Source organism: Siphonobacter sp. SORGH_AS_1065 (assembly GCF_030818595.1).
In the GTDB taxonomy this organism is placed as follows: domain Bacteria; phylum Bacteroidota; class Bacteroidia; order Cytophagales; family Spirosomataceae; genus Siphonobacter.
Window position 1 is genome coordinate 1032672 of sequence record NZ_JAUTAM010000004.1, and the last position, 57671, is coordinate 1090342.

42 protein-coding genes and 2 pseudogenes (2 of these 44 cut by a window edge) are annotated in these 57671 nt (G+C 44.8%); 14 read left to right on the forward strand and 30 right to left on the reverse strand.

Annotated features, from left to right (window positions below):
• Both QE390_RS05010 and QE390_RS05015 read left to right on the forward strand, forming a co-directional pair.
• A protein-coding gene (locus tag QE390_RS05010; protein ID WP_307141325.1) for a hypothetical protein crosses the window boundary here: on the forward strand, positions 1-574 show its 3' portion. 383 nt of this gene lie to the left of the window's left edge; only the last 574 of its 957 coding nucleotides appear in the window; the start codon falls outside the window, past its left edge; its stop codon occupies positions 572-574.
• 259 nt (positions 575-833) lie between these two features.
• Positions 834-1994 (forward strand): DUF6563 family protein, encoded by a 1161-nt coding sequence (locus QE390_RS05015; RefSeq protein ID WP_307141326.1) that lies wholly within the window; start codon positions 834-836, stop codon positions 1992-1994.
• Positions 1995-2058: 64 nt separating this feature from the next.
• On the opposite strand, the gene QE390_RS05020 is transcribed toward QE390_RS05015, so the two are convergent.
• On the reverse strand, positions 2059-3330 hold the full coding sequence (locus QE390_RS05020) for an amidohydrolase family protein (protein ID WP_307141327.1): 1272 nt from the start codon (positions 3328-3330) through the stop codon (positions 2059-2061).
• Positions 3331-4347: 1017 nt separating this feature from the next.
• Between QE390_RS05020 and QE390_RS05025 the strand changes: the two genes are divergently transcribed.
• Positions 4348-5049 (forward strand): hypothetical protein, encoded by a 702-nt coding sequence (locus QE390_RS05025; protein WP_106637196.1) that lies wholly within the window; start codon positions 4348-4350, stop codon positions 5047-5049.
• 12 nt (positions 5050-5061) lie between these two features.
• On the forward strand, positions 5062-6765 hold the full coding sequence (locus QE390_RS05030; protein WP_307141328.1) for a hypothetical protein: 1704 nt from the start codon (positions 5062-5064) through the stop codon (positions 6763-6765).
• Between the two features lie 92 nt (positions 6766-6857).
• Here QE390_RS05030 and QE390_RS05035 read toward each other — a convergent pair whose 3' ends face one another.
• From QE390_RS05035 to QE390_RS05150, 24 genes and pseudogenes are all read right to left on the reverse strand, one after another.
• Entirely contained in the window at positions 6858-8177 is a 1320-nt protein-coding gene (locus tag QE390_RS05035; RefSeq protein ID WP_307141329.1) for a vanadium-dependent haloperoxidase, read from the reverse strand.
• Positions 8174-11486, reverse strand: a pseudogene (locus tag QE390_RS05040) (VCBS repeat-containing protein). The gene QE390_RS05035 and the pseudogene QE390_RS05040 overlap by 4 nt, the downstream one beginning before the upstream one ends.
• Positions 11487-11624: 138 nt before the next feature.
• A complete protein-coding gene (locus QE390_RS05045) occupies positions 11625-13478 on the reverse strand; it encodes a RagB/SusD family nutrient uptake outer membrane protein (RefSeq protein ID WP_307141330.1) in 1854 nt (617 codons plus the stop codon).
• A gap of 69 nt (positions 13479-13547) precedes the next feature.
• Positions 13548-17069, reverse strand: coding sequence for a TonB-dependent receptor (locus tag QE390_RS05050; RefSeq protein ID WP_307141331.1), 3522 nt, complete (start codon positions 17067-17069; stop codon positions 13548-13550).
• Positions 17070-17259: 190 nt separating this feature from the next.
• Positions 17260-18387 carry a FecR family protein gene (locus QE390_RS05055; protein ID WP_307141332.1) on the reverse strand — a complete coding sequence of 376 codons (1128 nt, stop codon included), beginning with the start codon at positions 18385-18387 and terminating at the stop codon, positions 17260-17262.
• Positions 18388-18508: 121 nt separating this feature from the next.
• A complete protein-coding gene (locus tag QE390_RS05060) occupies positions 18509-19135 on the reverse strand; it encodes an RNA polymerase sigma factor (RefSeq protein ID WP_106637190.1) in 627 nt (208 codons plus the stop codon).
• Between the two features lie 185 nt (positions 19136-19320).
• Complete coding sequence (locus QE390_RS05065) at positions 19321-20460, reverse strand: 2-isopropylmalate synthase (protein WP_106637189.1); 1140 nt, start codon at positions 20458-20460, stop codon at positions 19321-19323.
• A 323-nt stretch (positions 20461-20783) separates the two neighbouring features.
• Positions 20784-21860, reverse strand: a complete 1077-nt coding sequence (gene leuB, locus QE390_RS05070) for a 3-isopropylmalate dehydrogenase (protein WP_106637188.1) — start codon at positions 21858-21860, stop codon at positions 20784-20786.
• Between the two features lie 64 nt (positions 21861-21924).
• The gene (locus QE390_RS05075) at positions 21925-22311 is read right to left on the reverse strand and encodes a GxxExxY protein (protein WP_106637187.1); all 387 of its coding nucleotides are present in this window, start codon (positions 22309-22311) and stop codon (positions 21925-21927) included.
• Positions 22312-22330: 19 nt separating this feature from the next.
• Complete coding sequence (leuD, locus tag QE390_RS05080; RefSeq protein ID WP_307141333.1) at positions 22331-22924, reverse strand: 3-isopropylmalate dehydratase small subunit; 594 nt, start codon at positions 22922-22924, stop codon at positions 22331-22333.
• Positions 22925-22926: 2 nt separating this feature from the next.
• Entirely contained in the window at positions 22927-23316 is a 390-nt protein-coding gene (locus QE390_RS05085; protein ID WP_307141334.1) for a type II toxin-antitoxin system VapC family toxin, read from the reverse strand.
• Complete coding sequence (locus tag QE390_RS05090; protein WP_106637185.1) at positions 23298-23507, reverse strand: hypothetical protein; 210 nt, start codon at positions 23505-23507, stop codon at positions 23298-23300. The genes QE390_RS05085 and QE390_RS05090 overlap by 19 nt, the downstream gene beginning before the upstream one ends.
• 29 nt (positions 23508-23536) lie before the next feature.
• Complete coding sequence (gene leuC, locus QE390_RS05095) at positions 23537-24943, reverse strand: 3-isopropylmalate dehydratase large subunit (protein WP_106637184.1); 1407 nt, start codon at positions 24941-24943, stop codon at positions 23537-23539.
• A 69-nt stretch (positions 24944-25012) separates the two neighbouring features.
• A complete protein-coding gene (locus QE390_RS05100; RefSeq protein WP_106637183.1) occupies positions 25013-25882 on the reverse strand; it encodes an AraC family transcriptional regulator in 870 nt (289 codons plus the stop codon).
• A gap of 110 nt (positions 25883-25992) precedes the next feature.
• On the reverse strand, positions 25993-26214 hold the full coding sequence (locus QE390_RS05105) for a hypothetical protein (RefSeq protein ID WP_307141335.1): 222 nt from the start codon (positions 26212-26214) through the stop codon (positions 25993-25995).
• A gap of 57 nt (positions 26215-26271) precedes the next feature.
• Positions 26272-27492 (reverse strand): hypothetical protein, encoded by a 1221-nt coding sequence (locus QE390_RS05110; protein WP_307141336.1) that lies wholly within the window; start codon positions 27490-27492, stop codon positions 26272-26274.
• Positions 27493-27544: 52 nt separating this feature from the next.
• Positions 27545-28666, reverse strand: a complete 1122-nt coding sequence (locus QE390_RS05115; RefSeq protein WP_307141337.1) for a hypothetical protein — start codon at positions 28664-28666, stop codon at positions 27545-27547.
• Between the two features lie 60 nt (positions 28667-28726).
• Positions 28727-29995 carry a threonine ammonia-lyase IlvA gene (gene ilvA / locus QE390_RS05120; RefSeq protein ID WP_307143531.1) on the reverse strand — a complete coding sequence of 423 codons (1269 nt, stop codon included), beginning with the start codon at positions 29993-29995 and terminating at the stop codon, positions 28727-28729.
• Between the two features lie 305 nt (positions 29996-30300).
• Positions 30301-31348, reverse strand: a pseudogene (gene ilvC, locus QE390_RS05125) (ketol-acid reductoisomerase).
• 113 nt (positions 31349-31461) lie between these two features.
• On the reverse strand, positions 31462-31995 hold the full coding sequence (ilvN, locus tag QE390_RS05130; RefSeq protein WP_106637177.1) for an acetolactate synthase small subunit: 534 nt from the start codon (positions 31993-31995) through the stop codon (positions 31462-31464).
• 83 nt (positions 31996-32078) lie between these two features.
• Positions 32079-33821: a biosynthetic-type acetolactate synthase large subunit gene (gene ilvB / locus QE390_RS05135; RefSeq protein WP_373424531.1), complete on the reverse strand. Its 1743-nt coding sequence runs from the start codon at positions 33819-33821 to the stop codon at positions 32079-32081.
• Positions 33822-33896: 75 nt separating this feature from the next.
• On the reverse strand, positions 33897-35588 hold the full coding sequence (ilvD, locus tag QE390_RS05140; protein WP_307141338.1) for a dihydroxy-acid dehydratase: 1692 nt from the start codon (positions 35586-35588) through the stop codon (positions 33897-33899).
• Positions 35589-36487: 899 nt separating this feature from the next.
• On the reverse strand, positions 36488-37075 hold the full coding sequence (locus QE390_RS05145; protein ID WP_307141339.1) for an RNA polymerase sigma factor: 588 nt from the start codon (positions 37073-37075) through the stop codon (positions 36488-36490).
• A gap of 75 nt (positions 37076-37150) precedes the next feature.
• Positions 37151-38608: a mandelate racemase/muconate lactonizing enzyme family protein gene (locus tag QE390_RS05150; RefSeq protein ID WP_106637173.1), complete on the reverse strand. Its 1458-nt coding sequence runs from the start codon at positions 38606-38608 to the stop codon at positions 37151-37153.
• A 152-nt stretch (positions 38609-38760) separates the two neighbouring features.
• Here QE390_RS05150 and QE390_RS05155 point away from each other — a divergent pair, with 152 nt between their 5' ends.
• Complete coding sequence (locus QE390_RS05155; RefSeq protein WP_307141340.1) at positions 38761-40059, forward strand: bile acid:sodium symporter family protein; 1299 nt, start codon at positions 38761-38763, stop codon at positions 40057-40059.
• Between the two features lie 42 nt (positions 40060-40101).
• Complete coding sequence (locus QE390_RS05160) at positions 40102-41022, forward strand: RraA family protein (protein ID WP_307141341.1); 921 nt, start codon at positions 40102-40104, stop codon at positions 41020-41022.
• A gap of 187 nt (positions 41023-41209) precedes the next feature.
• Here the strand turns inward: QE390_RS05160 and QE390_RS05165 are convergent, their stop codons facing one another.
• A complete protein-coding gene (locus QE390_RS05165) occupies positions 41210-41632 on the reverse strand; it encodes a hotdog fold thioesterase (RefSeq protein ID WP_307143533.1) in 423 nt (140 codons plus the stop codon).
• Between the two features lie 271 nt (positions 41633-41903).
• Here QE390_RS05165 and QE390_RS05170 point away from each other — a divergent pair, with 271 nt between their 5' ends.
• The 6 genes from QE390_RS05170 to QE390_RS05195 all read left to right on the forward strand — a co-directional run bounded on the left by QE390_RS05170 (position 41904) and on the right by QE390_RS05195 (position 51695).
• Positions 41904-42551 carry a histidine phosphatase family protein gene (locus QE390_RS05170; protein WP_106637255.1) on the forward strand — a complete coding sequence of 216 codons (648 nt, stop codon included), beginning with the start codon at positions 41904-41906 and terminating at the stop codon, positions 42549-42551.
• Between the two features lie 86 nt (positions 42552-42637).
• Positions 42638-43837: an L-2-hydroxyglutarate oxidase gene (gene lhgO, locus QE390_RS05175; RefSeq protein WP_106637170.1), complete on the forward strand. Its 1200-nt coding sequence runs from the start codon at positions 42638-42640 to the stop codon at positions 43835-43837.
• 626 nt (positions 43838-44463) lie between these two features.
• Positions 44464-45555 (forward strand): FecR family protein, encoded by a 1092-nt coding sequence (locus tag QE390_RS05180; RefSeq protein WP_307141342.1) that lies wholly within the window; start codon positions 44464-44466, stop codon positions 45553-45555.
• A 303-nt stretch (positions 45556-45858) separates the two neighbouring features.
• A complete protein-coding gene (locus tag QE390_RS05185) occupies positions 45859-49305 on the forward strand; it encodes a SusC/RagA family TonB-linked outer membrane protein (protein ID WP_307141343.1) in 3447 nt (1148 codons plus the stop codon).
• A gap of 5 nt (positions 49306-49310) precedes the next feature.
• The gene (locus QE390_RS05190) at positions 49311-50846 is read left to right on the forward strand and encodes a SusD/RagB family nutrient-binding outer membrane lipoprotein (protein WP_307141344.1); all 1536 of its coding nucleotides are present in this window, start codon (positions 49311-49313) and stop codon (positions 50844-50846) included.
• A gap of 429 nt (positions 50847-51275) precedes the next feature.
• Positions 51276-51695, forward strand: coding sequence for a hypothetical protein (locus QE390_RS05195; protein WP_307141345.1), 420 nt, complete (start codon positions 51276-51278; stop codon positions 51693-51695).
• 481 nt (positions 51696-52176) lie between these two features.
• On the opposite strand, the gene QE390_RS05200 is transcribed toward QE390_RS05195, so the two are convergent.
• From QE390_RS05200 to QE390_RS05210, 3 genes are all read right to left on the reverse strand, one after another.
• Positions 52177-52866, reverse strand: a complete 690-nt coding sequence (locus QE390_RS05200; RefSeq protein WP_307141346.1) for a LysM peptidoglycan-binding domain-containing protein — start codon at positions 52864-52866, stop codon at positions 52177-52179.
• Positions 52867-52923: 57 nt separating this feature from the next.
• Entirely contained in the window at positions 52924-53418 is a 495-nt protein-coding gene (purE, locus tag QE390_RS05205; protein WP_106637164.1) for a 5-(carboxyamino)imidazole ribonucleotide mutase, read from the reverse strand.
• Between the two features lie 100 nt (positions 53419-53518).
• On the reverse strand, positions 53519-54652 hold the full coding sequence (locus QE390_RS05210) for a 5-(carboxyamino)imidazole ribonucleotide synthase (protein ID WP_307141347.1): 1134 nt from the start codon (positions 54650-54652) through the stop codon (positions 53519-53521).
• A 305-nt stretch (positions 54653-54957) separates the two neighbouring features.
• On the opposite strand from QE390_RS05210, the gene QE390_RS05215 reads away from it, so the two are divergent.
• Entirely contained in the window at positions 54958-55242 is a 285-nt protein-coding gene (locus QE390_RS05215; RefSeq protein WP_307141348.1) for a hypothetical protein, read from the forward strand.
• Between the two features lie 505 nt (positions 55243-55747).
• Here QE390_RS05215 and QE390_RS05220 read toward each other — a convergent pair.
• On the reverse strand, positions 55748-56071 hold the full coding sequence (locus QE390_RS05220) for a DUF3467 domain-containing protein (protein ID WP_106637161.1): 324 nt from the start codon (positions 56069-56071) through the stop codon (positions 55748-55750).
• Between the two features lie 285 nt (positions 56072-56356).
• Here QE390_RS05220 and gcvP point away from each other — a divergent pair, with 285 nt between their 5' ends.
• Positions 56357-57671, forward strand: the start of a protein-coding gene (gene gcvP, locus QE390_RS05225) for an aminomethyl-transferring glycine dehydrogenase (protein WP_307141349.1). The gene runs 1571 nt beyond the window's last position; only the first 1315 of its 2886 coding nucleotides appear in the window; the start codon lies at positions 56357-56359; its stop codon lies off the right edge, out of view.

The following is a 57671-nucleotide window of genomic DNA, read 5'->3' on the forward strand; positions in this document are numbered from 1 at the left end:
CATCCCCTTAATACCCTTACTCATTACCCCACTTGAAATGGCAGTTGGCTCAATACCAGGCACCTATCAAGCTTATACCTTTATCGATATTCAAGCTCCTGCCGAGAAAATATGGAGTAATGTTACCAGAGTTAAAGAAATCAAAAAAGAACAAGATACAGGTTGGCTAACCAACGCCTTAGGCTTTCCTAGACCCGTCAAGGCCATCCTCAATTATGAAGGAGTCGGAGCGTATCGCGAAGCTATATTCACGAATGGATTAGTTTTCCATGAAACTGTTTCTGAGTATATTCCTCAAAAGAAAATGGTATTTTCAATTAAGGCTTATCCCCACGAAATTCCATCAACGACGCTGGATGAACACGTGGTTATCGGAGGTAAATACTTTGACGTATTGAATGGAACGTATGAATTAGAAAAATTAAATTCCAAAACGTATCGATTGCATTTATATAGTCACTTTAAATTAACAACTACCTTTAATTTCTATGCAAGCTGGTGGGCCAGATGGATTATGCAGGATATTCAGGATAACATTTTACAGGTAGAAAAGTATCGAGCAGAAAATGAATAAATTACCCATTATACAAATTGATTTCATGAAAGCTACGAATGATCAGTGGAGTCTTACGATTAGAGTATCTACAACATTTTATGGCTTCTAATTGTCTGTTAACCACGCCGTATTAAAATTCGTTAACTAGTTATTAGATAATTGTGTAAATAAGCAAGCCTTTATTTAGTACCCACAACGGATTCTATAGTAAACTTTTTAGTTAATGGATTATTATTCATATTTGAAATCTTTCACCATAAACTTCCTATCTATTACGATGAGCTTATTTTTTCGATTGACTTTTGTTATATACTTTTTTAGTTATTTAAACTTTACTGTTTCAGGACAGCATATTATCGAGTTACCAGAACACCCTTTAACTACTAATAATCTTGGATTTAATTTTAAAAAGGTTATAGATGCCCGACTTTTTAAGGACAATATAGGCCTATTACAAATGAATCAAAATGAATTAATCGAATGCAATTTTCCAGCAGATGTATCAGAGTATTTAGAAAGTTACCTTAAAAGAAATCTTTCTTCTAGTGGAGACAGCCTAGTTCTAGTAATAAATGATTTATGGGTTAGTAACAAATCGAATAACAATACTGGTGAAAAAAAAGTAGATCTTTCGTTTACTATCTGTCGTCAAGACACTTTAGGTAAACTATGGAATATTTATTACGTTGAAAACTTAGCCGAAATAAGCGATTGGAGTGGTCAGGCAAGCTATGGAAAAAAAATTAGGAAATTATTTGATATTTGTCTTAATGAATTCTCAAAAACTAACTGGAGAAACAATGCCGGAACCTTATTTGAGCTGGGACCACAAACCAATGATAAAGTAGCCAGTTTATTTGAACAAGTTATATTTCCTGCAGGACTATATTTTTCTATTCCTGAACTTATGGATAAGAAACCTAGCATTTTGCCTAATTATATTGATAGTAAACGGTTAGATGGCAAATATTTGGCTATAAAAAACTTGAAGGTTCTTTCTGAAGGAAAAAAGGCATTCGCCTATTCGGATGGGAAGCGTCTGTATATATATGCGAATCAGTACAAAGTGGGAAATAAGGCTACTTACTTTGCACCGGTTCGAGAAACGGGTCGGTTCTTTTTAGTTGAAGATGAACTTGATGCTAGTAATATGAGAATATTGTATTCTTATGGATCAATTGGATTGGCCATTTCTGGGGCAATCTCAGGAGTTGATAGAACAACCGTCATTAATAGGAATGACTTAGGCTTTATTGTGGATTTGTATACTGGACAAACCTATACATGTAACGATAAAGGAATATTGAAACTTCTTACAGAATTTCCAGAAGCTCGGGAAAGATACTTAAACAAAAAGGATCGTAAAACAGCTTCTGTATGGCGTTCCTGCATTATGTATTTGAATCGAAATGAGTTTAATAAATTAAGTAAAAATTAGTTATTTAATCTAAAACTTAAAAAACGGAGGCCGAGCTATTTACTCGGCCTCCGTTTTTTATTGCCTATTCATTCTTATAAACCACTCCATCCTTCATAACAAACTTGACATTCATCATCGTTTTAATGTTCTGTAGAGGATTTTCAGAGGTAGCTACAATGTCAGCCATTTTTCCGGTTTCAATGGTGCCGATTTGTTCTTTAACTCGTAGCAAATCTGATGCACTAGCTGTGGCGGCTTTGATGGCCTCCATGGCGGGCATCCCGGCTTCTACCATATATTCGAATTCCTTAGCATTAACGCCGTGAATGGAAACGCCCGAGTCTGTGCCGAAAGCGATTTTCACGCCTTCTTTATAAGCTTTCGCAAACATACTTTGAATCTTTGGCCCTACTTCCAGGGCTTTTCGGGCCTGAACCAGCGTGTAATACCCCATGATTCTTGCCGAATCTGCTACCGTTTTTCCCGCCAAAATCGTTGGAACTAAGTAAGTCCCATGCTTTTTGAACAAAGCAATCGCTTCATCATCCATATACGTGCCGTGCTCCACACTAGTAACCCCCGCCCGGATGGCCCGCTTCATGCCTTCGGCTCCGTGAGCGTGGGCGGCAACCGTAAAGCCGTAATCCTGGGCTGTTTCCACGATTCCCCGAATTTCATCTTCGGTAAACTGTGGGTTTTGTGAATTGGAAGCCAAACTCAGCACGCCACCTGTAGCTGTGATTTTGATAAGATCGGAGCCATCTTTATACCGCTGCCGAACGGCTTTACGGGCATCTTCTTTTGAATTTACTACTCCCTCCAGCGGCCCAGGGTCACCCATCAAGTCTTTCCGATACGCATTCGTCGGGTCAGCGTGACCTCCAGTGGTGGCAATGGATTTTCCTGACGTATAGATTCTTGGGCCTACTACCAAGCCTTTGTTAATCGCGTTTCGTAAAGCCACGTTAACGCCACTCCCGCCCAGATCACGCACAGTAGTAAAACCAGCCAGCAAGGTATTCTTGGCGTTTCGAGTCGATTCAAAGGCAATGTCGGCAGGGTTAAGCGTAAAGCGGTCAATGGCCCCTCCACGACGAGTCTCGGATTCCAGATGCACATGGCAATCAATTAGCCCCGGCATTACCGTCTTACTTTTCAGATCAATAACCTTTTCCCCGGATTTGGCTGATTTATAGCCCTTTTCAATGCCAATGATTTTATTTTTCTCAACGACAATCGTCATTTGACTCTTGGCTTCGTTTGCTACGCCATCAATCAAGGTACCACAATGAATGAGTGTATTCTGAGCAAAAAGACCTCCTGGCAGCAGACAGAAGAATAGAAGTTTTTTCATAAACTAATTTTGATATGGAAAGATGATCGGTATTTAGCCTATAAAAATATAAAATTTTAAAATAGCATCTATTTTATATATAAAATTTTGTTAAATACAGTATTATCAAAACATACATCAGATCACTCCTAGTAATTCAACACACCTATGATTCGCCTTAGAGGTTGAATCTCACAAGATTATATAGGTATTGCCAGAAGCTTGACAGGTAAAATACTCAAGAAGGCTTAAAATGCCCTGCCCCCAGCTCTCCTTTCCAGTTATTAAACATTACCTATTAAATTGAATCGTCTTTTCATCTGATTATCGAGCATTCATAGCCCATCCTATTTTCTCTTCTACTGATCTTAAGTTGCGTGCATTGAACGCTAATTATAGCTCCGTTAACTATAAATTTTTCCCACCATATTATAAGTTAACTTATTATTTAATCTTACTAATAAGTGTCCATTTACATAGAATGTAAAACTTGATTCGTCTCAATATTTAACTTATCTCAATACCTGACGCATCGCTAAATGATGTATAATTAATCTATTAATCCCGCACCATTACTTATCAAAAGTTATTCTACTTGATATAATTCAACAAAGAATGTCTATTATCTCTTACAAAACGTATTATCTATAATGAAACTACTATGAGTAACATAGTTAAATAGTTAGGTAAAAAATTTACAACTAACCTACAAAAATCAATGTACTAATACCAAACACTCAATTAATAAAATTGAGTGTTTATAAATATTAAAATAATTTTAATAACCATTAATGGTTAGCAATACAAAAGGCTCAAATTCAATATATTTGCTAGGCAGATATTCCAGTATTTGCAAGTAAGTATAACCTCTATCTATAACTTATTTAAAGCCTTAAAACTCCTACCTAAAACCAGCTATTTTTTCAATAATAGGCACTATATACAATCAAAAATTAACAAATTTCAATTGACTATTTTTATAAACATTCTTTTCAACCACAATCTTGATCTATCATTTAAACCCTAACTGTTTGTCTAATGAAAAAAGTTTTACTACTACCTCTATTGTGGGGGATTACTTTTCAGAGCTTTGGGCAAGACGTCGACTCCAGTAAGTCGGAACGTCCGCTCCCAACGTATACGGAAGGTTTTGCTCTGGGTTTGAAAGCCGGAACCGCAGGCTTTGGGCTCGATCTGTATCATTCTATTAATCGCCACTTCACCGGGAGAATAGGTTTTGGACTCTTCAATTACAAAACCCGGTTCATTTCTGGATCTAGTACAGATGATGTTCAAATCGGTTTGGATGGAAATATCAAGATTAAAACGGTTAACGCCCTGATCGATTATTACCCTTTCAAACGCATGGGATTTCGTCTGACGGGAGGAATAATGCTTAATCTGAATGAGGTAACTCTGGACGGAAAGCCAACCCGTGACGTAAAACTGGAAGATTTAACCTTTACAGTGGATGAAATTGGCACGCTTTCGGGTAAAGCTGAATTTAATAAACTAGCTCCCTACATAGGCCTGGGGTTTGGGCAGCCTTTTCTTCGCAATCGACTTAAGTTTAACATTGACTTAGGATTCTTTTATCAGCAGTCGCCCAAAGTATCCCTGACCGCCACCAAGATGTTAGAGCCTTCGCAGGACCAGGCCGCTATTATTGAGCGGAACCTGAAGCCTCTCAAGTATTATCCTGTTTTGAATTTAGGTGTCTCCTATCGTTTAAATAAATAATCCACTGCCTTCATGAAAGATACTGTTTTTTCTAAAAAACGGATGCTTGGCGGAGTTCTGCTGAGTTCTTTTCTTGCCGTAATTGTCTTTGCCTGTAAAGACTTAAAGGATATTGCTAATCTGGATCCATTGGAAGATGTAAATTTTTCAATTAATGCGAATCCATTTACTGCTCCGGTGATGATTCGGTTTGTTAACGCAAACCCTACTGCAACCAACCAGCCGGGGGCTTTCGACGTAAGCGTTTCGGGTACTAATGCGGACGTTGTTTATATGGCAGATGGTTCAAAAACTTTTAAGGCCTCTCAGGGGCTACTGCCTTTAGGTATGCGATCAAAGGTTACTCCATCAGCCAGTACTCCTTTGAAGTTTACCATTCATGCAACGGTCTCTGGCTTCAGCCCCGTTTCTTATAATGTGATGTTGACGGATACTTCGCAAAGCGAAATCCAGATTCCACTCGTTGAGTTGAACAACCCAGCCGAAGGGACTTCGGCCCGCGTAGCCAGCACTACGGTAGACGGAAACGGAAACACCACGGCTGCCGTCACCATTGTTACCCCCAAAACCGCTGCTACCGCAGATGAAGCTACATTAACTATTGCGTCTGGGACTCAGATGCAGGATGCCTCTGGCAAAGCTCTGGCAGCGGGTCAGGTTCGGATGGAGGTAGTGCATTATACCACGACATCCGATCAATCGCTAAGCTCGTTCCCCGGCGGATTTGTTGCTGATAACGTGCTCAATGCCAGTGGTCAACCCATGAGTCCCATTACTTTTAGTACGGCGGGATTCATTTCCATTAATATGACCTCGGGCGGAACCAGTGTGAAGAAATTCTCCAAGCCTGTAGAAGTTAAAATGGACTTGGATGAAACCTTAACTAATCCAACAACAGGTGAGGTTATTAAGGCTGGGGATACCGTTCCCCTATGGAGTTTAAATGAAGAAACTGGCCAATGGAAAGAAGAAGGTACAGCAACGATTTATGCCGATGCCAATGGAAAACTTCAGGCTAAATTTAACATTACTCACCTTTCCAGCTACAATCTGGACTGGTATACTTCCGCCTGTGTTAATCACGTATTAAAGGTTCAGTTTCGCTTTAATTCTGCATCCTCTATTGGTCGTTATTATTACGTTGTATTCCGGGATCGATTTGGGCGGTTTTTAACCTACCAGTATGTGTATGTGCGAGACGGAGAAATTGCTTCTTTTTATCGCCACCCCACCTCTCCGAACCTAAAAATTCAGGTGTACGATAATTATTTCAGCTATGGCTCAGCTAAAGTCATTGGACAAACTACCGTAAGTAATCCTTGCTCCAGTGGAACGGTAACTTTAACCGTTACTCCTCCAGCACCCCCTGAATTTGTGAATGTCAAACTTAATTTCACTGCAACGAATACCAAGAGTAAGTACAGCTACCGCCCATCTGGCTGGATCTACTTTTTCCGAATGGGAGGTTCCTATTGGTGGGAACCTGGTAGTTATTCTTATCTCTACTCCTATTATGGCAGTGGAAGTACGCGAGTCATCAAAAATGGCACCTACTTTGTATACGCCTACTTTAATCGAAAATGGGAGTATACCCTCATCAAGTTCGATCCCTCAAGTCTGCCTCAAACAATCAATGAGCAGACTTTAAAAGGAAAGGCTAGTTATAATTCAGCTACCAATACTATCGATATTGCCTTGACAGCAGCTATTAAATAGGACAGATATACAGTAAAAAAGGTACTTCAACCTGGGTTGAAGTACCTTTTTTATTAATCAGTTTTATGCAATCCAATTGATACAGCTGAAGCTCATAACGAAGTTTTCTCCAGGCCTTTTCTTTCCAGTTTTTTAATCACCCAGGCTCCTACTTTCTTCCCCTGCGTACGGCCATTCACAATAGCGTCCATAAAGTGAATACCTCCGTATAAACGCGACATCCCCGCTTCATCGGCGGCTTGCATAAACGAAGTAAACGAGCGGGCTTTGAGTCCAAAGGGTTCTTCAACCGTATCGGTATAAGCAAAATGGTCCCCTAAATAATGCGTTAACACCGTAGCAACAGCCGTTGAAATAGTAGAATGCCCGCTGAGGTACTCTGGGAAAGGTGGCGTTTGCAGAAAGGGTCGCCAGTTAGGATCGACTAACTGCCGAATGGCCGTTTCGGGGCGGATGCGATTACTGCGGTATTTCTCATCCCAGCAACAAATAAATCCATCCATCAGGGTAATGGAAACAATGGTGCTCATCTTGAGGGTTTGAGCTAAATTCAAACCCGCTTTTTTGCAGGCTATGCCCGTAATTCCCAGCCAGTGAGCCCCCGGAGAAATTTTCTTCATGCCCACCATCAGGTGGCCATTATCTTCCAAAGCAAAGGGATTACAGTCCCAAAAAGCGGCAATTTCCTTATGATCGTCCGGGAGTTTTTCCTCAACATTAATAAGCATCAGCTTATAAAATTTAGAGTTTTTATCCTTTGAAAAGGCAACCGGCGGAACCGGTTTAAACTGTGAACAGGTATCGAGGGTAAAGGGACGAACCGTGGCAAAATAAGGTTCTACGGGCGAAAAATACCCCGGGGGTGTAGGATACCAGTTCCCTTCCTGATTTTTAGCCTGATAACGCGGATAGTTACTAATGCGGTTATAGCGATCTTTCTTTGCGTATTTAAGTAACTGCTGACTAATCTGCTCGGCATATTTTTGAGAATGCTCCAGCGTTTGTTCCGAAAACCCGATGGCCTTGCAGGAATCAAGAAAATGCTTTTCATAGGCCGCCATGCGACTGCCCGAAGGCTGCATTTTCTTTGACGTTTCCATGACTGCCAAAACTGCCGCCAGAGAAGCCGAGTGCGATTCCAATCCCTGCGGTTGCTCGATTTTGGGAAAACCGTTCAATACCCCATGCATGCTGTGAATGGAGGAGTCATGCTGGGCCATGACTTCATACCCCGACAAACAGGCGTAGGAAAAAAAGCGGGCAGCCAGCGGCGGATTGGTTACATCATGAATCATGATCTCCGTCATCTCATTCAAAACCCCGGTTAGGGCTTCGGGAGATACCTCGGGCTGCTTCACTTTCGAACAGCCAAACAAAGTAATCAGCAGCAAAAAGAGACTGTATTTTTTCATGGCTTGCGGAGTTGATACGCTTCCAGGGGTTTTTGATTGATTCCGAAAAGCAAACGATTTTCCAGGGGTAATACGCTCCGCACATCACCGCGTAACAGGAAGCCGGATTTGCGTTGAGGAATGTACTGAAATTGTCCTTTGCCGTCTCCTTTCAATAGCACCCCATGATTTGCATTGCAATTCCCGAAACGCAGTCGAGCTTTATTAACATTTCCACAAAGAAGCAGATCCTTTTTACCGTCTTGGTCAAAGTCGAGGCTGGTCACGGTAAATACCGGAGCCAGCTGAGCCTGTATGGGTAAAGCCTGTTCCTGAAAGGTCCCCTTAGGCGTTTGTACCCATAAAGTCGTTTGCAGGGTATTCGCCGATAGCTTCGTACTGCCCTGTAATTCTTCTGGGGTGAAAATGTCCGTAAGCGTGGCTTCGGCGTAGCTTTTATAATCCGGGAATCGCGTCCGCATGATACTCATCTGATCAAGTAATTCATCGCGAGAGACGTAAGGATAGCTTTTCCCCTGAATGTAAAAACAAAGAATAGGGTCCACAGAACCATTATCGTCGAAATCCTTGTACACTAGCTCAGCGGGTTCACGGTCGGAAACTTTGCATTGGGTATTCAGGCCCTGATTACCTCCCAACAAGTCCATTCGTCCATCGCCGTTTACATCGTCCACCAGCAGTTTGTTCCACCACCCCCGATAAGATTTTGGGAAGTATTTACTCGTCTGATCCGTCCAGGTATTCCCCCCACTTACAAAGGCCGTAATGGGCATCCACTCGCCTACCACTACCAAATCCGGTTTCTTATCCTGATTTAAATCCAGCCAGGCTGCATCACTTACCATTCCTATACGAGCCAACGCCGGGGCTAGCTTTGCCGTCTGATCACTGAAATTTCCTTTACCGTCGTTAATTAACAGGAAGCTCGGTGGTGTTTCGGGATACCGCCCGGGTATTACTCTTCCTCCCACAAACAAATCCATGGCTCCATCACCGTTCACATCGGCGGCCCGAACGCAACTTTTGCTAGCGACCATAGCGGGTAAGGCTCCTTTACTGAGTGCGAAATTTCCTTTACCATCATTCAAATACAAATGATCCGACAACCGGGCATCGTCAGGCATGAGGTCACCGTAACCGCCACTCACCACGTATAAATCCGGGAAATTATCTTTGTTTACATCGACAAATAAGGCATCAGCGTCTTCGCTGGAGGTCTGGAAGCTCTGTTTACGAGTGAAATTTCCTCCTTTTTGCTGGAGGAATAACTCCCCTGCCTTTCCATTACTGCCGCCCACGAATACATCTTCTAATCCATCCCCGTTTACATCGGCTTTTACCATGCAAGGCCCCGTAAACGACAGCGGATTAACCAGTAAAGGTTGTCGCTTGAAATCATTTAAGGAATTGGACGTTGCCTGAACCAATACGGGAGACTTAACGGAATGATACCAGGGGGCTTCACTAGTTCCAGGCTTTTTGCCAGCAGAGGCTTCAGACTGTTTAAGCGTCAGTAACTGATCCGCTTTGACAGCCGTTTTCGTTTGCTGTGAACCGTCCAGCCAGGTAATCGTCAGGGAATCAATCTGAGTAGCTGATTTCAATCCAAAATGCAGTACAGAGGACACGCTCGATTGATACCCACGGGTAGGCATCTGCTCAAGAAATTGGCGTTGCCCATTTACTGAAATCATTACTTTAGCCCCAATTCCCTGGGTATTACCCCCCTTGCCTTCGAGTTTGACATTCAGAAAATGATTCTTCCGACTCGACTGGTTTTCATACACACTGGCGACATGATTAACATTATTGACGATTAAGTCCAGATCGCCGTCGTTGTCCAGATCTGAATAAGCAGCTCCATTGCTATTCAGGGGCTGATTAACTCCCCAGGCCGCACTGACATTACTAAAGGTCAGGTTCCCATTATTTCTGAATAGATAATTGGTTACGTTAGAAGACGGAATCTGCTGAACCAGCGTCAGTACATCCTGCCGGTGAATATTACCCTGACGATTTTTCATAAAATCACCCATGTATTTCAGGAAATCCATGTTGGTGTAGTCCCGCAGATAGCCGTTAGAAATGAAGAGATCTTTCCAGCCGTCATTGTCATAATCCGCAAATAGAGCAGCCCAGCTCCAGTCGGTGTTGGAAATACCCGCGAGTTGACCGATTTCGCTGAAACTCCCATCTCCATTATTTACCTGGAGCATGTTTCGCATGTACTGGTAATAAAATCCCGAACGCAGATTCAACTCAAATTTTTCATAGTTATCCGCACTCATCAACAGTTTCTGCCTCCGGTTATCTTCGGGTAACATATCCAGCGTAAAAATGTCAGGCAGAGCGTCATTATTAATGTCGGCGATATCATTACCCATTGAAAATTGGGACGTATGCCGTAAGTAGTTTTGAATTTGATTGCGGAAAGTTCCGTCCTGATTATTGATGTATAGAAAGTCTGGAACGGCATAGTCATTCCCAATGTAAAGATCCGGCCAGCCGTCACCATTCATATCTGAAATTCCAATTCCAAGTCCATACGACAGGGAAGCACTCTGGATGCCCGCCTTTGCCGTAACGTCTCTGAAGTGATTACCCGTATTCTCAAACAATCTGGAACCAACGCTGGGATCTTCCTTTTTGAGAATTTCTTGTGGTGGCAACCTCATCCAGAACGGGCAGCGATTTAGGATTATGATTTAGTAAAAAAAGGTCCAGATCGCCGTCTTTATCATAATCGAAAAAAGACCCCTGCGTACTATAAGCGGGCTGGTCAAGCCCATACTCCCGAGCTAATTCTTTAAACTGCGGAATTCCATTTCCATCCACACCCTGATTAATAAAAAGCTGATTGGTGCGGTTCTCAGGAGATACATTCCCCGAATAACATACGTAAATATCCAGCTTGCCGTCGCCATTCACATCGGCCATGCTTACCCCCGTTTTCCAGGGACCGGGTCGGCCTGCGGCTCCCGAAGCATCCGTAATATCTTTAAATTGTAAATTGCCCTGATTCAGGTACAGTTTGTTGGGAGTCATGTTAGCCGTGAAGTACAGATCATCCCGACCATCATTATTCAGATCCCCAACGGCTACCCCCCCGCCGTTGTAGAAATATTCATACATTAAAATATTGGTATTCAGCCCTTCAGATAAGGTATTACTAAAGTCGATATGCGTCTGATCCGTAGAGAGTTCTTTGAAAAGAGCGGGACCATTATCGGCAGGAAGAGCTTCCTTTTTGTCCTTTTCCTGACAAGCCAGAATAAGAACCAGAAGGCTCAGGGGTAAAAAGCGATTCATGCAAAGTTTCAGTTTGGGGGACACGCGAGAACCAGGTATTCACGTTGCGAAGAACAGTGCCTAGCCTATTTTACGAAAATAATCTACGCCCTTTCAGACGTAGATTATTTGGTAAAAGTATTTATCCTTTCTAAGAGATTAGTAACCTGGGTTTTGAACCAGTTTATTATTTCGGTTCATTTCGTCCCGATTGATAGGAACAAAATACATTTTATCCAGCCACTTACGATTCTCAATACCGGGATCAATGTTGGTAACCTGATATTTATAGGTATAGCTGTTTGGATCGTATTTGTAGAGACTTACCGTCTTACCCGATTTGAGCGTACCCGTAATCTGGACAATCCGAGCCTGCTGACCGAGCGTATTTGGAGCAATCATCCAGCGACGGGCATCGTGATAGCGTTGCTCTTCGTAAGCCATTTCAATACGACGTTCGTTACGATAGCGGTCCCGGAGGGCACTTCCCGTTTCAGTAATCGCAGGCATACCGGCCCGGAAACGTATTTTGTTAAGGTACGTTTTCGCTTCGGCATCTTCTCCCAATTCGATACAGGCCTCAACGTAGTTAAGTACCGCTTCCGTATAACGGATCAAAGGCCAGGGAATCTGTTGACGAGTATTTTGATCAACAATCGATGGGTTCGGATCAATGAACTTACGCATGTAGTAACCCGTACGACTTCCGTTCCAGTCTTCTACTGAACTTTGACGAGTATCTAACCCAGCTACGGCAACAACGGCTCCACTGGAGTTGGTCACCTGATACTGTCCGGTCTGAATCTGGTTGTTGGGGTCTTTACCCGCTACATCCGAAGGACGGGGCTTCCAGGGTGCTCCATCGTAAAGGATTGTACCGTAGAAGCGAGGATCGCGGTTCTGGTAAGGCGTGGTCGCTTTCGTAGCATCGCTCCAGTCAAACTTGCTACCATCCATCATTTCATAATCATCCACCAAATTCTGAAGTGGCGTATTACCTGCCCAGTTGTGGTAACCGTTGGGTCCGTTGTTACGGCCTACCCAGGCTCCGGCTTCGTCCTTAAGATCCGTGAAATAACGACCCAGAATCAGGTCTTTCTCTCCACCGTTCTTAGCAGTGGATACATTGATGTAGTTGGTCGTTCCCTGATCTTTAGAAACGGGAGCCGACAAGTTCAACTCATATCCATACGAACCCAGGCTTATGACAGCTTTAGCCGCTGCTTTTGCCTTCTGCCAACGATCAGCCCGGCTACCACTGGTGTACCCTAACACTTCGGGATTAGAAAAGCCAGCAATAGTGGTTGATTTCGTTTTAGCCGTAGGGATATCATGTAAATCACTGGCGGCATACAATAGCACGCGTGATTTAAGAGCCAGAGCAGCCGCTTCAGTAGCCCGACCGGGAAGTAATGACTTTCCTTTCAGAGCCGTAGCGGCATCATCGAGGTCTTTCGTAATGAAAGTGATGCATTCTTCGTAGGTATTCCGTTTTACCGTATAATCGGCTTCTCCCAGTTTGTAGGCACGATCAATGATGGGTACACCACCGTAATATCGCGTTAGTTGCTGGTAAAAATACGCCCGCATAAACTTGGCTTCTCCCAATAATCGAGTCGCCAAGGTAGCATCGCTGAACTGAGGGGTACTCAGGTTTTCGATAGCCAGGTTACAAGCCCGAATCCGGCTGTACATGGCTCCCCACTCGTAGGTATTATTGATCCATCCAATGTCAGCCGGATTGGAACGAGCTTCCGTAAAGGTGTTGATGCCCCGACCTGGGTGGGTAAATAGAGCCTCGTCGGTCAATGAAGCCAGCATCTGTTCATCAAAACCTCCCTGACCAAAGCCGTTGTAGATTTCGCTCACAAACGCCTCAGCCAGTGGTCCATCCTGCCAGACTCCTGACAAAACCACTTCTCCCAGGGGTTGCTTATTAACAAAGTCTCCATTACAGGAAGCCATGAACGCCAGCACCGCAACGAAACCCAGTTTTTGAATTGATTTTCTCATAGTATGTATTTCATTTCGAGCCTGGATGCTATCCTTCGGTAAGAACAATAGCACCCAAACTAACCTTCCTTAGAATGTGATAGACAAGCCCGTGTTGATGATGCGAGCAGGGGGATAGTACTGACCCGTAGTATTATCTGCTTCAGGATCGTACACTTTCAGTTTGTCCACTGTAAAGAGGTTCAGACCATTTACATAGAAACGCACTGCATTCATGCCAATCTGCTTGCTGATGGTTGAAGGCAGGGTATAGCCTAACTCCAGGTTTTTCAGACGAATGTAATCGGAGCTACGCAGCCAGTACGTGTTGTCGTAAGAATAATACTGGTTACTACGGTCCGCAATCCGGGGGTGTTTATCACTTGGATTGTCCACTGTCCAGCGGTGTTGGTATACGTCCAGCAGGTAGTTACCAATACTTCCAGATTCACCCGTACTAACGTACAACTGAGCACCCGTAGCGTACTGGAATAACACCGTCAGATCGAAGTTTTTGTAGTAGAACGAGCCGTTCAAACCGCCTTGCAACGTAGGAATGGTGTTCTTGTTACCACGAACGCGGTCATCTGGATTAATTTTTCCATTGCCATCGTAGTCTTTGTACTTCATATCTCCAGGACGAACGGTATTCGTAATGGCTGAGTAATCCACCTTGGCAAGCGTGGCATCAATATCGGCTTGGTCCTTGAATACCCCGTCGTATTGATAGAACATGAATGCATTCAGGGGTTTACCCGTCGTACGCTGCCAGGCAGGGGCTCCTGCTGCTTCATCCCAGAAGAGAACTTTGTTTTTGGCGTAACCTCCGTTGAAGCTAATGTTATAGCGGAAATCACCCTTCTGTCCGTTGTGGCCAACCTTGAATTCAAAACCGGTATTCTGCATCTTACCGATGTTCTCGGCAGGCAGGTTCATACCCGTTGTTTGAGGAATGGAAGCATTTTTACGCCACAGGATACTTGTCCGCTTATTGTAGAAATATTCAAACTCGAAGTTGATTTTTCCATTGAACAACTGACCTTCCAGACCGATGTTTGAGTTATTAGCTACCTCCCAGGTAATGTTAGGGTTAGGAACGCGAGACTCATACAACGTTTTCTGTAACTGGTTATTGATTACGTACGTACCAAAACCTGCCGTCGAATAATACTGATATTCCTGAAGGGACCCGTTATAATAGATCTGGTCATTACCCATTTGGCCGTATGAAGCCCGCAGTTTCAGATAATTCACGAAGTTGACATTGTTCTTGAAGAAGTTTTCTTCTGAAATCTGCCAACCAGCCATGATACCGGGGAAGAATCCGTAACGGGTTGCTTGGGGGAACATGTAAGAACCATCGTATCGCCACAGGAACTCAGCCAGATACTTCTCTTTGTAGTTATAGGCCACCCGACCGAAGTAGTTCAAACGAGCACGTTCCCAGGCACCACCGTTGTTCGTACGCTCCAGGTCACCACCCGCGAAAAGCTGATCAATAGCGGTAGAGATAAAGTAACGACGGTATGCACTGAAGTTATCGTTACGAACGGTTTCCTTGTTCACACCCGCTAAAACCGTCAGGGCATGATTTCCAAACTTACGTTCGTAGGTTCCGATTCCACCTAACAGTACGTTCAACTGATCTTCATTACCCTGGGTCAGTCGGGGTTCCGCAGGACCACGTTTGCCTCGTACTAAAACAGGCGTTACGCCATCACTTTCGTACGCTCCCTGGAATGTATACAGATACCAGGGGATTTCCCAGCGTTTGGTTTGTCTGATGTATTTATCCAGAGCAGCTGTTCCGGTAAATTTCAGTCCTTCTACACCCGGGATTTTAATATCAATCGAACCGTTCGTTTGCCAGTAATAACGCGTATCGCGGTCATATCCCGTCTGATTCGTTGTGATTACCACCGGGTTTTCACCGTTTTCAATGTCAGGGCCAGGCATGCCATTAGGCCAGTAAGCTGGCTGCGTAGGCAGACCACGCATCAACATCCGGAAAATGGTTCCAGCTCCTTTCGTAGGGAAGCGACGGTTTTCCTGACGAGCAATACTTCCCAAACTCACGTGTACGTACTTATTGATATTCGCATCCAGATTCAAACGAAGGTCATACTGTTTGTAACCCGTGGCTGAATTTTTGTAATACGCATCCTGGTTTTGATAGCCGATAGAAGTCAGATACTTCACATTTTCAGTACCTCCACTAAGCTGCACATTGTGCCGCGACTGCGGAGACCAAGTTTTCAAAGCATCTTTAAACCAGTCGGTATTGGGGTGAAACCAGGGATCTGAACCGTCCGCAAATTTCTGGAAATCTTCAGGTTTATAAGGGGCTGCTTTTACCGTTCCGTCTGGACGCGTGTAGCTACCTGTAGAGCGGAACGCATCCGTGGCTGCCCGCCATTCATTGGCAGGTAAGTTGAAGATTTCCAACTCATTACGCATTTCTGCAAACTGAGAAGAATTCGCCAGTTTAGGAATAACCGTTGGCTGCGAGAAACCCTGATTAAAGGAATACGATAACTCAGGCTTACCCGTTTTTCCGCGTTTGGTTGTAATCAAAATAACCCCGTTGGCGGCCCGGGCACCGTAAATGGCAGCCGAAGCATCTTTCAATACAGAAATCGTCTCGATATCGGCTGGGTTAATGCGGTCAAAACCACCCGCCCGTGCCGGAATTCCATCTACTACGATCAAGGCATCGCTGTTACCCAACGTGTTTGTACCACGAATCCGAATACCGGCTCCGTCATAACCAGGCTCACCACTGCGTTGCACGGCGATTACACCTGGCATCCGTCCAGCAATAGAGTTCGATAAGTTAACGGCGGGAGATTTCACCAGATCCGTACCTTTTACCGTAGTCACCGCACCCGTTACCGTTTCTTTTTTCTGCTCACCGTAACCTACTACGACTACCTCTGACAAAGACTGGGTATCGCTTTGTAGAATTACATCAACGGTCGACTTGGTTCCTACGGGAATTTCCTGTTTTAGGTAACCCACGTAACTGAAAATAAGTACGGCTTCGCTGTTAGGCACCGTCAGTTGATAGGAGCCATCGGCTTTAGTTGTTGTTCCGATAGTCGTTCCTTTTACCTGCACACTCACACCTACCAGGGGTAGGTTATCCTCACCAAGCACTACCCCTTTGATAGAAATATCAGCGGGTGTTTCGGTCGTTTCGGTTTTAGTGATTTTTTCATTAGAAATCATCACCGTATGGGCGGTCAGCATGGGTTTCCGCTTCACTACAATTTGCTCATCCATGATCTGGTAGGTTAATTCCAGAGGGTTAAGCAACTCCTGTAAAGCCGAACCAATGGGCTGGTTGCGGAGAGTCAGGTTCACTTTACGATTAGAAGCCACCAGTTCAGGGCTATATAAAAAATGAACGTGGGCAATTTTCGAAAGTTGAGCCAATACTTCTTCCAGTTCCTGATTTTTTACGGCAATAGTAACTCGTTGGCGGAGAACTTCCTGTCCGGAGCTCTCATGTGCGTGACTGACTCCAACAAAAACTACTGCCATGAAAAACTGCACAAAACTGACTTTCATAAGGTCGTACAGCAGTTTGTTTGAGTAGCTAATTTTTTGCATAAATTTGGGAGGTTTAATAAACCAATTAGACAAACAGATCCCCTGCATCCTTTCTGAGAGGATGTGCATTTTTTTGCAAGCTTTTAAGGGGAGATTTTTTGGCCTCCGATGCGGCAACATCGGGGGCTTTTTTTCATTGGGGTGTTAAAGTTCTACATAGGCAAATCGTCAAGAAGAAACTAGAAATTGATTAAGGTTTAGTACAGCCTTTTCCGTAAATAGCTACTTCGCCATTACGATATTCATACTTGGCTTCAATAGCGGTACATATCAGGTTTAGCTTTTCCTGTAAGGGCCGATCATCCAATACTGCCGTTAGAGAGCAATACTTTAAGGCCTCCGAATCGTACTGAAAAGCTACTCCATAGGTTTTACTCAGTTTTTCAAATACTTCCTTGATCGGTGTATGAACGTAAGAAAAGGTTTCTTTTTCGAGACTTGATAGTTCAGGCAACGTAATATTTTTGAGATGGAGACTGTAATCCTGTCGCTCAAAGGTGGCCTGCTGCTTGGGTAATACGATCAGCGAAGGCGTTTGGCTCTGCTCTTTTTTATAAACCGCCACTGACCCCGTCTTGACCGTTACTTTCACTTCTTCGTCCGTATCAAAAGCCCGGATATTGAAACTTGTACCGGTTACCTTCGTAATTACTTCGTTAGCGTAGACATAGAAGGGTTGCTTTTTATTCTTTTTAACTTCAAAAAAGCCTTCTCCCTTTAGCGTTACCTCCCGTTTATCTGCCTGAAAGATGGTTGGGAATTCTATTTGACTTTTAGGCTGCAAAAGCAGTGAACTGCCATCGGGTAATAACACCAGCTTCGTCCGCTGACTTGTATTTCTGACAATTTCCCAACCTTTTTTATCCTTTTCTACCGGCGTAGTTACGTGTGCCCATTCGGCTTTTACTGGCCGTTGCGATTTCCAATAGATCCAGCTAACGGCTATAGCTCCCAGAGCTACAAAAACAGCCACCGCGATATTCCATCTCCACCAGCGTAACTGATAAACAGGCGTTTCGGGAGCTAGCTGACTTATAATTTCATTGGATCTTTCCTTGATATAAGCATCTGAAAGCTCAATCTCTTGCTCTGTCAAGGCTTGAAGCAGATGTTTTGCCTGGCTGATTGCGTCTTCTGCTTCGGGATATCTTAACAGAAAAGCGACCCAGAAATTTTCTTCTGATTGTGTTGCTTTTCCATAGACCCAATGCCGAAAGGACGGGTTTTCCAGAAAATCCTCTACCTTGAAATCATTATAACTATCCATGAAATAATTAAAGAGAGAGCTTACTTCAATACGATTAGGAAAATGGATCATGGATATACTCTTTGATAATAAATTTTCTTAAAATAATTTTCCATGAAACCAGATTCTACTCTTTTCCTGAGAGTAAAGCCCTGTATAGTAGATTAAGTATGAAGGGAACGGAGGTGTAAGACTAAAAATCCGTTAGTAATAGAGGTAAACAGCCAATGATGTTAAAAAACAATTGCTGTTTCTGAACATGGCCTTTTAAGTAATGAATGGCTTTCTGAAGATGATTGGAAACGGATTGCCGGTTAATACCCATGATATCCGAAATCTGCTGAATATCGCAGTCGTGATAATATTTCAGAAATAAGGCTTCCCGTTGGCGGTCAGGCAGTTGGGAAACAATTGAAGCCAAATGGGAATTCAGATGCGTTTCAGTTTCCGTATGGATCCAGCTATCCTGAATGCCCCCTTCTAGAAAATCATCCCGATCCTCATGTTTTTCAGAGAAATCAGTTAATCGCTGATGTTGCTTCAGGTCAAAGATAACCCGGTTGCGAAAGGCCTTGAAGAGGTAGTTTTTAACGGAAGCCGGTGTCTCTGTCAAATCTTCCTTATGCTCCCATAAGTAAATAAAGAGGTCCTGAATTACGTCCTCAACGAAATCCTGATCGCGACAAAATCGCATGCCGTAATTAAGCAATGGCTTGTAATGCGAAAGAATGAGTTCCTGAAAAGCCTGACGATCTCCTCTGATGAATTTTTTCCATAAGAGCGGTTCTTCGCTCACGAGTCGATTAGTAGTCGTTTTCATAGAGTTTAGAAGTAATCAATTCCAAATATATAAATTACAGCAATATTATAATTTATTATATGTATAATCTTATTCGATTTAAATGAATTTTTAACCAATTCGCATAGATTCAGCTTGTTAGAAACGAAAAACGGTCTGTGGGAAAAATCCACAGACCGTTTTGTCATCCTGATTAAGTTATGTGCTTAGCCTACCAGCTCCATCAGATCCTGATCGTGGATCATCTTACGCTCATCGGCCATTAATAAAAATCGTTCGTAAAGACTATCGATATCCAGCTTATCTGATTTAAAGCCTAAAAGTTGTAGACGGTGACGCAAAGCAGCCCGTCCGCTACGAGCCGTCAGAATGATTTCTGAGCTAGGCACTCCTACATCTTCAGGGTTAATGATTTCGTAGTTAGATGAATTTTTCAAGTGCCCATCCTGGTGAATACCCGAAGAGTGAGCAAAAGCATTACGGCCTACGATGGCTTTGTTAGCTTGTACGGGCATCCGCATCATGCCAGATACCAGCTTAGAAAGGGGGTACAGACGTGTAGAATCAATGCCCGTTTCAAATCCCAGATCTTTATGTACTTTCAGAGCCATGGCAATTTCTTCCAACGAAGTATTACCCGCTCTTTCACCAATACCGTTGATGGTTACCTCCACCTGACGAGCTCCAGCCCGAATACCAGCCAGGGTATTCGCCGTTGCCAGACCTAAGTCATTATGGCAGTGCATAGAGATCGTTGCCTGATGAATGTTAGTTACGTTGGCAAACAAATACGAAATACGCTCGTACATCTGCTCGGGAAGTAAATAACCTGTTGTATCAGGAAGGTTTACTACCGTAGCACCTGCTTTAATAACGCCTTCGGTCAGTCGAGCTAAAAATTCGAGATCTGCTCTACCCGAATCCTCGGCAAAGAATTCCACGTCTTCAACGAATTTCTTGGCATACTTCACGGCCTTCACGGCCCGTTCCAGAATTTGGTCACGGGTGGAATTGAACTTATGAAGAATGTGTACGTCTGAGGAACCGATACCCGTATGAATCCGGGGACGTTTGGCATGCTTGAGAGCTTCAGCGGCTACTTCAATATCCTTCTCAACGGCTCGGGTAAGTCCACAAACCGTAGGCTCGGTTACTGCCTTGCAGATTTCTTCCACGGAGCGAAAATCGCCGGGACTTGAAATCGGAAAGCCCGCCTCAATAACATCCACTCCGAGAAGCTCAAGTTCCTTAGCAATTACTACTTTTTCTTCGGTAGTTAATTGACAGCCGGGCACTTGCTCGCCGTCCCGCAGGGTGGTGTCGAAGATTTGAATTCTTTGGCTCATAAGTAAACAATGTGATCGTGAATTAACGCTTGGTTAGGTTAAACCTGATAAACAAGCGGGGATTTCTTTATCAAGTCAAAACAATAAAAACGCCTCATAAAAAAACCCTTTCCCAGAAGTCTGAGAAAGGGCTGAGTATGGCTACAACCAGCTCCCGTTCTCAGACAGTGTGACCGAGAAGAATAAGAGAAAGGTTGAGAGTCTTCGCAAACATAACACAGGCGGTTTCTATTGTGAGGACAAAAATAGCCGGAAATTTGATTCTGACAAATATTTATTGTGTAACAAGAGGACTTTCTTATTACCTTTTTTCGCTTTGAGGATTAAGCAATCCGCTTAAGCAGTTCTGCCCCCATGGCATCCGTTCCCAGGATTTTGGAAGCATCTGTAGTGGCGTCAGCAATATCTCCCGTACGGAACCCATCTTTCAGTACGCTATCTACCGCTGCAATGATGGCTTCGCTTTCGGCTTTCATGCCAAAAGAAATATCCAACATGAGAGCCGCCGAGAGTACAGAAGCCAGAGGATTGGCCACGCCTTTTCCGGTAATGTCGTGAGCTGAACCGTGAATGGGCTCGTAAAGACCTACCGAATCTCCCACCGAAGCCGAAGCTAGCATACCCATGGAACCAGCAATCTGACTGGCTTCATCCGTCAGGATATCCCCGAATAGATTAGCCGTTAACACCACGTCAAAACGACGGGGATCCTTAATAAGCATCATGGCCGCCGAATCTACAAACTGGTGCTCTACTTCTACGTCAGGATACTGTTTTGCAATTTCCTGCACAACTTCACGCCACAGACGGCTCGTTTCCAAAACGTTGGCTTTATCAACCGAACACAATTTTCCGCGACGGCTCCGAGCAGCTTCGAAGGCTTTGTGAGCAATGCGTTCTACTTCGTATTTACTGTATTTTGCAATATCATACGCGGTAGCTCCTTCGTCCTGGCGTCCTTTCTCACCAAAGTAGATATCGCCGGTTAATTCCCGGAAGAAGAGAATATCCGCTCCGCGAAGGATTTCTGCCTTGATGCTAGACGCTTCCAAAAGCTCATCAAATAGTTTGATGGGACGAAGGTTTGCGTACAGTCCCAGAGCTTTGCGAATGCCTAAAAGCCCCTGCTCAGGACGTACTTTCGCCGAAGGGTCATTATCGTATTTGGGGTGTCCTACGGCACCGAATAAAATGGCATCGGAAGCTTTCGACTTTTCAATGGTTTCTTCAGGGAGCGGCTGACCCGTGGCTTCGATGGCCGCGTGACCAATTAGGGCATAATCAAACGTAAACTCATGACCAAATTTCTGGCCAATGGCTTCTACTACTTGCTTGGAAACGGCTGTCACTTCCTGACCAATCCCATCACCGGGAATTACTAAAATGTGCTTGCTTGACATTTGCAGGTTTAATTAACCACAGAGTAACTCAGAGTTTTTCACAGAGCTACTCAGAGTATTCTTATTAAAGTACGACTCGCTTGATTCCATTTTTCAGGCTTGACACATTGAAATTCATTAATAATCCCAATTTGTAAGGGCCAAGCCTCATGTAAGTTAGAATTTGAGCGAGATGTACCTCATTTAATGCTTCAACTGATTTTAGTTCAATTACAATTTGTTGATTAACCAAAAGGTCAATTCGGTATCCCACTTCAAGCCTAATTTCTTCAAATACCAAAGGCATGGGCTTTTCTTTTTCTACGAACAAACCTTTTTTAGAAAGAGAATAAGCCAGACATTCCTTATAAGCACTCTCAAGTAAGCCTGGACCCAAAGCAGTATGAACCTGATAAGCACAACCCAGAATCTGACTTGAAATTTTATTTAACTCAGTGAAACTCTGTGCCATACATTGTGCACCTCTGTGGTTAATTCAAACTCGCCTGAAATGCTTCGATTTCTGGGCGTAATGAGATCAGATAATCGATATCATCATAGCCATTCATCAGACAGTTTTTCTTGTAGGGATTAATCTCAAAAGAAGTCGCCGTTCCGTCGGGTAGAGTTACCTGCTGATTTTCTAAATCAACAGTAATCTGAGCCTGAGCATCCGCTTCGATGGCGGCAAAAGTCTTGACCAAGAATTCTTCGGATACCTGAACGGGTAATACAAAGTTATTGAGCGAGTTATTACGGAAAATATCCGCAAAGAAGCTGGAAATAACGACACTGAAGCCGTAATCGTGAATCGCCCAGGCTGCGTGTTCACGGCTGGAACCCATCCCAAAGTTCTTACCCGCTACCAGAATTCTGGCGGCTTTATAGGTAGGATCATTCAAAACGAAATCCGCCTTCAGCGTATCATCTGAATTATAACGCCAGTCCCGGAATAAGTTATCGCCAAAACCCTCACGAGTAGTTGCCTTTAAAAAACGGGCGGGAATAATCTGATCCGTATCTATATTTTCAATAGGCAGCGGAGCCGCCTGTGAAGTCAATTTGGTTATTGTTTCTTTTGCCATTTTTATAATGAATATAGACGAAGGCCTTGGATGAATTGAAAGTGCTTCTTGTTTAATGTAAATAACTCTACATCATTACGAATAGCAGTGGCAGCAATCAGTCCATCAGGCACGTCTAAATGATGACTTAAGGAATACTCAGCCATGAGTTGAAGAAAAATTTCACAAACCTGGCTATCAATCTTCAGTAAACTCACTTTCGCTAGATCCTTACGAATACTGGCAAGTTCTTTGCGGTTCATAGCACCGTACAAAAGCTCACCCGCAGAAATTACGCTAAGAGCTACGTTCAGCTCTCCTATCTTTCCTACTTCCGAAATGATAGAAGCGTTATTCCGATAGATTTCAATAAGAATATTCGTATCGCAAAGGATCAATCTTCCTTCTTCCATGCTTTTTTTCTCAAGGTGTCAGCATCGATACTTCGACCAGCCCACATTCCTGCATGTTCAAATAATCCGGTCTTCTTCTTACTGCTTTTAGCTTTGGGAACCTGAATTTCTACATAGTCTAATTCAGAAAGTAATTTTTCAACAAAATTCACTTTCGAATCATCTTTGATTTTCAAGATTAGCTGAGTCATGACCTTTGCGTTTTTTTACTAAGTGATAGTTACACCAATTCCCGGATGTCGCCCACTTTCCCTGTAACAGCAGCTACAGCGGCAGTCAGAGGAGAAACCAGCAACGTCCGAGCTCCAGGTCCTTGCCGACCTTCGAAGTTTCGGTTAGACGTACTCACGGCATATTTGCCTGCGGGTACCTTGTCTTCGTTCATACCCAGACAAGCTGAGCAGCCGGGACCGCGTAATTCGAAACCGGCTCCTTCAAAAACTTTATCGAGCCCTTCGGCTTTGGCCTGTTCAGCTACCTGATTAGAGCCGGGTACGATCCACACCTCTACCCCATTAGCCTTTTGCTTGCCTTTCACAAACTCAGCTACTTCGCGAAGATCCTCGATGCGGGCGTTCGTGCATGATCCAATGAAAACGTAATCAATAGCTTTTCCCAGCAGACTTTCACCGGGCTGTAAACCCATGTAATTCAATGACTTCTGGAAAGAAGGTTGCTCCGTAGCAGGAATCTCTTCCAGCGTTGGCACGTGATCCGTCACACCGATACCCATACCTGGATTCGTTCCGTAAGTAATCATCGGCTTGATATCGGCAGCATCGAAGGTTAATACCTTATCAAACTGAGCACCTTCGTCAGTTTTCAACTGCTTCCACTCTTCTACTTTGCGGTCGAAGTCTTCGCCTTGAGGTGCAAAGCGGCGACCTCGCATATAATCAAACGTTACTTCGTCGGGGGCAATCATTCCGCCGCGAGCACCCATTTCAATACTCATGTTACATACCGTCATTCGACCTTCCATTGTCAGGTTGCGAATGGCTTCACCCGCGTATTCGACGAAATACCCCGTCGCACCTGCCGCTGAGATTTTAGCGATGATGTATAAAATCAAGTCTTTAGCCGTCACGCCTTTTTCCAGCGTTCCGTTGACTTCGATAAGCATTTTCTTAGGCTTCGACTGAATGATACACTGCGTCGTCAAGACCTGCTCTACTTCTGACGTACCTATGCCGAAAGCTACGTTACCGAAAGCTCCGTGGGTCGAAGTATGAGAATCGCCGCAGACGATGGTCATCCCCGGTTGCGTAATACCTAACTCGGGTCCGATGACGTGTACGATACCCTGGAAGGGGTGCAGCAAGTCGTAAAGTTCAATGCCAAACTCTTTGCAGTTTTCCCGCAGTTTTTCTACCTGATGCCGTGAAAGAGCTTCGCGGATGGGCAGGTGCTGATCCTTGGTAGGAACGTTATGGTCAGCCGTAGCCGTCGTACGGTTAATGTTAAAAACTTTGGCTCCGCGTTTACGCAGCCCATCAAATGCTTGAGGGCTGGTTACTTCGTGAATGAAGTGACGGTCGATAAATACCACATCGGGGTATCCTTCCTGGCGTTTCACGACGTGACTGTCCCAGATTTTATCGAATAATGTTTGAGGGGTATTGCTCATTGTGATCAGGAAATCAATATTGATTACAAAAGTGGGGGATCAATCTAAATTCATGCTATCGTCAAACGTTCAAACGATAGCGTTTTTAGTCCTATTATATAAAGTGGGCGTTGAGCCGTATTGTTCCTTAAAGGCTTTAATAAAATGGGAAACGCTTTCATACCCTATTTCCAAACTGATTTCGGAGACGTTTTTTCCAGAGTTTTCCAATAAAAAAACAGCGTGTTCCAGTCGCTTTTTTCGAATCCACGCGGCAGGACTACTGGCAAACTGTTTTTCAAAATCCCGTTTAAAAGCCGAAAGACTTCGCCCCGACAGTCGAGCTAACTCATTTAAGGACAACGGTTTGAGGTAATAACTTTTCAGCAACCATTCCAGATCAAGTTTTTCTCCCTGATACAAGCTATGAAGGAAAGCCTTTAACTGACCCGTTTCGTCATTTTCCATCAAAAGCAATAATAACTCGTGGGATTTCAGTCGTAGAAACTGATTTAAAAACGGTGTAGGACGCTGAAAATAAGGAAAAATCGAATCGGCAAATGCACTTAGGCTTTCATTACCAGCAAACACCAGTAATGGGTTTTCAATTTCCCGTTTCTGAAGTGGACCGGAGATTAATTCAATATTTTGCTCAACGAAGGATTTTAATAGCTTTTCATGAAAGAAAAAAACCAGACTTCGATACGCCCGGTCTAAGGCTTCCTGCATAAAGTAATAACCTCTCCGAATAAATACGACATCTCCTTTTTTTACCCGGGTTTCGCCTTCGGGAGCCAGAAAACGCTTTTCTCCTTCCAGCACGAAAATAACGGCGTGTTCTTCAAAAAACACTTCGTTACGTAGCGGAGGGTCCTGATTTCGATAGGCCACAAAGGTCATGTCCTGAATCTTAAGGGATTCAAATTCATGGGCATGCATGAAGGCAGGAACACGGAGCACGGCAAACAGGGGTTAAAAGAAGCAGGTTTGACCGTTTGAACCCGTTTGAAAGTAAATAATCTCTCAAACCTCAAACACCGTCAAACCTGCTAAAACTAAAATTCTAAAAACTAAGCAGCGTTTTTACTTTCTGCACTAGCAATGGGTTTTGCTACAATCTTATGGTCTTTTTCCTGAAAAGCTTCCCATTCCAGAAGCTGGCGGGTTTGATGTTCGGGAGAAAGATTGGAAAATGCGGCTAATTGCCGATGTAAAAACTCTAGTTTCTCTTCTTCGGTTGGGAAAGCCGCTAAGTTGGCAGCCAGCTCCCGTAGTTCGGATACTGTATTCATGATATGTACTTCTATTGAATTGTACTTTATAACATAAAAGAGGGTCAATATAGTTTATTATTTGATTTTTATATAATAATTTAAAGAAATTCTTGGCTGAACGAAAAAGGTAGCGTCTGTTCTGCTCTTGAAAAAGAGGCTAGCAAAATGAGATACTTCCAGCTCTAAACGCTTCTTGTAGCTAATGCCTACACTCGGCTGTAAAATCGTGTAATTATAGGTAGGGTACAGAATTCTTTTACTCGAAGGTGGAGATATCCAGTAATGTCCAAAACCAACGCTAATAAATGGCTGAACCTTGGCTAAACCAATATAGGTTCCTACTGACACTTCAGCTGCACTTCCCCATTGAGGCTGACCTTTCTCCGTGTATATATTATAGTAATACATATTAGGAGTCATAAAATAACTGGCTTTTAGATAAGACCGCTGATGATTACGTGGGAAGTGCACCCTTACCGCAAGTCCTGCAGTGAAATCGTTATCACGTCGATTTAGATCATAACTATTTAATCGTTCAATCCCGGCTCCTAATCCTACGAAGATTGCCATTTTTCGCTCCGTTGATTGCTTAACCTGTTTATGACCCGTTAATTTTTCATTATATGCATTGAGATACTTAATGATTTGACTAGAAAAATACGTAGGTGCTGAAGCAGAAAAACCCGATGTTCCGGCCGTTAATTGAGCAAGCTGATCCTTATATTCATCAATGGTAACACTGTATTGTTGACCATCTTTAATTTTATTGTATTTGAAATTAACCAATTCGTAAAAACGGTTGGACTGACTAATGAAGAAACGTTCTCGTTCATCGCGTGGGCTCTTTTCACGATACAGGTTAATAGCCCCGTTAGTCCAGATTCGTTCAATAAATTCCTTTTGCTCTACGTAGGTATTAGGTATAGAAGCATAGAGATCACTAGTAACAATTAAAAGCTTTAATTGATGGGATTCAAAAATCGACTGATCCGTTTCAATATAAAAAGCAGAAATCTGCTCAGCCGTAAAAATTTGTTCTTCCTGGGAAAGATCTTTTTTGAAAGCGATCTGAGTAGGGCTGATATCCCAGTCTTTATTGTTGATGTAACCCCTCAACGTATCGGATGGGTTGACTACGACATAGCCGGGTTGAAATTGGGTTTGAGCTAACGCCGTAATAAACGAAATAAAAACAAATGGTAAGATTAATAGAGATCGGGAAAGCATAGGGTAAATCTTAAAAGTATTACATCTAGATAAAACTTCATTTGTTAAGCCTCCTCTCGCTAATTGCAATGACTAGCTGAGCTATCATTCCAATTCTGAATACAGGCTATCTAAGTTCTATTTATCTAGCCTTAAAGAAATAGTTGAAAGTAATCCGGGTAGGAATTAAAGAAGGAGTTTCATCCTGAATCTGAAAAAACAGAGGTGAAAAATGAGCTATTTCTAGTTCCATCTGTTTTTTATAAGCGATTCCTATGGTCGGCGTTATAAACCCAAAAGACTTGACGGGAGTTTCAAAATACGTCATTCCAAGCGAGTAGAAGGGCTGAATTTTGCCGCTACCAATGTATTGACCAGCTACTAATTCCAGGTTATTTACTCGACCAGCACCCTGTTTTTGATTTAGTTCATCAAAAATCATCATTTTGGGTGTGACATAGAAGGCGGTTTTAATAAAGGTATTCTGATGATTCCTAGGGAAATTAATTCGCAGAGCCAGCCCCAGACTTAGATTATTTTCCTTCTGCCGGATGTTGGTGATGTTTAACCGCTCTGACCCTGCACTTAAACCTACATAAAAGGAAGAACGCTCATCTTCCTTTCTAAACTTTACCGACTGCCCTCCGGTGCGTTTTTCATGATAGGCCTGCAAATATTTGATAAGATATCGCTCAGCATAAGGTGGTATAGGCATTGAAAAACCTGCCGCATCACTTGTAAGCTGGCTGAGCTGTTTTTTGTATTCTTCAATCTTAACCAGATAGTTCTGACCGTTAACTTCTTTATAGTAGCTATAGTTAAGTAACTCGTAGAAGGAAGTAGAATCTTTAATAAAAAAACGGGGTTTACCGTCTTTGTCACTCTGGCCGTAATACAGACTGATGGTCGTATTACTCCAAAGTTTTTCAAGAAATAACGTTTGCTGAAAATAGTGATCCGGGCGACTTTCGTATACCTCAATGCCTACGTATAAAAGATTAAGCAAATGAGATTCATAGTGTTCATTTTTACCTTCGATGTAAAAACCCTTACTACTTAAAGCCGTTAGGCGTTCTTCTTTTTGGGTAAGATCTCTTTTAAAGTAGACTTCAGCCGGGCTATCGGACCAATCCTGGTAATCAATATAACAGAATAAAGTATCCCCTTCTGTTTTTACAATATATCCTTTTTGGAAATTGCTTTGAGCAAATCCACACTCTGCCCAAAATAGCAAAAGTGCACTTATTAAAAAATAGCGGAACATTAGATTAGGTAGATAAAATGGGAAAACAATATTAATGAATTTCCCATTTTATCTGTATCCTTATACTAATATCCCAAATAAATCCGGCTTGTCATTCAAATATTCATACGTGATTTTTGCTTCATTCATGCGGTGAATTAAAGACGAAAAGTCACTCTTGGATTTCAATTCAATACCTACAATAGCGGGCCCCTGCTCGCGGTTGGTTTTCTTTACATATTCAAAGCGAGTAATGTCATCATTAGGCCCTAATACGTTTAAAAATTCCCGGAACGCACCTGCCCGCTGAGGAAACCGAATGATGAAATAATGCTTCAGGCCTTCGTACAAAAGCGAACGCTCTTTAATTTCTTCCATCCGGGTAATGTCGTTATTACCCCCACTTACCAGGCACACTACGTTTTTTCCTTTGATTTCATCTTTCAGAAAATCAAGAGCAGCAATACTCAGAGCCCCGGCGGGTTCAGCTACAATGGCTTCTTCGTTGTATAACTGCATAATCGTTGTACAAACTTTACCTTCCGGCACTACGATTACGTCGTCAAGTAATTCTTTACAGATTTCATAAGTCATGTCTCCCACCCGCTTCACGGCTGCTCCATCGACAAATTTGTCAATATCGTCAAGCGTTACAATTTTGCCATGATTAATGGATTCACGCATGGAAGCAGCTCCGGCTGGCTCAATGCCGATGAGCTTGGTATGCGGAGACAAATGCTTGAATACCGTAGCGACGCCCGAAGCCAACCCACCCCCACCGATGGCGAAGAGCACGTAATCAATTTTAAAATCGGCATCCTTGAAAATTTCAAGGCCTACCGTTCCCTGCCCTTCCATTACGCCCAGATCATCAAAGGGGTGTACGAACGTAGCTCCCTGTTCGCGTTCGAAGGTACGGGCAGCCACGTAAGCATCGTCAAAAGTATCGCCCGTGAGTACTACTTCTACTTCTTCCTTACCGAATAATTTTACCTGCTTTACTTTCTGGTTGGGCGTGGTGCTGGGCATGAAAATCGTCCCTTTTACTCCCATTTTGTGGCAGGCATAGGCCACGCCCTGAGCGTGGTTACCCGCACTGGCACAGGCTACTCCGTTAGCCAGAGCTTCGGGGGGTAACTTGGCCATGCAATTGTAAGCTCCTCTTAATTTATAGGAACGAACAATCTGCTGATCCTCGCGTTTGAGGTATACATTAGCTCCAAACTTAGCTGATAAGTTCAGATTTTGGGAAAGGGGGGTGTGCGTAACCACTTTACGCAAGCGTTCGGCGGCAAGGAATATGTCGTCAAGCTGGGGGAATAGCGTCGGGGAATCAACGGTTTCTTTCATCTTCTCTTCAATGCGACGAGCTAACGTCTGTGCCGGGGTAGTCACTATAGATATCTTTTAACGCTGGGCTGGAGTAGTTTACAGTTTTGAGCGGCCGCCGCTGCGGTCTCCTGTTTCCAGTTTCTCTTCCCTGTTCACTTGACTGTACGCTGTTATTCTTCACTCTTTACTAATAAGGGTGAATGAACGAATGGATTCACATTCACTCATTCACCCCAATTGAGTTTGGGGTTTTGAGTTTAACGTTGTGAGTTATTTTTTTAACTCTAAACCCTAAACTCCAAACCCTAAACATATAAACGCTACTAGCTACGCTCGGGACGCAGGCTACGTACGGTAGCAACCGGCTTTCCACATTTCAGATTCACGCAGTTCAGCTAATTCTACTTCCAGTTTCTCACGGTAATCTGACTGTGAGTTACGAGTGATTGAAATCTGAGCTTGCTCGCCTGATTTAACCGAGTTGTATAATTTTTCGAACACGGGCTTCGTAGCTTCTTTGAAAGGCTTCCACCAATCTAGAGCACCACGCTGAGCTGTAGTAGAACAGTTGGCATACATCCAGTCCATTCCGTTTTCAGCTACTAAAGGCATCAGAGACTGAGTCAGCTCTTCTACCGTTTCGTTGAATGCTTCAGAAGGAGAGTGGCCATTCTCGCGAAGAACTTCGTACTGAGCCGCGAAGATACCTTGAATAGCACCCATCAGCGTACCACGCTCGCCCGTTAAATCAGAAGTTACTTCTTTGTAGAAATCCGTTTCGAAGAGGTAACCTGAACCTACGCCGATACCCATAGCGATACATTTTTCACGAGCTTTACCCGTAGCATCCTGGTATACAGCGAAGCTTGAGTTCAAACCTTTACCTTCCACGAACAGACGACGCAGTGAAGTTCCTGAACCTTTAGGAGCTACTAAGAATACGTCAACATCCGCAGGAGGAACGATACCCGTCTGATCTTTGTAAGTTACGCCAAAACCGTGTGAGAAGTACAGAGACTTACCAGGTTTCAGAGCAGCCTTTACGGTTGGCCATACTGCAATCTGAGCAGCGTCAGAAAGCAGGTAGCAAATGATGGTACCTTTTTCCAGGGCTTCTTCGATTTCGAAAAGCGTTTCGCCAGGAACCCAGCCATCTGCAACGGCTTTATCCCAGGTCTTAGAATCTTTACGCTGTCCAACGATTACATTGAAGCCATTATCTTTCATGTTCAGACCCTGACCAGGACCTTGAACGCCATATCCGATTACCGCGATAACTTCGTCTTTGAGGACCTCACGAGCTTGCTCAAGGGGAAACTCTTCCCGGGTTACTACTTCTTCTTCGACTCCGCCAAAGTTCAACTTTGCCATTTTGATTAGATTTGATGGTAATAAAATTGTAAAAGCTCTTTCTAGTTTGGAGTTTGGCGTTTAGGGTTTAGAGTTAAAACAACTCACAACTTTAAACTCAAAACCCCAGACTCTTATGCTATTTCCCAAACGCCTTCGGAAGGTAGGTACTCTACGAGTCCTTTTTCTTCTTTTGACACACTGATACGGCCCGAACGAACGAATTCGAGAATACCGTGGGGCTTGATGTAATGGTAAAATTCCATAATTTCCGCTTCGGTTCCCGATTTTTCGATCACGACCGAATCCGTTCCCCAATGCACAACCCAGGCGTTGAAATCCTTGTTTACACGCTCAATGTCCAATGCAAGACCTCCCAGCGGCGTTGAGATTTTAAACAGGGCTGTCTCATTAAAGACAATATCTTCATCCAGATACCCGTATACAGCCAGCACATCGACCAGTTTACGAATCTGGCGAACCAGTTTCTCGACCGATTCCCGGCTTTCGGACTTGAGTACAATGGTAAAGCGGGATACGCCTTTACGCTCGGTTTCGCAAACCGTCAGCGACTCGATATTCAAGCGGCGACGCGTAAAGACAATCGTAATACGATTCAGTAAACCAACCGTATTCGTGGTAAATATGGAAATGGTGTAATTAGTCATCGTAGTGTTTGGTTGATGGTTATTGGTTGATCTTGTTTGTTTTTACTGTCAACGAGCAATGATCAACCAACAACAACTAAGTCCTACTCTAATCTGATTTTATCAACCGCCTGCCCCGCCGGAACCATGGGGAATACGTTTTCTTCTTTCTCGCAAATGACTTCGAGTAAGTAAGGTCCGTCATGATTCAGCATGGTATCGAGGGAGTCACTTAAAGCCGCCCGATCCCGGCAGGTATGTCCTTCAATGTGGAATCCTTTGGCAATCGTTACGAAATCCGGGTTCTTAATGTCCACGAAGCTGTAGCGATTGTCAAAGAACAATTGCTGCCACTGCCGCACCATACCCAGGAAGTTATTATTGAGGATAACGATCTTGATATTCAGGTTTTCCTGCCAGATGGTAGCCAATTCCTGGAGCGTCATCTGGAAGCCGCCGTCACCAATGAAGGTAATTACTTCGCGATCCATCGCTCCTCTTTTGGCACCAATGGCTGCGGGTAAGGCAAAACCCATCGTTCCGGCCCCGCCAGAGGTTACTACGGAATTGTGCTTTTTAAAACGGTAATACCGATTGGCAAGCATCTGATGTTGTCCAACGTCCGTTACGACTACCGCTTCACCTTTGGTTTTTTCTGAAATCAAATGGACTACTTCGCCCATTTTAATTTGATCGCCTTCGTGGAAGAGCGTCGCCCGGGTGATTTTTTCGTCTTCAATCGCATCGTACGCCCGGAATTCATTCCGCCATTCTTCGTGTGAACGTTCTTCCACCAACGGTAATAAGGCTTTCAAAGCTTCTTTGGCATCCCCAACAACGGGGGCCGTTGCTTTGACATTTTTATCCACTTCGGCAGGATCGATTTCGATGTGAACGACTTTAGCCTGAGTAGCGTATTTGCTTAAATCGCCGGTTACCCGGTCATCAAAACGCATCCCGATGGCGATTAATAAATCACACTGGTTCGTTAATACGTTTGTACCGTAGTTACCGTGCATGCCCAACCAGCCTACGAAATTAGGGTGGTCTTCGTCAATGGCTGACATCCCTAAAAGCGTAACCGCCACCGGAATACCCGTCTTTTCGGTAAATGCCTTGAGTTCTTCTTCGGCCTTCGCTAAGGTAATACCATGACCAGCCAGAATATAAGGTTTCTTAGCCCGGTTAATCAGTTCGGCTGCCGCCTTCAGTTGATCTTCTTTAGGCACCATCCGGGGCTTGTAACTCACCATTGTTTCGCACTTTTTATACGAAAATGACTTCGTCATCAGCTCCATCTGGGCCGTCCGTGTAAAGTCCAACACCACTGGACCGGGACGACCGGTTTGAGCAATATAAAAGGCTTTGGCCAGTACTTCAGGTACTTCATCCGCATTGGTAATCTGATAGTTCCATTTGGTAATGGGCATCGTCATACCGATTACATCCGCTTCCTGAAAAGCATCCGTTCCGAGAAGTTTATTATATACCTGACCAACGATACATACCAGGGGGGTCGAATCCAGCAGAGCATCGCAGATGGGCGTCATCAGGTTCGTAGCTCCGGGGCCGGAGGTTACCATACAAACACCCGCCCGATTTTGCATGCGGGCATACCCCTGAGCGGCATGACCCGCTCCCTGCTCGTGACGAACCAGAATATGATGAAGGACCTCCCGGTAATCGAAAAGAGCGTCATAAGTAGGCATGATTGCTCCGCCGGGGTATCCAAAAATGGTATCTACTCCTTCAGCCAGTAACCCCAGCATCAGGGCATGAGAGCCCGTTACTGTACGTTGGGAGGCTTCTTCCAAAACCTCGGCAGCGGTTTGCATCTGGTGTGCCATAGGATTCTTCCTTTCTGTTAACGATGAGTCGTTAAGCGTTTATTTTTAAGTAGTTACTCTATTGACAATCAAATCTTATAAATCCGTCACGCAACCCAGACTAGCTGAGGATACGTTTTTGATATACTTACGAAGAATACCACGCTGGAAGGGGTTCTCTGGAGCTACCCAAGCAGCCTTCCGGGCGGCCATTTCTTCATCAGAAATATGCACCTGAAGGACATTGCTTACGGCATCAATCGTAATCAGATCACCATCTTCAATAAGAGCAATGGGGCCACCGTCGTAAGCTTCGGGCGTTACGTGACCCACGACAAACCCGTGCGTACCACCCGAGAAACGTCCATCCGTAATCATGGCAATCGAGTTACCTAGACCTGCTCCGATAATAGCCGAAGTAGGCTTTAACATCTCGGGCATTCCGGGACCGCCTTTGGGCCCTTCGTAACGAATTACTACCACCATTCCGGGTTTAATGTCACCGTTGGCCAGAGCTGCCATGAGCGTTTCTTCTTTGTCACAAACTTTGGCAACACCTTCAAAACGCTCCCCTTCTTTGCCCGTAATTTTAGCTACCGCACCCGTAGGAGCCAGGTTACCGTACAGAATCTGTAAGTGCCCCGTAGCTTTGATCGGCGTTTCAATCGGGAAAATGATTTTCTGAGTTTCAAAATCCAGATCAGGTTCTCCGGCCAGATTTTCAGCGATGGTTTTACCTGTGATCGTCATACAATCGCCGTGTAATAAGCCTACTTTGAGCAGGTATTTCATGACCGCCGGAACGCCCCCAATGGCAAGCATATCTTCCATGAAATACTTACCAGAAGGTTTCAAATCGGCAATAAGTGGAGTACGGTCACTGATGTCCTGAATATCTTTCAGGGTAAATTCAATTTCAGCGGCGTGAGCAATCGCCAGATAATGCAGAACGGCGTTGGTCGAACCACCCATCGCCATTACCAAAGTCAAGGCATTTTCCAGTGACTTACGGGTAATGATGTCGCGGGGTTTCAAATCCAGTTCGAGCAATTTCTTCATGGCGGCTCCAATGGCCAGACATTCTGCTTGTTTGCCTTCGTGCGTAGCGGGGTAAGAGCTGGAATTAGGTAAGCTTAAACCTAATGCTTCGATACTGGAAGCCATGGTATTAGCCGTATACATCCCGCCGCAGGCTCCAGCTCCGGGAATGGCATTCTGGATTACTCCCTTATAATCTTCATCGGCAATGGTTCCGGCAAATTTCTTACCCAAGGCTTCAAAGGCCGATACGATGTCGAGCTTCTGACCTTTCCAGCTACCCGTGCGGATCGTCCCTCCGTACACCATAATGCCGGGACGGTTCAGACGAGCCATAGCCATAATGGCTCCGGGCATATTTTTATCACAACCCACCACCGTAATGACGCCATCGTACCACTGTCCTGCCACTACATCTTCAATGGAATCAGCAATAATATCGCGGCTGGGAAGAGAGTAGCTCATGCCATCATTCCCATTGGTCATCCCATCCGAAACACCAATGGTATTAAAGATGAGTCCAACCATTCCATTACCCTGAATTCCTTTTTTTACATGAACGGCAAGACCATTCAGGTGCATGTTGCAGGTGTTCCCTTCATAGCCCGTGCTGGCAATGCCAATTTGGGCTTTACTCATATCCTCTTCTGTCAAACCTACGCCATACAGCATGGCCTGAGCAGCGGGATTGGTTACTTCCTGGGTAAGCGTACGCGAGTACTTATTCAATGGGGTACTTTCCGTTACCATATCAACTCGTTGTTAAGCGAAATCAGCAAAAGAGCCAAGCATGCAATCAGAGCTAAACTCCTCTGTAGTCATCCGTTGATGGGATATATAAATCGATCAAAAATTGTACTAATCAAACAAATCTTGCCTTATTCTAAGACGGGGATGACCAGATAACAAAAAGACCTTTCTCGGGATGTGAGAAAGGTCTTTCAAGGTGAATATCAACCTGTCTCACACGGATTGTCGGATGAGTACGAGAATAATAATCACGAGAATATTTGAAACAAATCGGATCATCAGGAATTGAATTTTGCCACTTTTTGGGTTGGCATATCGCAAAGGTAAAGGCTTCTATTTTTCAAATCCAAAAAAAAAAGAAACAAAATTTTGCCTTTATTTATGCTTACCACATTCTATTGTCATTTTATTAAAAACGGCTTCACAATTTTATAAAATTCGCATTACACTAGGATAATACTAAGTATTAGTTTTGCATCAGCATTGAGAAGGGCGTCGCTACCTTTTTAGTAGTCTCACTAAACTTCTGAGTTTGATGTAAAACCGGGTCTAAGGTCAAACTGGAAGTTTCCGCCAGTCCGTTTATCACCTCTAAAGAAGTAAGAAAATGGATTGCCTTTCTGCTCATAGCCCCTGAGGAAAGATGTAATTTTTTAAGATTCAGAAAAACCATCCTTCCTGGATTTACCGTACATGTAGAAGGTTTACCCCAGAAGGATTAACAAAATTTACAGACGTGCGTAATTCCGTCAGTCTTTTTATTCTTAAGTAGAAACCTGAAATATGCCGTTTATCACGATTTAACAAATTTCTGTTTTTCCTTTCTTTTTTTTGCAACAGCCTTTCCAAAGGCTCATCATTCTACCTTCAATCATAGGCCCCCTCTTTTGGGGGCTTTTTTAGTAACTCGCCAACAATACGGCCAGGATACCACTTACCACTACATCTTTGAGAAAATGGAGAGCCCGACTGATATGATTGGTTACGGACTGCACATGGATACCCATGATGTGGCCGATTTCCTCGTTGGAAAGGTTATCAAAAAAAGCCAGCATTAATGCTTCGCGTTGTCGTTCGGGAAGCTTACTGAGCCCCTGCCGAAGCCGGTTGAGTTGTTGTTGGCGATCTTCCTCTTCGGTAATGGTGTATTCTACGGAAGGAAGCCAGGTTTCCGGCGACCAGAGAGCTCCCCATTCCAGCGGCTCTTCATCCATTAAATGCTTCCGATTTCTGGAAAGAGCATTTCTCAGGACTCGAAATAAGTAAAACTTGATGGTTTGTAAATCGGTAAGGGTTTCTCTTCGCTGCCAGATTTCTACGAATACGTCCTGAATCACATCCCTGACCAGATCGTAATCCGAAGTAAGGCGTTTACCGTAGGAAAAAAGAGCTGGAGCGTAGCGGCGATAGATGGCTTCATACGCCTGGAGATCTCCCCGGCGAAAGGCATTCCAAAGCTCCAGGTCAGACTGAGTAGAAACGGTCATACATATTGAGTTGGATAGATTTCGTGGTCAACTTTAAAGAAAAGATGACCACGAAATGTTGATTAAATCATCGCATTAACTCCAGTCCCGATCCCAGGAGTCCGGAGTATTCCAGGCCTCCGTTGGGGCAAACCACTGCTCGCCTTTTTTGAGAAACTTCTTGGCAAAGTCCTCGTTAAATTCCACCCCCAATCCGGGTTTGTCAGGAACTTTTACGAAACCATTGGTAAAGGGTTTATCAATACCCGTCACCAGATCCTCCCAGCCCACTACATCCACGCCGTGGTGCTCCAGAGCAATAAAATTCTGCGTAGCTGCCGCACAATGCACATTAGCCATCATACAAATGGGTGTTCCGGCAAAGTGCATGGCCATAGGAATGCCGCGTTCTTCAGCATAATCCCCAATTTTCTTGGTTTCCAGAATGCCGCCTGACGACGCCAGATCTGGGTGAATGATATCCACGGCTTTGGCATCAATGAGCTTGATGAATTCTTCTTTACCGAAAATATCCTCGCCCGTGAGCGTCGGCGTTTCGATGGCTTCGGTAATCTGCCGCCACTGGTCGTGATAAAACCAGGGAACTAGATCTTCCAGCCAGGCCAGTTGATATTTTTCCACTGCTTTTCCAATGCGAATGGCTGTATTTACATCAAAATGACCGAAGTGATCGGCTGAGATAGGGATATCATAACCTACTACGCTACGCACCTTTTCCACGTAATCAGCAATGTACTGAATGCCTTTTTCCGTCACCTGCACCCGGGTAAAGGGATGTTTGGTTAGTCCATAACTACCTACCCGACCTATTTTACTGTTTCCGTACTGATTCTTAATATCCCACAGACCCGCTCCAATCAGCATTTCGGGTTTATCGGCCAGCAGTCCAATGCCGAAGTCCATCTTTAGCCAAGTATAACCCCGATCCAGCCGGGTTTCCTTGAGTTTTTTGCCAAAAGCTTTTGGATCATCCACTTCGGGGGTATCCGCATAAAGCCGGATTTCATCGCGATACTTTCCACCCAGCATTTGATAGACAGGTACGTTATAAGCCTTACCTGCCAAATCCCAAAGGGCCATTTCTACTCCGCAAACTCCGCCCGCCGCCCGTCCATGATTGCCAAAGGGCCGAATCATCTTGAACAGTTGTTCGACGTTACAGGGGTTTTTACCCAGCAGACGGCTTTTCAGCATTAAAGCGTATTTGGGGCTACCGCCGTCGCGAACTTCTCCCCATCCTACTAATCCCTGATTGGTTTCGATACGAATGACAGGGCTACTGAAAGGCACCCCCTGCAAATGAGCAATGCGTAAATCGGTAATCTTTAGCTCCGAAGGTTTAGAAGCCCGCTTGACTTTCTGGGTGATGTACTCCATCTCCTCTTCAATGTGATTGTCGAAACGTAAGCCTAGAGCTAATCCTCCGAGAGCTGCTTTTTTCATAAATCCCCGACGGTCGGCTCCTGGTGACGTTTCAGGCGGGGAAACAGCCGACCGGGCCGGCTGCTTAAAGCGGTCGAAAATGTTTTTCATAGTACTTTATAAAGTTTAGAGGTAATTTTTCGACGAAAAGTTACACACAATACATCTTATCCAAGAAAAAATTGTCTTTTTTTTGCAGTAATTCCTGTGTAATCTTAATTCTTACTAAGCTCAGGGAAGATTTTTATCTCTAAACATTATCTATGAAAAAGTTATTCACTTTCGCTCTGATCCTGAGCGGAATAAGCCTATTGCTTGCTTTGGGCTTATTTCTGACGGGATCGGGCCAGTTGACGGCCCTGCCCGTAGTTGGGGGACTGCTGCTGCTAGCGTTGGGGGTTAAACGATCCCCCGCTACCTCAAGTCTTAGTTACACCGTTCTGATTCTATCAGCCGTTTCCGTAGCCATGTATCAGCCGCAATGGTTTTTGAAATGGGGTGATTTTGAATTAAAACGACTCATCATTCCGCTGCTTCAAATCATTATGTTCGGCATGGGGTCACAGTCAAGTCTGGAGGATTTTGCGGGTATTGCCAAGAACCCTAAAGGCGTATTGGTGGGTATTGCCAGTCATTACCTGATTATGCCCAGCGTAGGCTTTTTGCTGGCTGTTTCCTTTCCATTGCCCCCCGAAATTGCAACGGGTATTATTCTGGTAGGCTGCTCGCCAAGTGGACTGGCTTCCAACGTCATGGCTTATATTGCCCGGGCCAATGTTCCTCTATCGGTTACGGTAACGGCTTTCTCTACGCTGCTTTCTCCGGTATTAACGCCTGCTTTATTACAAGTGCTGGCGGGAGCTTTCTTACCCGTTGATTTCTGGAAAATGGTAATGGAGATTTTTAATATTACCATTCTCCCCATCGTAGCGGGTCTTTTGTTTAATGCCCTGGCCTATCCCGGCCAAAGCCAGCGGAGTATTGTAATCCAGATTGCAGTTTATCTGGGAATTATTCTGCTGAAAAACACCATCGCCCTTCAGGAAGGAGCTACCAATTTCGCCGAAACCGTAGGCTGGAATTGCTTCTGGTTCATTGGAATGCCCCTATTAGGCGGCTGGCTTTTTCAGCGATTGGCGGGTGGAAAACGGGAAATCATGGATCGGGTTCTTTCTTCACTTTCCATGGCGGGTATTACCACTATTATTGTGGTGATTACCGCCGCTGGTCAGCAAAGTCTTTTGCAGGTAGGGCTGATTCTGGTACTGGCCTGTTTTCTGCATAATACCCTGGGTTATTTTCTGGGTTACTGGAGCTGCCGACTCGTGGGACTTAGCGAGCAATCCAGCCGTTCGGTGGCTTTTGAAGTTGGCATGCAAAACGCAGGGATGGCCTCGGGTTTGGCCCTTCAGATGGGCCAACTGGCAACTACGGGACTGGCTCCCGCCGTGTTTGGTCCGTTAATGAACACCACGGGATCCATGCTGGCGAACTGGTGGCGAACCAAGCCGCCCCGGGAAGAAGAACCCGTAGAATCCCAGCCTTCGCCTATTGCTTCTTAATGCCTGATTACCTTTTACATACCTCTAAATTCTATCGTACTTATGATTCGTGTCAGCTTTCTGGTAACCGCCTTCTGGGCCGTTACCCTGGCGGTTTCCGCCCAGCAGATTAATGCTCCCAAAGAGCTTATTCAAACCTATACCTCTCAGTACAAAGGCGAACGCTTTCCCGATGGCAGGCCCAGAGTCTCCGATGATCTGGTGAAACGACTCAAAACCATTTCTCTGGAAGAAGCCTGGGGTGTACTTCGCAGTGAAGGCTATACCAACCAATTCGAAGCGGGCTGGATGCGGATTAATGCTGGTCAGGTATTAGCCGGACGGGTATTAACGGCTCAATACATGCCCGCCCGCCCCGATATGGAAAACACTATCAAGGAAAAAGGTAAAGCCGAAAACCGGAAAGGGGCTCCTAACTCCTGGCCCATCGACCAGCTTAATGAGAATGATGTATACGTAGCAGATGGGTATGGAAAACTAGTGGACGGAACCCTCATTGGTGATAATTTGGGTAACTCCATTTATGCTAAATCGAAAACGGGCGTCGTATTCGACGGCAGCGTTCGGGACCTGGAAGGACTGGAGGCCATTCAGGGTTTTACTGGCTTTGTTCGCGGGTTTGATCCTTCGTTCATTAAGGATATGCTCATGACGGGCATCAATTATCCCATCCGCATTGGCCGGGCCACCGTATTACCGGGCGATTTGATCTTAGGAAAAACCGAAGGGGTAATATTCATTCCCGCTCACCTGGCCGAGAAGGTCATTACTTCCTCGGAGTGGATTGCCCTTCAGGATGATTTTGGCCATCAGATGCTACGGGAAGGTAAATACACGCCCGGAGAAATCGATATGAAGTGGTCGGCTGCCATTATCCAAACCTTCCGCGATTGGCTTAAAAAACATCCCGATAAAGTAAAAATGACGCCCGATCAACTGGAAGAGCGGATTAAGAAGCTTTAGGTTAGGGAGTTATTGTTGTTAGTTGTTAGTTGTTAGCGGTTGTTAGCTGTTTACCAAACTTCATGAAAGTTTCGAACTTTCATGAAGTTTGATTTTTGCTGTTTCTTGCATAACTCCATCGGGGTTAAATTATGAATAGCCCCGTATGCAATGCGGAGTTAAAATAGGTCATAAAGCAAACGTTTTCTTAGCCCTTTTGATCTAAAATCGCCATTGTAATCCGGCTGATACAAATGAGCTGCTCTTTTTCGTTAGTAATACGAATCTCCCAGACGTGTGTGGTTTGTCCCACGTGAATGGGCTGGGCTTTCGCATACACAAAGCCCTCTTTCACTGCTCGCAGGTGATTGGCATTGATGTCCAACCCTACGGCTATTTTTCCTTCTCCTATACTAGCATAGGCCGCTACGCTTCCCAGCGTCTCGGCTAGTAATACCGAGGCTCCTCCGTGCAGTACGCCGAAGGGTTGCCGGGTACGATGATCCACCGGCATTCGAGCCATCAGGTAATCAGGGCCGACCTCCGTAAACTCAATCCCCAGGTGACCGGCAGCCGAGCTGGCATTGAGGCGATTAAGGGCTTCGGGTGTTAATTGTTTTTGAAATAACATCATAGACAAACGCTTATGAAAAGCTTAGACTCCTACCAGAGTTCACTTTTCCAGGATAAGGATGATCCGTTTTTCGTGAAAAATACATCCGTTCATTGAAAATACTAGCATTTTATACAAGCCCATAGGTAGACACTCGCTTGATAATCCGTACTTTTGCGGAAATTTTGCTCAAAGCAGATGGTTCTCATCTCAAGAGTGTTAGCAATTGGGCAAGTGATTTCCACGTTACTTTAAACTAGGGCTCAGGCCTTACACCCCCTTGACAGCTTTGAAAATAATTTATCTGGTACGGCACGGAGAAACGGAATATAACCGATTAGGAATTGTTCAGGGCTCAGGCGTTGACTCTGATTTGAACGACCGCGGTCGGGCTCAGGCTCATGCCTTTTATGAAGCTTACCAGCAAGTACCTTTCCAACGCATCTATACTTCGGCTCTTAAACGTACGGTTCAGTCGGTTCAGGACTTCATTGACGCAGGCATTCCCTACGAACAACATGCGGGTTTGAATGAGTTTGGTTGGGGAGATATGGAAGGTAAAACGCCCCATTACACCGAAGACGACTATTACCGTAGCATGATCTACAACTGGCGGATTGGCAACGTCGATGTATCCGCCATTGGAGGCGACAGTCCGCTGAGCGTCCTCAATCGTCAGATTCCCGTCATTGAACACATCATCAGTCGTCCTGAAGAAGAGCAGGTGTTGGTTTGTATGCACGGTCGGGCTATTCGGATTTTGTTAACGCATTTATTCAAGGAACCTTTATCGGAGATGGATCATTGGGAACACTCTAATCTGTGTCTGTATAAAATCCGGTACGATTACAATACGGGTAATTTCACCCTCGAACTCGGTAACGACACCCGTCACCTGGCCGGAATCGAAAAGGAACCTGAAGTAAGCAACTCTTAAATGTTTGGAGTTTTGAGTTTAGGGTTTCGAGTTAATCAACAAATAACTCCAAACCCTAAACTCAAAACCCTAAACTCATTCCTCCCATGGTTTACGACATAACCTTGATTGGTGGAGGGATTGTGGGGCTGGCGACGGCTTTGCAACTCAAACGCCAACGCTACGATCTGAATATTCTTCTCCTGGAGAAAGAAAATCACGTTGCCGCCCATCAGACTGGCCACAATTCGGGCGTGATTCACTCGGGATTGTATTATAAACCCGGTAGTTTAAAAGCTACCAATTGTATCCGGGGGTATGATATGCTGCTGGATTTTGTCCGCAAAGAAGGCATCCCCTTTGATCTCTGCGGAAAGATCGTTGTGGCGACTAAAAATGAGCAAATCCCTTTGCTTAACAACCTTTATGATCGCGGGCAACAGAACGGTCTCACCAAGATTCGCAAGATCAGTCTGGGAGAAATGAAGGAAATTGAGCCTTACGTTTCCGGCGTAGCAGCCATGGAAGTTCCTTACACGGGAATTATTGATTATAAAACAGTTACTGAAAAATACGCCGAAAAATTTCAGGCCTTAGGTGGGCAAATTCACCTCAGTGAAAAAGTCATTGGTATCACCAAGGGCTCAACCATTAGTATCGTCAAGACCGAAAAAGCTTCTTACGAGACCAAACTCGTCATTAACTGTGCAGGTTTGTATTCCGATAAAGTCGCTCAATTTAGTCAGGATCAGCCCGTTAACGTTCGCATTACCCCCTTTCGTGGTGAGTATTACCAGTTAAAACCCGAACGCGAGCATCTGGTGCGTAATTTGATTTACCCCGTTCCTGATCCGAATTTCCCCTTCCTCGGCGTTCACTTTACCCGCATGATTGGCGGTGGTGTGGAAGCAGGACCTAATGCCGTGCTGGCTTTCCGCCGCGAGGGGTATAAAAAGTTAGATATTGATTTTAAGGAACTCTACGAAACCTTTTCCTGGCCGGGCTTTCAGAAAGTAGCCGCTAAATACTGGCAAACGGGCCTGGGAGAAATGTATCGAAGCTTCTCCAAAGCGGCTTTCACGAAAGCGTTACAGGAGTTGATCCCCGATATTCAGGAAAACGATCTCATTCCCGGTGGTGCGGGCGTGCGAGCTCAGGCTTGTGACCGAACGGGTGGTCTGCTCGATGATTTCTCAATTCTGGAAGACGCTAAGGTGATTAATGTACTCAATGCCCCTTCCCCGGCGGCCACCTCCTCCTTATCCATTGGGTTGACCGTATCTGAAATGGCACTCAAACGTTTTTGATAAATTAGGATTATCCTTGTTTATTGCCCCAGGCCGCTCAATTGAGCGGCCTTTTTCTTGATTATAAGTCCCCGAATTTCATCCGGGTCTATCCAGCCGGGGTCTATCCAGCCGGGGTCCATCCAGACCGGAGCTATCCACGTTGAAGCCCTCCAGAGTTATTTGCCCTAAACCTATTGTAACAACAACCCCAGCGGGGTTCAATATCAGTAGCCCCGGATAAAATCCGGGGACACCGTTATTAACAGCGAAATTTCTGCCATCGCTCCCTGCCGTCGCTCGGCTCTAGCCGAATGACTACCTAGCTCTAGGCCTCTGGCCGCTAGACTGCGAACCAGTAGGGGTCAGAGAGCAACTTTTCCCAACCCAAACAGACCTGCTAACATCGGCCAGAGCCAAGGGAGGAAACCTAATTGGTCAAAATTGAAAGAGGTCCGATTCGTATTAAGTTCTTTGATTATAAATTTTAGACAGCTTTTAATTCAAAATAGCACTTTTATTAAATCACTGTAAATCAGTATTTTAAATTTACAAAAAGCCTAATAAGTAAATTTTTTATATTTTTTTTCCTATTTACTGAGTTAAAACCCACCCTTGCTGCCTCTTGATGTCAAATTGCTCAACAGATGAACTATCAGAACTTTAGTCGGGAGGATTTTGTGAAAGACTCGTACTTCCGCAAATGGGTTCAAAAACCCGACGAACTGACTCGCCAGTTCTGGTACGATTACCTGACCAAATACCCCGAGCAGACTGAAACCATTCGTCAGGCGGCAGAGATGATTCTGCAACTAGCAACAGTGGTCAGGGAGCAAAATCCGGTAATTCCCTCCGAAGAAATCGAACATAGCTGGCAGGAAATCAATCACCGAATCACTCATCCGGTAACTGGCGTAAAACCTTTCTATCGTCAGCGTTGGGTATGGGCATCGGCTGCCTGCCTCGCTTTTTTGATTAGTTGGGCCGGGTATTGGTATGCCCGTCAGGATCAGAGCTATCAGCACAATGTAGCTCATGCAGATCAGGCTTTAAAGGAATGGGTAAATACTACGGATCACGTCCAAACTATTGCCCTCCAGGATGGCAGCTCTGTGCTTTTACATCCGGGCAGTCGGCTGAGTTACCCTCAGCAATTCAAGTCTTCCAAACGGGAAGTCTTTTTATCCGGCGAAGCTTTTTTCGAAGTAGCTAAAAATCCTAAACAGCCCTTTTTTGTCTATGCCAATGAAATTGTCACCAAGGTATTAGGTACCAGTTTTAAAGTCAGTGCTTTTCCTAAAGATCAGAAAGTTACCGTAATGGTACAGACCGGAAGGGTTTCTGTTTACGCTCAGTCAGATCAGCAGGCCAAAGAGAAAGCCGAATCTACCGAGTTGGAAGGGCTGGTCTTAACGCCTAATCAACAGATTGTTTACTCTCGCGAGCAGGTTCGCATGGTTAAATCACTGGTTACTCAGCCCTCCGTTTTGGCGAAATCCGCTAGTTCCGCTTTCGTCTTCCGAAATGCCAGTGTGAAAGACGTGTTCTCGGCCATCGAAAAAGCGTACGGTGTACACATTATCTATGATGAAGATACCTTCCGCCATTGCCAGTTGAATGCCGACTTAAGTGATGAACCTTTGTATCAGAAAATGGAGATTATTACCAAAAGCATTGAAGCCCGCTATCAGGTCGTAGACGCTCAGTTTGTCATCTCCGGCGAAGGTTGTTCCCTCTAACTAAAGCCTTATTATTCAATACCAGTACAGTAGCTTAACCTCTAAACCGCTTACTCCGTAAGCACCTATGAACAGTCCTAACCCCTTTCCCTCGTGGAAAGGGGGTTTAGGTTTCTTCTCCTTTCCATTCCTGAAAATTATTGCCCTACGCTGCCTTCGCCAGGTTGCCATAAAGGTTCTCAACAAAACCTAATTACTCGTTAAAACCTAATTACTCGTTCTCGCGTACCCCATGCCTTTTATCTGACGGCGAATGTCCGATCAATGGGGCTGTGGACTTTTACTTCTAAACCTCCAAAACGTATGAATTCATCCTTACTTCCAAGGAGAAATCAATGGTGGCTTTACTGCTGCCTGATGCTGAGTTTGCTAGTTAACCTGCCCTTACTGGCTGGCCCAGGAGCGGACATTCTTGACCGGAAAGTAACTCTTAAAGCCGATCAGGACGACATTAGCTCGGTGCTTTTGCAACTGGAAAAACTGGCGGATGTCAAATTTTCCTACAGTCCACAACTCATCGGAGCCCGCCGAAAAGTTTCTATTTCGGTCATTGATGAAAAATTAACACTAGTACTGGAACGGCTGCTTCAACCCCTGCGACTGAATTATGAAGTCGTTGGTACTCAAATTATTCTCAAGAGAAAAAACACTACCGAGGCCGTTATTCCCTTGCCTCAGGCCAATCAGGTACGCATTCCCAAAGTTATCATTACCGGAAAAGTCAGTGATGAAAACGGCCAGCCCATTCCCGGGGCTAACGTTCGTTTAAAGGAAAATACTTCCATTGGTACGACCACCAACGCCGAAGGGCAGTATTCACTCAATGTGCCGGATAACACGACTGGCGTACTGGTGTTTACTTCCGTTGGGTATCTGCCCGCTGAAGTAAGCCTTTCCAGCCAAAGCGTAGTGGACATCACCCTGAAAGCAGGTACGACCTCGCTTTCTGAAGTGGTGGTCACGGCTTTGGGAATTAAAAAAGAGGCTAAAAAACTGGGCTATTCTACTTCCACCGTCAATACCGATCAGATCACTACCAATCGTACGGTCAATTTGGGTAATAGTCTACAGGGAAAAGTAGCGGGGGTGAACGTGACGGCTCCGGCAGGCGGGCCCGGTGGAACTTCTAAAATCCGAATTCGGGGGCAGTCTTCGTTTAAAGGCGATAACTCTCCTTTAATCATCGTCAACGGCGTTCCCATCAACAACTCTAATTTTTCCAGCCGTCAGGGGGATAGCGATGGAACTACAAACCGAAGTGGCTCAGCTTCCGACGGCGGCGATGGGTTACAAAGTATTAATCAGGATGATATTCAGAGCATTACCGTTTTAAAAGGTTCAACCGCTGCGGCGTTATACGGCTTTCGGGCGAAGGATGGAGCCATCGTAATTACCACTAAAACGGGCCAAACCGGCCAGGGTATTGGTGTAGAAGTCAATTCCAACTTTATCGCCGAACGGGCCCTCGACTATACTGATTTTCAATATGAATACGGTCAGGGGGAATACGGCAAACGGCCCCAAAGCGTGGGAGATGCTCAAAGCTCGGGCGTGTTTAGCTTCGGAGAACGATTCGATGGCAAGCCGACCTATCAGTTCGACGGGGTACAACGCCCTTATCTGGCCCAGCGACACCGCATTCGGGATTTTTACCGGACTGGAACCAGTTGGAATAACTCCGTGGCTTTATCGGGCGGTAATGAAAAAGGCGGGTTCCGCATTTCATTTTCCAACATGGATGCCAACTCGATCATGCCTAACTCCGATTACCATAAGAAGATCTTGAATCTGGGGCTTAATTACAATTTCACCCCAAAACTTTCGGTACAGTTGAATGCTAACTATTCCAACGAATACAATCATAACCCGCCCCAGATTGGTTTGCAGGATCTGAACGCCAATACTACGGTCTATACCACAGCCACATCGGTAGCGATGAAAACGCTGGAGGATAACCGATACGATGCGAATGGGTTTGAGCTGGCTACCTCTCGTTTTACCAACCGCAATAACCCTTACTGGGTGGCTTACGACCGCTTTGAACACGTACGCCGGGATCGGATTTTTGGTAATGCTTCCGTTCGCTATCAACTCACGGACTGGCTCTACGCTCAGGGCCGGATTGGCCAGGATTACTTCACGCGTCCTTATGATTTTAACCGCCCTACGGGTACGCGATCCCTAGCCGCCGCGGCTACTGGCTTTAACGGTTACTTCTATCAGGAAATCTCTACCTTCCGTGAGCGAAATCTGGACTTTCTGATCGGATCAACGCATAAATTAGGCGTTTTCGGACTGGATATAACGCTGGGAGGCAACTCGCTCCAGCAGATTTATACCAACAGTAACGTTTCGGCCACTAACTTCTACATTCGGGATCTGTACACCATCATGAATGGTCAGAATAAAGAACCCCAGTATGCCTATACCCGCAAGCAGGTCAATTCTCTCTACGGCGTAGCGGAGCTTTCCTATAAAAACTTCCTGTTTTTAAATGCTACGGCCCGCAACGACTGGTTTTCTACCCTGAACCCGCAATCGAATAGTTACCTATACCCTAGTGTGAGTGCCAGTTTTGTGCTCAGTGATGCCTTCAAAGAACGCCCACGCTGGATGAATTTCATGAAAGTCCGGGCGGCTTACGCTGAAGTCGGCGGAGATACCGATCCGTATCAAAACAATTTGTATTACAACCTGAATGCCAACTCCATCCAGGGGCAAGCTCTGGGCTATATTGCTACCGATGTTAGTCCCAATAATAACCTGATGCCACTCAAGGTAAAAGAAGCTGAACTGGGGCTGGAGTTCCGAACACTCGATAATCGGATCAATCTGGATGTAGCTTACTATAATAAAAAGACAGTCGATGAAATTCTCAACGTAGATATTTCGACGGCTTCAGGTTATAACAAATCCAAAGTGAACGTGGGTCAGCTGCGTAACAAGGGAATTGAAGTCCTACTCACGCTGGTTCCGGTGAAAAAGGAAAAGTTCACTTGGGAAACGACTTTTAACTTTACCTATAACCAAAGTGAAGTACTGGCTCTGGCCGACGGTCAGGCTCGTTTAAAAGTAGGTCAGGGAGATTTCTTCGGCGAAGTATGGCACGAAGTCGGCATGCCGATGGCATCGCTACGAGGCATTGCTTACAAACGCGACAATCAGGGAAGAATCATTACCGCGGGCGGTAAACCCGTGGCGGGCCCTATTACCACTTTTGGAAGTGCCATCCCCAAATACACGGGCGGCTGGATTAACACGTTCAATGTAGCGGGCTTTAAAATCTTCACGCAAATTGACTTTAAGGGCGGTCATAAAATCATCTCGAATTCAAACCTGAATTTCCTGCGTCACGGACTTTCTAAAGAATCATTAGTTGGTCGGGAAGGTGGTGTATTATTTGAAGGCGTAACCGCCGAAGGAGCCCCTAATACCACGCGGGTAGAAGCCGAGGATTTTTACTCCAGCTACCGCAGTACCAATAATGCAGAACGCTTCGTGTATAATGCCAGCTTCATTCGGTGGCGTTCGCTCTCGGTGAGTTATGATCTTTCCCGCTTCCTGAATAAAGGATTTGTGAAGTCCTTAAGCCTTTCTGCCCTTTGTAATAACGTCCTGCTGATTAAAAAGCACCTGCCTAACCTTGATCCAGAAGCCGTTAACGGAGCCTCGGATAACATTCAGGGTATTGAAACGCACACCCTGCCTACTACCCGCAGTTACGGCATGAATCTGAACCTGAAATTCTAATCTCCATGAAAAAAATACTGGCTCTTGTCGCTCTGGCCACTGGTTTGATCAGTTGCGATAAAAACTTCGAAAGTATTAACACAAACCCGGTTCAGTCTACCAGCATTGATCCTTTGTATTTGTTTTCCAATGCTCAGCTCAATACGACCCTGGCCTCTCAGACCATGTTCTATGAATCGGCTATTGTTCAACAGACCAATACCCCGTTTGGAGGTCTGAATACCGGAGCTAACTTCAATCAGGATAACCGCGACAACACGCGGGTGAATTGGCTTTATCTCTACAGCGGAACCAATAATGGCAATAATGGTCCCATCAAGCTACTTACCGCCGTGATGAACCAGACCCAGAACGATAGCACCCGCAGCAACCTCTACCACATGTCCCGAATCTGGAGGGTTTATGTATTTCAGGTGCTGGTAGATACGTATGGGGATGTACCTTATTTCGATGCAGGTAAAGCCTTTATTAGCGGAAACAAGTTACCTAAGTATGATCCTCAGGCGGAAATTTATACGGATCTGGTGAAGGAACTCGACCAGGCTATTGCGGGACTGAACGCCAGCAAGCGAATTGAAACCGGAGATTTGTTTTATCAGGGGAATATTGCCCAATGGCGGAGACTGGCCTATTCGCTCATGCTGAGAATTGGCATGCGTTATACTAAAGTAGATGCGGCCAAAGCCCAAAGTATCGTCCAGAAAGCTTTTCAGGGTGGTGTTTTTCAATCCAACGACGACAACGTCAAAATTCAGTACACTAGCATTTATACCAATCCGCTGGGGAACCTCTGGAATAATACCGAAAAAGCCAATTTCTATTTGGGAGCTCCTTTCGTGAATTTCCTAAAAACAACCAATGACCCCCGCCTGACGGTCATTGCGGCTCGTTACGGAGAACCCAGTAAAAATCCCGAACAAACTACGGTAGATCGCACGGCAGCCAATCAGATTGGCATGCCCTACGGCTACGACGACGGCTCGATTGCCACGGCTCCCAACTTTCCCGGAAGAGTGCCCTCGGGTGGATGGAATTACTCGCAGGTCAATCGGCGGACGCTGGGAAAAGTGGATGGTCCTAACTTTTACCTTACTCACGCTCAAACGCAGTTACTACTAGCGGAAGCGGCTCAACGGGGCTGGATTACGGGCAGTGCCGCTAATTTTTATCAGGCGGGCGTTACGGCTCACATGGCCCAAATGAGTAGTTATGATGCCTCAGCGACCATTCCTCAGTCTGCCATTGATACCTACCTGGCGGCTCAACCTTACGTGGCAGCGACGGGTCTTCAGCAGATTAATACGCAGTACTGGGTCGCTTCTTTCCTGAACGGCCCGGAAGCTTTCGCCAACTGGCGAAGAAGCGGTTTTCCCGTCTTAACACCCAATAAATATCCTGGCAGAACCATTACGGGAGATTTCATCCGGCGACTTACCTACCCGATCTTAGAGCAGTCTGTAAATGCCGAGAACTATAATGTAGCCGTGAGCCGTCAGGGACCTGATGATTTAGAGACCCGAGTCTTCTGGGACAAGCCTTAATAAAATACAATTTTCCTACTAATAAAGTCTTTAATCTACTAAGATTAGAGACTTTATTTTTATGTGGATAAAGCAAATGTCTTCCCAACAGCTCCCTTCCCGGCAATAGCCAAAACAGAATATAATTTCGTTTTTAATGTTATTCGTAAATACGGCAATTTGTAAACAGCTATACTCATCTTTTGGGAAAAATTGTATTTTACTTATTCAACTTACTGATAATCAAAAATTTATATAAAAATATTTGTTCATTTCGTGCTAACAATCTTACCTTTGCCAGCGTTATAAGAATACAGCAGGCCCGGAGACGAGCCAATGTTAACAGAATATTATTTCGTCGCCCTGTTTGTTCTAATAAACTTTACTTTCAACATTTTCTATTAAAACATCTTCTAGCCGCGAAGACCATTTTTGTTACATATCATAGCCATGAAAAACATCATCAAGTCACTCGCTTTAGTATTCTCTTTAAGTTCATTTGTTGCTCAGGCTTCAGACATCGAAAAGAATCCTGGTACAGATAAAGAAGCGAAGGAAGCTACCTTTCACACGAACGTGTTCAAGGGTAAAAATGCTACGCAATTCTACTGCTTCGTTGATAAACAAGCGGGTCAGCGTTTAACGATTACCGTCCGTGATCATAAAAACAATATCATCAATGAGCAGTATGTTTCTAAAAACGAAACGCACGTAGCTCAAAAAATGGACTTGAGTCAATTGCCCGACGGCGATTACTCTCTGACCGTTGCTAGTGCAGATCGGATGGTTGTTCATCCCGTTCGCATCACGACTGCTGCTTCTGTTCGTTACATTTATCTGACGGAAGAAGAAGCTGCCGCTCGCAAATAATCTAACTAGTAAAGTTTACCGCCATGCATCGGCAACTCTGCAAAGGGTTGCCGTTTTTTTATGGTGTTCACTTGGTGGAAAAGCCAACAGCGGTAACCATGGCTACTAGTGAAATGACTGGTAAGCTTTTCAGGGGAATCATCCACGCTTGCGACTGAAAGAAAATGGCCTAAGGTACGCTAACCTTAGTAGAAGGGGGTGCGAGAAGTGCAGGCAGAAATCCGGACGGCAGATGAAAGTAGTTTGCAAATTTTGCAAAACCTTGGAAATAAAAAAACCCGGCGGATTCCACCGAGTCTTTCCCGTAAAAGCCATGAAAACAATAAATGATGTTCAAACTTACGCTAAGTTTTCGGAAAATCAAAACCACCAAAGCCCCTATTTTCAAAATTTTTATAAATCCATCTGCTTGTTTAGTAATAAAAAATGCGGCGTTACCGGGGTAAAGCCGCATTTTTTGGAACAATTAGAAGAGCTTAGGTTATTTTTTAGGATAAGGAATAATTAACTTTTCACCCTTCTCTACGTAGTTTTTCGTCTTTCCATTGGCCTTCATCAGGGCATCTACAGAAACGCCGTATTTTTCAGCAACTACCCGCAAAATGTCTCCCTTCCCTACCGTATGTGTGGCATAAACGGGAATCTTCAGACTTTTTCCTGCCTGTAATTTGTCAGGGTCCACATCGGGGTTTGCCGACTTAAGCTGACTAGCGGATAATCCGTATTTAGTAGCCACGCTATAGAAGGTCTGGCCACCGGTTACTTTATAAGAAATATTTCCACCCCTGGAGCTAACCGATTTAGTTTCTTCGGTCTTGGCTACTTTCGTTTCGGAAGCTTTCTCTTTTTTTACCTCAGCAGTTTTAGCCGTTTGCTTGGATTCCGAAGCTGCTTCCTCCGAGCTCGTACTGGTAGTAGCTGCCGAAGGTGTAGCGTCAATGGCCTCGGGCTCAACAGCCGTAGGCGTGGGAACGTCCGAATCCATGTTATCGGCAGTGTTTTCGGTAACCGCCGACTTTTCTACTTTCTGAGGCGTTAGCGTTACGGCGTCCTCATCCATAAAGTAAGCATAACCAATGTAAAGTAAAGCCGCTACGATAATAGCCAATACTCCCAGCGTAATTGTGGGTAAACTGGAACCTTCTTTGGGTCGTTGGTTTCGCTCTTCCATACGTTAAGATTGGGGCTGAATGATTAATTAGTAAATCCCGGAAGTACCCTTTTTGTTTTATACCGGCGGTAATCCTTCGCGGGCCTGCTGACTCATTTCGGCCACTTTGGCTTCTAACGAAATTTTATACGCCTGTAATTTATCAGCGATTTCTTTATTTGCTACACCAATAATTTGAACGGCCAGAATTCCGGCATTTTTTGCTCCATTTAAAGCCACCGTTGCGACAGGTACGCCACCGGGCATTTGCAAAATGGAAAGAACCGAATCCCAGCCGTCAATAGAATTGGAAGATTTCACCGGAACGCCGATAACAGGTAAAGTCGTCACAGCAGCCACCATGCCGGGCAAGTGAGCAGCTCCGCCGGCACCCGCAATAATCACTTCTACACCCCGTTGACGGGCCTGCTGAGCGTACTCAATCATTTTCAGAGGTGTACGGTGAGCCGAAACGATGTCAATTTCGTAAGCTACTCCAAATTCATTACATACGTCGACAGCTTCCTGCATGACTTTCAAGTCAGAAATGCTGCCCATGATAATACCTACCATTTTATTTGAGTTATCGGTTGATGGTTGTTTGTTGTTAGCTGATGAAAGTTAAAGTCTTCACTTTTCCTAACAACCCTTAACAAACAACTAAAAACTAGATTTATGAGATGATGCGAACGGCGTTTTTAAGGGCTTCTACCTTCTTTTTCAACGTTTCAAGTTCCTTGTCTACGACGGTAATATGGCCCATTTTGCGGAAAGGCTTAGTAATTTTTTTGCCATAGAGGAAAGGATGCACGCCGGGGGTTTCCAGCAGGTTCTCCATGCCTTCATACTTAGCTTCGCCTTCGTAGCCTTCAGCTCCCAACAGGTTAATCATAGCCGCATAGGAATGGGCTTTTGTGTCGCCCAAAGGCCAGTTCAATACAGCCCGTAAGTGCTGCTCAAACTGACTTACGTCGTTAGCCCGCAGCGTATGATGCCCGCTGTTATGCGGACGGGGAGCTACTTCGTTAATGAGAATTTCGCCGTCTTTGGTTAAGAACATTTCAACGGCGAGAAGACCCACAATGCCAAAAGCTTCGGCTGTACGGCTGGCAATAAACTGAGCCCGGGCATCTACTTCAGCGGGAATCGAGGCCGGAGCAAACAGATAATCCACCATGTTAGCTTCGGGATGGAAAACCATTTCTACAGTAGGGAATGTCTTGACGTCTCCCCGCTCATTACGAGCGACGATGACGGCTAATTCCTTTTCAAAATCAACGGCTTTTTCCAATAACCCCGGAGCATCGAATGCTTTGTCGAAATCAGCAGCCGTAGCAATTCTTTGTACGCCACGACCATCGTAACCGCCTTTCCCCAACTTATTAAAAGCAGGCAGAAAATCTGCGTGACGACGGGCATCTGCCTGATTTTCGACTAACACAAAATCAGAAGTAGGCAGGTTATGATCGCGGTAGAATTGTTTTTGCAGGCGTTTGTCCTGAATAATCTCAACAATTTCGGGCTGAGGAAATACCCGAACGCCTTCGCTTTGCAGCTTTTTCAGGGCATCGAGATTCACTGCCTCAATTTCAATTGTTATTACTTCCAGGTCTTTACCAAACGCATAGACGGTATCAAAATCCTGAAAAGACCCTACCACAAATTCAGGGGCGATTTCCGCACAGGAAGCCTGAGCATCAGGATCAAGTACTTTAATGGATAAGTCAAAATCAATGGCAACCTGTAGGAGCATACGACCTAACTGGCCGCCGCCCAATAGGCCAAACCGAACACCGGGATTAAACATGTAAGAATAATAGAAATGAATGAAGAGGCTTCCCTCAGATGATGATGCAAAGATAAGTTGGAGTTTTGGGTTTTGAGTGACCGCCGCTACGGTTTAGGGTTTTGAGCGGCCGCCGCTGCGGTTCAGAGTTTATTGTAATATCACTAATAACTCTTTTCTTCATGTCGGTAAGTATCCATTTTGAGCAACCTTACCTCTTAGCATCAACGCTAAACACAAAACTCTAAACACTATACACAAACCTGAAAATCAGACTTCTAAAGTATACCGGATGGCCATTAACGCTTTATTGGCCGGGGCTTGGGGTGAATGGTATTACCCTTTGGCCGTTTATTATTGTTAGTACGCCCCGTCCCTCAGCCTCGCTGATGAATCATGAACGCATTCATATTCGTCAACAGGCGGAGTGGCTGATTTTGCCCTTTTATCTCTGGTACATTAGCGAGTATTATTACCATCGATTGAAAGGTAAGTCTCATCACGCTGCTTACCGGGCTATTAGTTTTGAAAAGGAAGCCTATGCTTTTGAAGAAGATCTGGAATACCTAAGCAAACGCAGGTTTGGGGCCTTTCTTCGGTTTTTGAAATGATTTTTATTTTATGCATTAGCATACGGTGCTATCCAGACTGGGGTTATTCAAGTCCTCTGGACTTGCAAATCGTTCAACTTTCAACCCCAGCGGGGTTCAATATGAATAGCCCCGGGTGTCAACCCGGGATTTCCTAATGGATGAGCCCAGTCTGGTTGGGATTGTAATGATCTATTTGAAGGAGTCTTTCAAGTAACACTGTTGCCAGCGGAAAAGCTGGCAACGGCAGGATAAGGATATACTTTCAACTCCAGCGAGATTCAATACGGATAACCCCGGGTTTCCTGATGGATAAGCCCGGTCTGGTTGGGATTGAATGATCTATCTGAGGGAGACACCTCAAGTAACACCTGTTGCCAGCGAAAAAGCTGGCAACGGCAGGATAGGGATATACTTTCAACCCCAGCATGAAGTTATTGAATGATCTACCAGTACTTTGGAGGTTTATTAAACTCTACCAATCTTCCCCCCAAACAAAAACGGCCAGCAATCGCCAGCCGTTTGATTAAGCTTCTCCTACGGGACCCGTGTAGGGAAGTTGAAAACCGGAATGCCCGCCACCTTCGTTAATGGGGCCGTAGTTTTCTTCGTATTTAGCCAGGTTATCCTGCAAGGCATGCATCAACCGCAAGGCATGGTCGGGCGTGATGATTACACGTGATTTTACTTTTGCTTTAGGAACGTTAGGCATTAATCGTACAAAATCAATAACAAATTCGCTTTGGGAATGCGAGATAATGGCCAGATTCGAATAAGTACCCTCTGCCATTTCTTCGGACAATTCGATTTCGATTTGATCGTTCTGCTCTGCAGCTGGTTGCTTTGACATAGCTGTGTTCATTAATGAAATAATCTCTACCAGTAAAAATTTAATCCAGACAAGCGAACTTCCTGGAAATGAATCGAATTCTTACTTTAGAACGGTTAGAAGAAAACTAAGGTAATTCATGGACTACCGGATTTGCAAAAAGTCAAAGATAATCCTTGTGATCCGATCGTCTAAGCAGGTTATTACCTAACTATGAATTTTGTAAAAATCCTAGTTCTTTCTTCTGCACAAGGGCCGTCTTTTCTGTGTATATTTGTCCTTTGTTTCCATCAACAATAATGCTCCATGCAGGTTGCTCTTCGTTACCAGGAACTTTTCGAAAATCGTCATAATAATGCAGATGAGGCCGATCGTCAGGCTATGCTGGCTGAAATTGGCGTAACTTCGGTTGAAGAACTCATCAACCAAACAGTACCTTCGGCCATCCGCCGGGCTAATGCCTTGAATCTTCCTCCCGCTCAAACGGAATTCCAATTTTTGGACGATTTCAAGAAGCTTGCCAGTCAAAATAAAGTCTTCAAGAGCTACATCGGTACGGGTTACTACGATACGTATACCCCGAATGTAATTCTGCGTAATATTCTGGAAAATCCCGCCTGGTACACGGCCTATACGCCTTATCAGGCCGAGATTTCGCAGGGACGCCTGGAAATGCTGCTGAATTTCCAAACCATGATTTTGGAATTAACGGGCATGGAAATCGCCAATGCTTCTCTGTTGGATGAAGCCACAGCCGCTGCGGAAGCTCTGCATTTATTACATGCCCTGAAAAAAGGAGCCAAGGCGAAAGCAGATACGTTCTTTGTTTCAGATCGATGCCACCCACAAACGATTGACCTGCTTTATACGAGGGCTACTCCGATTGGGGTGAAAATCATGGTGGGTGATCACCGCACGGTTGATTTGACCAACGAAAGCATCTTCGGTGCTTTATTACAATACCCCGCCACCGACGGAGCTGTATTTGATTACGGTGACTGGATTGCCTCTGCTCACGACTTAGATATCAAAGTAGTAGTAGCGGCGGATCTACTGGCTCTTACTTTACTGAAAGCTCCTGGTGAAATGGGTGCGGACGTAGTAGTAGGCTCTGCTCAGCGTTTTGGCGTACCCATGGGTTACGGCGGACCACACGCGGGTTACTTTGCTACCAAAGACGATTACAAACGCCAGATGCCCGGTCGTATCATCGGGGTATCGGTAGATGCGGAAGGAAACCGTGCCCTTCGCATGGCTCTGCAAACTCGTGAGCAGCACATTCGCCGCGAGAAAGCCACTTCTAATATTTGTACAGCTCAGGTACTTCTTTCGGTAATGGCGGCGGCTTATGCCGTATACCACGGCCCTGAAGGCTTGCAGAAAATTGCTCACCGCACGCATGCTTTAACGCAACTGACGGCTCTGGCCCTTAAGGAACTGGGTTATGAAGTAGTAACAGAAGCTTTCTTTGACACCATTCAGGTAAAAGTTTCGGATGAAAACGTGGTGAAAGCTGCCACAGAAGCCGCTGAAATCAACCTGCGTTACTTCGGAGATAATCTGGTTGGTATTTCGTTTGACGAAGTAAAAACCTATCAGGATGCCGTTGAACTGATCAACA

What these genes read in the sequence shown, in the direction of transcription:
- QE390_RS05015 (WP_307141326.1), top strand. Translation starts at nt 834, where the DNA reads ATGAGCTTATTTTTTCGATTGACTTTTGTTATATACTTTTTTAGTTAT.
- QE390_RS05020 (WP_307141327.1), bottom strand. Translation starts at nt 3,330, where the DNA reads ATGAAAAAACTTCTATTCTTCTGTCTGCTGCCAGGAGGTCTTTTTGCT.
- QE390_RS05025 (WP_106637196.1), top strand. Translation starts at nt 4,348, where the DNA reads ATGAAAAAAGTTTTACTACTACCTCTATTGTGGGGGATTACTTTTCAG.
- QE390_RS05030 (WP_307141328.1), top strand. Translation starts at nt 5,062, where the DNA reads ATGAAAGATACTGTTTTTTCTAAAAAACGGATGCTTGGCGGAGTTCTG.
- QE390_RS05035 (WP_307141329.1), bottom strand. Translation starts at nt 8,177, where the DNA reads ATGAAAAAATACAGTCTCTTTTTGCTGCTGATTACTTTGTTTGGCTGT.
- QE390_RS05045 (WP_307141330.1), bottom strand. Translation starts at nt 13,478, where the DNA reads ATGAGAAAATCAATTCAAAAACTGGGTTTCGTTGCGGTGCTGGCGTTC.
- QE390_RS05050 (WP_307141331.1), bottom strand. Translation starts at nt 17,069, where the DNA reads ATGCAAAAAATTAGCTACTCAAACAAACTGCTGTACGACCTTATGAAA.
- QE390_RS05055 (WP_307141332.1), bottom strand. Translation starts at nt 18,387, where the DNA reads ATGATCCATTTTCCTAATCGTATTGAAGTAAGCTCTCTCTTTAATTAT.
- QE390_RS05060 (WP_106637190.1), bottom strand. Translation starts at nt 19,135, where the DNA reads ATGAAAACGACTACTAATCGACTCGTGAGCGAAGAACCGCTCTTATGG.
- QE390_RS05065 (WP_106637189.1), bottom strand. Translation starts at nt 20,460, where the DNA reads ATGAGCCAAAGAATTCAAATCTTCGACACCACCCTGCGGGACGGCGAG.
- leuB (WP_106637188.1), bottom strand. Translation starts at nt 21,860, where the DNA reads ATGTCAAGCAAGCACATTTTAGTAATTCCCGGTGATGGGATTGGTCAG.
- QE390_RS05075 (WP_106637187.1), bottom strand. Translation starts at nt 22,311, where the DNA reads ATGGCACAGAGTTTCACTGAGTTAAATAAAATTTCAAGTCAGATTCTG.
- leuD (WP_307141333.1), bottom strand. Translation starts at nt 22,924, where the DNA reads ATGGCAAAAGAAACAATAACCAAATTGACTTCACAGGCGGCTCCGCTG.
- QE390_RS05085 (WP_307141334.1), bottom strand. Translation starts at nt 23,316, where the DNA reads ATGGAAGAAGGAAGATTGATCCTTTGCGATACGAATATTCTTATTGAA.
- QE390_RS05090 (WP_106637185.1), bottom strand. Translation starts at nt 23,507, where the DNA reads ATGACTCAGCTAATCTTGAAAATCAAAGATGATTCGAAAGTGAATTTT.
- leuC (WP_106637184.1), bottom strand. Translation starts at nt 24,943, where the DNA reads ATGAGCAATACCCCTCAAACATTATTCGATAAAATCTGGGACAGTCAC.
- QE390_RS05105 (WP_307141335.1), bottom strand. Translation starts at nt 26,214, where the DNA reads ATGAATACAGTATCCGAACTACGGGAGCTGGCTGCCAACTTAGCGGCT.
- QE390_RS05115 (WP_307141337.1), bottom strand. Translation starts at nt 28,666, where the DNA reads ATGTTCCGCTATTTTTTAATAAGTGCACTTTTGCTATTTTGGGCAGAG.
- ilvA (WP_307143531.1), bottom strand. Translation starts at nt 29,995, where the DNA reads ATGAAAGAAACCGTTGATTCCCCGACGCTATTCCCCCAGCTTGACGAC.
- ilvN (WP_106637177.1), bottom strand. Translation starts at nt 31,995, where the DNA reads ATGACTAATTACACCATTTCCATATTTACCACGAATACGGTTGGTTTA.
- ilvB (WP_373424531.1), bottom strand. Translation starts at nt 33,821, where the DNA reads ATGGCACACCAGATGCAAACCGCTGCCGAGGTTTTGGAAGAAGCCTCC.
- ilvD (WP_307141338.1), bottom strand. Translation starts at nt 35,588, where the DNA reads ATGGTAACGGAAAGTACCCCATTGAATAAGTACTCGCGTACGCTTACC.
- QE390_RS05145 (WP_307141339.1), bottom strand. Translation starts at nt 37,075, where the DNA reads ATGACCGTTTCTACTCAGTCTGACCTGGAGCTTTGGAATGCCTTTCGC.
- QE390_RS05150 (WP_106637173.1), bottom strand. Translation starts at nt 38,608, where the DNA reads ATGAAAAACATTTTCGACCGCTTTAAGCAGCCGGCCCGGTCGGCTGTT.
- QE390_RS05155 (WP_307141340.1), top strand. Translation starts at nt 38,761, where the DNA reads ATGAAAAAGTTATTCACTTTCGCTCTGATCCTGAGCGGAATAAGCCTA.
- QE390_RS05160 (WP_307141341.1), top strand. Translation starts at nt 40,102, where the DNA reads ATGATTCGTGTCAGCTTTCTGGTAACCGCCTTCTGGGCCGTTACCCTG.
- QE390_RS05165 (WP_307143533.1), bottom strand. Translation starts at nt 41,632, where the DNA reads ATGTTATTTCAAAAACAATTAACACCCGAAGCCCTTAATCGCCTCAAT.
- lhgO (WP_106637170.1), top strand. Translation starts at nt 42,638, where the DNA reads ATGGTTTACGACATAACCTTGATTGGTGGAGGGATTGTGGGGCTGGCG.
- QE390_RS05180 (WP_307141342.1), top strand. Translation starts at nt 44,464, where the DNA reads ATGAACTATCAGAACTTTAGTCGGGAGGATTTTGTGAAAGACTCGTAC.
- QE390_RS05185 (WP_307141343.1), top strand. Translation starts at nt 45,859, where the DNA reads ATGAATTCATCCTTACTTCCAAGGAGAAATCAATGGTGGCTTTACTGC.
- QE390_RS05190 (WP_307141344.1), top strand. Translation starts at nt 49,311, where the DNA reads ATGAAAAAAATACTGGCTCTTGTCGCTCTGGCCACTGGTTTGATCAGT.
- QE390_RS05195 (WP_307141345.1), top strand. Translation starts at nt 51,276, where the DNA reads ATGAAAAACATCATCAAGTCACTCGCTTTAGTATTCTCTTTAAGTTCA.
- QE390_RS05200 (WP_307141346.1), bottom strand. Translation starts at nt 52,866, where the DNA reads ATGGAAGAGCGAAACCAACGACCCAAAGAAGGTTCCAGTTTACCCACA.
- purE (WP_106637164.1), bottom strand. Translation starts at nt 53,418, where the DNA reads ATGGTAGGTATTATCATGGGCAGCATTTCTGACTTGAAAGTCATGCAG.
- QE390_RS05210 (WP_307141347.1), bottom strand. Translation starts at nt 54,652, where the DNA reads ATGTTTAATCCCGGTGTTCGGTTTGGCCTATTGGGCGGCGGCCAGTTA.
- QE390_RS05220 (WP_106637161.1), bottom strand. Translation starts at nt 56,071, where the DNA reads ATGTCAAAGCAACCAGCTGCAGAGCAGAACGATCAAATCGAAATCGAA.